General features: G+C 57.4%; 55 protein-coding genes (2 of these 55 running past the window's edge). 27 read left to right on the forward strand and 28 right to left on the reverse strand.

Annotated features, from left to right (window positions below; all coding sequences use genetic code 11):
* Window positions 1–427 carry the 3' portion of a lipoyl synthase gene (lipA, locus tag ACOTXI_RS03740; protein ID WP_008501032.1) on the forward strand. 539 nt of this gene lie to the left of the window's left edge, so the window shows 427 of its 966 coding nt (coding positions 540–966); the start codon falls outside the window, past its left edge; the stop codon is at window positions 425–427.
* 82 nt (window positions 428–509) lie between these two features.
* Here lipA and tatE read toward each other — a convergent pair whose 3' ends face one another.
* Together tatE and ACOTXI_RS03750 are read right to left on the reverse strand one after the other, a co-directional pair.
* The gene (gene tatE, locus ACOTXI_RS03745; protein ID WP_008501031.1) at window positions 510–713 is read right to left on the reverse strand and encodes a twin-arginine translocase subunit TatE; all 204 of its coding nucleotides are present in this window, start codon (window positions 711–713) and stop codon (window positions 510–512) included.
* Between the two features lie 125 nt (window positions 714–838).
* Window positions 839–1627, reverse strand: a complete 789-nt coding sequence (locus ACOTXI_RS03750) for a deaminated glutathione amidase (protein ID WP_021242583.1) — start codon at window positions 1625–1627, stop codon at window positions 839–841.
* A 67-nt stretch (window positions 1628–1694) separates the two neighbouring features.
* Here ACOTXI_RS03750 and crcB point away from each other — a divergent pair, with 67 nt between their 5' ends.
* The gene (crcB, locus tag ACOTXI_RS03755) at window positions 1695–2078 is read left to right on the forward strand and encodes a fluoride efflux transporter CrcB (RefSeq protein WP_008501029.1); all 384 of its coding nucleotides are present in this window, start codon (window positions 1695–1697) and stop codon (window positions 2076–2078) included.
* 219 nt (window positions 2079–2297) lie between these two features.
* Here crcB and cspE read toward each other — a convergent pair whose 3' ends face one another.
* The gene (cspE, locus tag ACOTXI_RS03760; RefSeq protein ID WP_002439184.1) at window positions 2298–2507 is read right to left on the reverse strand and encodes a transcription antiterminator/RNA stability regulator CspE; all 210 of its coding nucleotides are present in this window, start codon (window positions 2505–2507) and stop codon (window positions 2298–2300) included.
* Between the two features lie 190 nt (window positions 2508–2697).
* The gene (gene pagP / locus ACOTXI_RS03765; RefSeq protein WP_008501026.1) at window positions 2698–3315 is read right to left on the reverse strand and encodes a lipid IV(A) palmitoyltransferase PagP; all 618 of its coding nucleotides are present in this window, start codon (window positions 3313–3315) and stop codon (window positions 2698–2700) included.
* A gap of 394 nt (window positions 3316–3709) precedes the next feature.
* Between pagP and dcuC the strand changes: the two genes are divergently transcribed.
* Window positions 3710–5077, forward strand: coding sequence for an anaerobic C4-dicarboxylate transporter DcuC (dcuC, locus tag ACOTXI_RS03770; RefSeq protein ID WP_021242585.1), 1368 nt, complete (start codon window positions 3710–3712; stop codon window positions 5075–5077).
* Between the two features lie 94 nt (window positions 5078–5171).
* Window positions 5172–5981: a ribonuclease I gene (rna, locus tag ACOTXI_RS03775; protein ID WP_058653558.1), complete on the forward strand. Its 810-nt coding sequence runs from the start codon at window positions 5172–5174 to the stop codon at window positions 5979–5981.
* Here the strand turns inward: rna and ACOTXI_RS03780 are convergent.
* Window positions 5975–6592, reverse strand: coding sequence for a flavin reductase family protein (locus tag ACOTXI_RS03780; RefSeq protein WP_008501022.1), 618 nt, complete (start codon window positions 6590–6592; stop codon window positions 5975–5977). The two genes, rna and ACOTXI_RS03780, sit on opposite strands and share 7 nt — an antisense overlap.
* A gap of 246 nt (window positions 6593–6838) precedes the next feature.
* Here ACOTXI_RS03780 and rnk point away from each other — a divergent pair, with 246 nt between their 5' ends.
* Complete coding sequence (gene rnk / locus ACOTXI_RS03785) at window positions 6839–7249, forward strand: nucleoside diphosphate kinase regulator (RefSeq protein WP_021242588.1); 411 nt, start codon at window positions 6839–6841, stop codon at window positions 7247–7249.
* 139 nt (window positions 7250–7388) lie between these two features.
* Window positions 7389–7478 (forward strand): small membrane protein YldA, encoded by a 90-nt coding sequence (gene yldA, locus ACOTXI_RS03790; RefSeq protein WP_304481788.1) that lies wholly within the window; start codon window positions 7389–7391, stop codon window positions 7476–7478.
* Window positions 7479–7488: 10 nt separating this feature from the next.
* Here the strand turns inward: yldA and ACOTXI_RS03795 are convergent, their stop codons facing one another.
* On the reverse strand, window positions 7489–8727 hold the full coding sequence (locus ACOTXI_RS03795; protein WP_008501018.1) for a zinc-dependent alcohol dehydrogenase: 1239 nt from the start codon (window positions 8725–8727) through the stop codon (window positions 7489–7491).
* Between the two features lie 180 nt (window positions 8728–8907).
* Here ACOTXI_RS03795 and uspG point away from each other — a divergent pair, with 180 nt between their 5' ends.
* Window positions 8908–9336: a universal stress protein UspG gene (uspG, locus tag ACOTXI_RS03800; RefSeq protein WP_008501017.1), complete on the forward strand. Its 429-nt coding sequence runs from the start codon at window positions 8908–8910 to the stop codon at window positions 9334–9336.
* Window positions 9337–9396: 60 nt separating this feature from the next.
* Here uspG and ahpF read toward each other — a convergent pair whose 3' ends face one another.
* Both ahpF and ahpC read right to left on the reverse strand, forming a co-directional pair.
* Entirely contained in the window at window positions 9397–10962 is a 1566-nt protein-coding gene (gene ahpF, locus ACOTXI_RS03805; RefSeq protein WP_023326894.1) for an alkyl hydroperoxide reductase subunit F, read from the reverse strand.
* A 187-nt stretch (window positions 10963–11149) separates the two neighbouring features.
* Window positions 11150–11713, reverse strand: a complete 564-nt coding sequence (gene ahpC, locus ACOTXI_RS03810; RefSeq protein WP_008501015.1) for an alkyl hydroperoxide reductase subunit C — start codon at window positions 11711–11713, stop codon at window positions 11150–11152.
* Window positions 11714–12388: 675 nt separating this feature from the next.
* On the opposite strand from ahpC, the gene citR reads away from it, so the two are divergent.
* The 3 genes from citR to ACOTXI_RS03825 all read left to right on the forward strand — a co-directional run bounded on the left by citR (window position 12389) and on the right by ACOTXI_RS03825 (window position 15280).
* Window positions 12389–13288 carry a DNA-binding transcriptional repressor CitR gene (citR, locus tag ACOTXI_RS03815; RefSeq protein ID WP_008501014.1) on the forward strand — a complete coding sequence of 300 codons (900 nt, stop codon included), beginning with the start codon at window positions 12389–12391 and terminating at the stop codon, window positions 13286–13288.
* A gap of 157 nt (window positions 13289–13445) precedes the next feature.
* Window positions 13446–14669 carry a phosphoadenosine phosphosulfate reductase gene (locus ACOTXI_RS03820; RefSeq protein ID WP_058653560.1) on the forward strand — a complete coding sequence of 408 codons (1224 nt, stop codon included), beginning with the start codon at window positions 13446–13448 and terminating at the stop codon, window positions 14667–14669.
* On the forward strand, window positions 14654–15280 hold the full coding sequence (locus tag ACOTXI_RS03825; RefSeq protein ID WP_421633866.1) for an IbrB-like domain-containing protein: 627 nt from the start codon (window positions 14654–14656) through the stop codon (window positions 15278–15280). The genes ACOTXI_RS03820 and ACOTXI_RS03825 overlap by 16 nt, the downstream gene beginning before the upstream one ends.
* Here ACOTXI_RS03825 and ACOTXI_RS03830 read toward each other — a convergent pair whose 3' ends face one another.
* The gene (locus ACOTXI_RS03830; protein WP_058653562.1) at window positions 15281–16441 is read right to left on the reverse strand and encodes a pyridoxal phosphate-dependent aminotransferase; all 1161 of its coding nucleotides are present in this window, start codon (window positions 16439–16441) and stop codon (window positions 15281–15283) included.
* A 248-nt stretch (window positions 16442–16689) separates the two neighbouring features.
* On the opposite strand from ACOTXI_RS03830, the gene ACOTXI_RS03835 reads away from it, so the two are divergent.
* From ACOTXI_RS03835 to ACOTXI_RS03850, 4 genes are all read left to right on the forward strand, one after another.
* Entirely contained in the window at window positions 16690–17304 is a 615-nt protein-coding gene (locus tag ACOTXI_RS03835) for a methylthioribulose 1-phosphate dehydratase (RefSeq protein ID WP_008501010.1), read from the forward strand.
* Complete coding sequence (gene mtnC / locus ACOTXI_RS03840) at window positions 17301–17990, forward strand: acireductone synthase (RefSeq protein ID WP_008501009.1); 690 nt, start codon at window positions 17301–17303, stop codon at window positions 17988–17990. Before ACOTXI_RS03835 ends, mtnC begins: the two co-directional genes overlap by 4 nt.
* Complete coding sequence (locus ACOTXI_RS03845; protein WP_058653564.1) at window positions 17987–18529, forward strand: 1,2-dihydroxy-3-keto-5-methylthiopentene dioxygenase; 543 nt, start codon at window positions 17987–17989, stop codon at window positions 18527–18529. Before mtnC ends, ACOTXI_RS03845 begins: the two co-directional genes overlap by 4 nt.
* A gap of 179 nt (window positions 18530–18708) precedes the next feature.
* Window positions 18709–20379, forward strand: coding sequence for a P-loop ATPase, Sll1717 family (locus ACOTXI_RS03850; protein WP_058653566.1), 1671 nt, complete (start codon window positions 18709–18711; stop codon window positions 20377–20379).
* Between the two features lie 46 nt (window positions 20380–20425).
* Here the strand turns inward: ACOTXI_RS03850 and ACOTXI_RS03855 are convergent, their stop codons facing one another.
* Window positions 20426–20665 carry a helix-turn-helix domain-containing protein gene (locus ACOTXI_RS03855; RefSeq protein ID WP_058653568.1) on the reverse strand — a complete coding sequence of 80 codons (240 nt, stop codon included), beginning with the start codon at window positions 20663–20665 and terminating at the stop codon, window positions 20426–20428.
* 106 nt (window positions 20666–20771) lie between these two features.
* Between ACOTXI_RS03855 and ACOTXI_RS03860 the strand changes: the two genes are divergently transcribed.
* Complete coding sequence (locus ACOTXI_RS03860; RefSeq protein ID WP_023332372.1) at window positions 20772–21044, forward strand: helix-turn-helix domain-containing protein; 273 nt, start codon at window positions 20772–20774, stop codon at window positions 21042–21044.
* 36 nt (window positions 21045–21080) lie between these two features.
* On the opposite strand, the gene ACOTXI_RS03865 is transcribed toward ACOTXI_RS03860, so the two are convergent.
* Window positions 21081–21560, reverse strand: coding sequence for an SRPBCC family protein (locus ACOTXI_RS03865; RefSeq protein ID WP_058653570.1), 480 nt, complete (start codon window positions 21558–21560; stop codon window positions 21081–21083).
* Window positions 21561–21602: 42 nt separating this feature from the next.
* Window positions 21603–22619: an S-methyl-5-thioribose-1-phosphate isomerase gene (mtnA, locus tag ACOTXI_RS03870; RefSeq protein ID WP_058653571.1), complete on the reverse strand. Its 1017-nt coding sequence runs from the start codon at window positions 22617–22619 to the stop codon at window positions 21603–21605.
* Window positions 22620–22723: 104 nt separating this feature from the next.
* Between mtnA and mtnK the strand changes: the two genes are divergently transcribed.
* Entirely contained in the window at window positions 22724–23923 is a 1200-nt protein-coding gene (gene mtnK, locus ACOTXI_RS03875; RefSeq protein ID WP_058653573.1) for an S-methyl-5-thioribose kinase, read from the forward strand.
* Window positions 23924–24010: 87 nt separating this feature from the next.
* Here mtnK and ACOTXI_RS03880 read toward each other — a convergent pair whose 3' ends face one another.
* The 4 genes from ACOTXI_RS03880 to ACOTXI_RS03895 all read right to left on the reverse strand — a co-directional run bounded on the left by ACOTXI_RS03880 (window position 24011) and on the right by ACOTXI_RS03895 (window position 28914).
* The gene (locus tag ACOTXI_RS03880; RefSeq protein WP_023293050.1) at window positions 24011–25252 is read right to left on the reverse strand and encodes an LVIVD repeat-containing protein; all 1242 of its coding nucleotides are present in this window, start codon (window positions 25250–25252) and stop codon (window positions 24011–24013) included.
* A gap of 83 nt (window positions 25253–25335) precedes the next feature.
* Window positions 25336–26400 carry a sugar ABC transporter substrate-binding protein gene (locus tag ACOTXI_RS03885; protein ID WP_058653575.1) on the reverse strand — a complete coding sequence of 355 codons (1065 nt, stop codon included), beginning with the start codon at window positions 26398–26400 and terminating at the stop codon, window positions 25336–25338.
* A 19-nt stretch (window positions 26401–26419) separates the two neighbouring features.
* The gene (locus ACOTXI_RS03890) at window positions 26420–27415 is read right to left on the reverse strand and encodes an ABC transporter permease (RefSeq protein ID WP_058653577.1); all 996 of its coding nucleotides are present in this window, start codon (window positions 27413–27415) and stop codon (window positions 26420–26422) included.
* Entirely contained in the window at window positions 27412–28914 is a 1503-nt protein-coding gene (locus ACOTXI_RS03895) for a sugar ABC transporter ATP-binding protein (RefSeq protein ID WP_103786708.1), read from the reverse strand. Before ACOTXI_RS03895 ends, ACOTXI_RS03890 begins: the two co-directional genes overlap by 4 nt.
* A 159-nt stretch (window positions 28915–29073) precedes the next feature.
* Here ACOTXI_RS03895 and ACOTXI_RS03900 point away from each other — a divergent pair, with 159 nt between their 5' ends.
* From ACOTXI_RS03900 to ACOTXI_RS03915, 4 genes are all read left to right on the forward strand, one after another.
* Window positions 29074–30162 (forward strand): oxidoreductase, encoded by a 1089-nt coding sequence (locus tag ACOTXI_RS03900; RefSeq protein ID WP_058653580.1) that lies wholly within the window; start codon window positions 29074–29076, stop codon window positions 30160–30162.
* 57 nt (window positions 30163–30219) lie between these two features.
* Entirely contained in the window at window positions 30220–30963 is a 744-nt protein-coding gene (locus ACOTXI_RS03905; RefSeq protein ID WP_008500999.1) for an SDR family NAD(P)-dependent oxidoreductase, read from the forward strand.
* Window positions 30964–31146: 183 nt separating this feature from the next.
* On the forward strand, window positions 31147–31443 hold the full coding sequence (locus ACOTXI_RS03910; RefSeq protein ID WP_023326881.1) for a type II toxin-antitoxin system RelE family toxin: 297 nt from the start codon (window positions 31147–31149) through the stop codon (window positions 31441–31443).
* A complete protein-coding gene (locus tag ACOTXI_RS03915) occupies window positions 31424–31828 on the forward strand; it encodes a helix-turn-helix domain-containing protein (RefSeq protein WP_008500997.1) in 405 nt (134 codons plus the stop codon). Before ACOTXI_RS03910 ends, ACOTXI_RS03915 begins: the two co-directional genes overlap by 20 nt.
* Here the strand turns inward: ACOTXI_RS03915 and ACOTXI_RS03920 are convergent.
* The 7 genes from ACOTXI_RS03920 to entC form a co-directional block, all read right to left on the reverse strand.
* Complete coding sequence (locus tag ACOTXI_RS03920; RefSeq protein WP_006809671.1) at window positions 31825–32022, reverse strand: YbdD/YjiX family protein; 198 nt, start codon at window positions 32020–32022, stop codon at window positions 31825–31827. The genes ACOTXI_RS03915 and ACOTXI_RS03920 overlap by 4 nt on opposite strands.
* 60 nt (window positions 32023–32082) lie before the next feature.
* Window positions 32083–34188 (reverse strand): pyruvate/proton symporter CstA, encoded by a 2106-nt coding sequence (cstA, locus tag ACOTXI_RS03925; RefSeq protein WP_058653582.1) that lies wholly within the window; start codon window positions 34186–34188, stop codon window positions 32083–32085.
* Between the two features lie 145 nt (window positions 34189–34333).
* Complete coding sequence (gene entH, locus ACOTXI_RS03930; protein ID WP_008500995.1) at window positions 34334–34747, reverse strand: proofreading thioesterase EntH; 414 nt, start codon at window positions 34745–34747, stop codon at window positions 34334–34336.
* The gene (gene entA, locus ACOTXI_RS03935) at window positions 34748–35500 is read right to left on the reverse strand and encodes a 2,3-dihydro-2,3-dihydroxybenzoate dehydrogenase EntA (RefSeq protein ID WP_058653584.1); all 753 of its coding nucleotides are present in this window, start codon (window positions 35498–35500) and stop codon (window positions 34748–34750) included.
* Window positions 35500–36354 (reverse strand): isochorismatase, encoded by an 855-nt coding sequence (locus ACOTXI_RS03940; protein WP_058653586.1) that lies wholly within the window; start codon window positions 36352–36354, stop codon window positions 35500–35502. Before ACOTXI_RS03940 ends, entA begins: the two co-directional genes overlap by 1 nt.
* A gap of 10 nt (window positions 36355–36364) precedes the next feature.
* Window positions 36365–37975, reverse strand: coding sequence for a (2,3-dihydroxybenzoyl)adenylate synthase EntE (entE, locus tag ACOTXI_RS03945; RefSeq protein ID WP_058653588.1), 1611 nt, complete (start codon window positions 37973–37975; stop codon window positions 36365–36367).
* A 9-nt stretch (window positions 37976–37984) separates the two neighbouring features.
* Complete coding sequence (gene entC, locus ACOTXI_RS03950; RefSeq protein ID WP_058653589.1) at window positions 37985–39160, reverse strand: isochorismate synthase EntC; 1176 nt, start codon at window positions 39158–39160, stop codon at window positions 37985–37987.
* Window positions 39161–39348: 188 nt separating this feature from the next.
* Here entC and fepB point away from each other — a divergent pair, with 188 nt between their 5' ends.
* A complete protein-coding gene (gene fepB, locus ACOTXI_RS03955) occupies window positions 39349–40308 on the forward strand; it encodes a Fe2+-enterobactin ABC transporter substrate-binding protein (RefSeq protein WP_058653591.1) in 960 nt (319 codons plus the stop codon).
* Between the two features lie 77 nt (window positions 40309–40385).
* Here the strand turns inward: fepB and entS are convergent, their stop codons facing one another.
* Window positions 40386–41624, reverse strand: coding sequence for an enterobactin transporter EntS (gene entS, locus ACOTXI_RS03960; RefSeq protein WP_045416505.1), 1239 nt, complete (start codon window positions 41622–41624; stop codon window positions 40386–40388).
* 108 nt (window positions 41625–41732) lie between these two features.
* Here entS and fepD point away from each other — a divergent pair, with 108 nt between their 5' ends.
* From fepD to fepC, 3 genes are read left to right on the forward strand one after another with little or no spacing between them, the layout of a single operon-like run.
* Window positions 41733–42737, forward strand: a complete 1005-nt coding sequence (gene fepD / locus ACOTXI_RS03965; RefSeq protein WP_058653593.1) for a Fe(3+)-siderophore ABC transporter permease — start codon at window positions 41733–41735, stop codon at window positions 42735–42737.
* A complete protein-coding gene (gene fepG / locus ACOTXI_RS03970) occupies window positions 42737–43726 on the forward strand; it encodes an iron-enterobactin ABC transporter permease (protein ID WP_072205807.1) in 990 nt (329 codons plus the stop codon). Before fepD ends, fepG begins: the two co-directional genes overlap by 1 nt.
* Entirely contained in the window at window positions 43723–44517 is a 795-nt protein-coding gene (gene fepC / locus ACOTXI_RS03975; protein ID WP_058653597.1) for an iron-enterobactin ABC transporter ATP-binding protein, read from the forward strand. The genes fepG and fepC overlap by 4 nt, the downstream gene beginning before the upstream one ends.
* An 86-nt stretch (window positions 44518–44603) precedes the next feature.
* Here fepC and entF read toward each other — a convergent pair whose 3' ends face one another.
* From entF to fes, 3 genes are read right to left on the reverse strand one after another with little or no spacing between them, the layout of a single operon-like run.
* The gene (entF, locus tag ACOTXI_RS03980; RefSeq protein ID WP_058653598.1) at window positions 44604–48461 is read right to left on the reverse strand and encodes an enterobactin non-ribosomal peptide synthetase EntF; all 3858 of its coding nucleotides are present in this window, start codon (window positions 48459–48461) and stop codon (window positions 44604–44606) included.
* On the reverse strand, window positions 48458–48670 hold the full coding sequence (locus tag ACOTXI_RS03985) for an MbtH family protein (protein ID WP_021242619.1): 213 nt from the start codon (window positions 48668–48670) through the stop codon (window positions 48458–48460). The genes entF and ACOTXI_RS03985 overlap by 4 nt, the downstream gene beginning before the upstream one ends.
* Before the next feature lie 10 nt (window positions 48671–48680).
* Window positions 48681–49880: an enterochelin esterase gene (gene fes, locus ACOTXI_RS03990; RefSeq protein ID WP_058653599.1), complete on the reverse strand. Its 1200-nt coding sequence runs from the start codon at window positions 49878–49880 to the stop codon at window positions 48681–48683.
* A gap of 144 nt (window positions 49881–50024) precedes the next feature.
* Between fes and ACOTXI_RS03995 the strand changes: the two genes are divergently transcribed.
* The 3 genes from ACOTXI_RS03995 (at window position 50025) to ACOTXI_RS04005 (ending at window position 55441) form a co-directional block, all read left to right on the forward strand.
* On the forward strand, window positions 50025–52274 hold the full coding sequence (locus tag ACOTXI_RS03995; RefSeq protein WP_421633867.1) for a TonB-dependent siderophore receptor: 2250 nt from the start codon (window positions 50025–50027) through the stop codon (window positions 52272–52274).
* 85 nt (window positions 52275–52359) lie between these two features.
* Window positions 52360–53013, forward strand: coding sequence for an enterobactin synthase subunit EntD (entD, locus tag ACOTXI_RS04000; protein WP_058653603.1), 654 nt, complete (start codon window positions 52360–52362; stop codon window positions 53011–53013).
* 322 nt (window positions 53014–53335) lie between these two features.
* Complete coding sequence (locus ACOTXI_RS04005) at window positions 53336–55441, forward strand: prolyl oligopeptidase family serine peptidase (protein ID WP_084831963.1); 2106 nt, start codon at window positions 53336–53338, stop codon at window positions 55439–55441.
* Window positions 55442–55487: 46 nt separating this feature from the next.
* On the opposite strand, the gene betT is transcribed toward ACOTXI_RS04005, so the two are convergent.
* Window positions 55488–56529 carry the 3' portion of a choline BCCT transporter BetT gene (gene betT / locus ACOTXI_RS04010; RefSeq protein WP_058653604.1) on the reverse strand. The gene runs 992 nt beyond the window's last position, so only the last 1042 of its 2034 coding nucleotides appear in the window; its start codon lies off the right edge, out of view — the gene reads right to left on this strand; its stop codon occupies window positions 55488–55490.

A 56529-nucleotide genomic window follows, 5' to 3' on the forward strand; every position in this document is an offset into this window, starting at 1 on the left:
GGATATCCTGACCGCGACGCCGCCAGATGTGTTTAACCACAACCTGGAAAACGTACCGCGTCTCTATCGTCAGGTCCGCCCGGGCGCTGACTATAACTGGTCTCTGAAACTGCTGGAACGCTTCAAAGAAGCGCATCCGCATATTCCGACCAAGTCAGGTCTGATGGTAGGTCTGGGTGAAACTAACGATGAAATCATCGAGGTGATGCGCGATCTTCGCCGCCACGGTGTAACCATGCTGACTCTGGGCCAGTATCTGCAGCCAAGCCGTCACCACCTGCCGGTACAGCGCTACGTGAGCCCGGACGAGTTTGATGAAATGAAAGCCGAAGCGCTGGCGATGGGCTTTACTCACGCCGCATGCGGCCCGTTTGTTCGCTCCTCCTACCATGCAGATATGCAGGCAAAAGGCGAAGAAGTTAAATAATGCTGTAATATTCATTTACAGTAATACAAAAAAACCGGCCTCATGAGCCGGTTTTTTTTTCGCAAGCCCTCAGGCGTTGCCGTCACTCTTTGTGAGAAAGCTTGTCTGCCGGGACGTCATCCTCAGCGCTTTTCTTCGCGGCTGTATCATCGTCGTTCATTGCTTTCTTAAAGCCTTTGATGGCAGCCCCCAGGTCACCACCCAGCGTGCGTAACTTCTTGGTACCAAACAGCAGGACGACCAGTGCGGCAACCACCAGCAGTTTGGTAATACTAATCTCACCCATAGATACCTTCTTTACTTAAAACAGGCTGCATTCAGCGCCAAAACCTGACTGTATTAACGGTCATTTAGCGCGTGCACACAATAGCAATCTGTAACAAGGTGAATCAAGCATTGTTGAAAAAAACATCACAATAATTGCGGTGGCGCAAACCGACGATTGCGAAGAACGGGTAATTGCTGACGTGCAAGCGCAATTCTGTCTATGTTTATCTCCGCCACCAGCAAATCCGGGGCTTCCGCAGCCGCGGCGATCGTCACACCCAGCGGATCGACTACCCTGCTTTGCCCGATGTTCTTCGTTCCGCATTCTCCTGCAGCAACGACATAGCAGGTGGTATCCAGCGCGCGTGCCGCCAGCAGCGTTGCCCAGTGATGTTCTTTTAACGGCCCTTTAACCCACGCGGCAGGCAGAACCAGCACGTCCGCCCCCTGTAGCGCCAGATGGAGTGCCAGCTCCGGAAAACGCAGGTCATAGCAGGTCATCAGCCCAACCTTTAATCCGTCAATCTCCAGCAGCGGCGGAACACGGTCTCCTGGGTCGACGCGCCGTGATTCCTGAATGCTGAAGGCATCATAAAGATGAAGCTTGGCGTAACGTGCGACTATGGCTCCGCCGCGAATCGCCACCAGCGTATTCACCGCCCGACCCGGCGTAGAGGGAACATGGATTGTTAAGATCGTCGTCATCGTATTGCCCACGCTCTGGGCGAGCAATTGCTGTAAAAATTCACCGTCCAGCGGCTGCGCGGACTTCACGGATAAATCCGGGTCATTATCATCCCTGGCCAGCAGCGCCTCAGGAAGCACAAGCAGCGACGCGCCTTTCTGTTGGGCCTGCATCATCAGATTGACGCATTTTATCGCGTTAGCCTGCCAGTCAGGCGTGACCGCAAATTGCCCTACCGCAACATACATATTTGTCCCCTCATCATAAACGGCGTTAAACTCGCTTCTCTTACACATCAAATAGCAGGTATTTAGCGTGTTACAACTACTTTTAGCCGTTTTTATTGGTGGGGGAACGGGTAGCGTTGCGCGATGGTTTCTCAGTATGCGGTTTAACCCCCTGCATCAGGCGATTCCCATGGGGACGCTGGCTGCAAACCTGATAGGTGCCTTTATCATTGGCATGGGGCTGGCCTGGTTTAACCGAATGACACACATTGACCCAATGTGGAAAGTCCTGATTACCACCGGATTCTGCGGCGGGTTAACCACCTTCTCAACCTTTTCTGCGGAAACGGTTTTTCTCTTTCAGGAAGGCCGTATCGGCTGGGCGCTGATGAATATGGCGATCAATATGCTCGGCTCCTTTGCGATGACGGGGATCGCATTTTGGCTATTTTCTTCCGCAAGCGCGCATTAACAGCCGAACCGTTAATGTTGGCTTAATTTTTCTCTGTCACTCTGGCTGCAGTACTGAACGAGGGTGACAGAATGAAACAGAGTCTGATGAGCGCAGGCATGGTGTTGTTAAGCGTGCTGATCGTGGTCAGCTTCCTGAAAATGTATCTGCTTGGCTGATTCAAAACGAAAAAAACCCGCTCAGTGAGCGGGTTTTGAAATTCTTGCTGACGCGTCTGGATTACAGAGCGATTACGTTAGCAGCAGAAGGGCCTTTGGCACCGTTAGTGATTTCGAACTCTACACGCTGACCTTCAGCCAGAGTTTTGAAACCATTAGACTGGATTGCAGAGAAGTGTACGAACACGTCTTTGCTGCCATCTTCAGGAGTAATGAAACCGAATCCTTTGGACTCATTAAACCACTTAACGTTACCTTTAATCTTAGACATCAAAATTACCTTTACATTAAAAAACGACACAAATGCTGTGTCGGTTACCAGTACATCAATTGTGAGACCTTTTGTCCAGCGGATCTTTGATAAAAAGTGACTAAAGTCGCGTTAATTTTCACTGGCAGATTTTTATCGTTTATGAATCAACGGCTGCGCGTTTTATCACCAACAGGTAAAGTTTTTTCAGTTAAAACTGAAAACGCATCCAGGCGAAGTAAACGTTACCGTTGTTGTACGTGCCCGGGATGTAGGTCATCTGGAACGTTGCGGGGCCGTAACCGATAGAGGCCAACGGCAGCAGCACCGGGATCGGAATGTAGTTCCAGTTGTCACGTGCGGTGACCCCCGCGGTATAGCCCAACCCGACATGGAAGTTCTCGTCGGCTAGCGGGCGCCAGGTTTTCTCCCAGCCGTAGCCCCCAATCGGCTCCCATTTATTAAAGGAGTCTTTAAAGGCCATCAGATAGATGCCATGCCAGTTTCCCTTATCATCCCAGCGCGACTGACCGAAACCAGCGCCCCACGGACGCTCGTTATATTTATCGGTTTTCTCTTTGTCATAAGCAAAACGCGCATGCCACGTTATTGCCGGAACATAGAGATCATAATGTTCGGGCGCCGTCCAGGTCTGAGAGACATTATCCGTAAAGGTTGAGAACCACCCTTTATCCGTCGCGTTGTCCTCTGCCTGTGCAACAGAAGAAAACGTTAACTGCCCAAAAATAAACAATAAAATTGAGAAAAATGTATTACGTACGATCACAATGCAATTACCATTCTTAGTATTCGAGGCAAAGTTTACCATAAAGTAGTTGAATCAAGGCTTAACGACATCAGCGTTATTCCTAATTATTCGGCCTTTTTCCGGGAATATTCTCAATAAACTGGACCGCAAGTCTGAATAAGCACATTCAGAGTGAGCCTTTAACCTGTTTAGCCTTGTATATCAGCAACATGCTGAATTACACAAAATATTAACAATCTGTTATCATTGTAAGGACATATTGCGCTATTTCTGGCGGTCAAGACTCTCATGGCGTAAATGTAAGAGCCATGGCAAAAACACGGTTGTTCTGCTCTCTAGTCGTCTGTTTATTGATTTTAATCAGCAAGAACAGGCCATTTATTCGGCACATTTTCATCCTTCTTATTTTTATTGATTTTTTGTGCTCCATTGCAGCAGAGATACAGGGGAAATCATGCTTACGTTATTCGAACTCCTTATTGGGGTCGTCGTCATTGTCGGTGTCGCACGCTACATCATTAAAGGCTATTCGGCCACGGGCGTATTATTTGTTGGCGGTTTAACGCTGCTGATTATCAGCGCCATAATGGGACATCAGGTATTACCTGCCAGTGCAACCAGTACGGGTTACACCGCCACTGATATTGTTGAATACATTAAGATATTACTCATGAGCCGCGGCGGCGACCTGGGTATGATGATCATGATGCTGTGCGGTTTTGCCGCCTACATGACCCATATCGGTGCCAACGACATGGTCGTTAAGCTTGCCTCAAAACCGCTGCAATACATCAACTCACCCTATCTGCTGATGGTCGCCGCCTATTTCCTCGCCTGCCTGATGTCGCTGGCCGTGTCGTCGGCAACCGGACTTGGCGTACTGCTCATGGCCACGCTGTTCCCGGTCATGGTGAACGTCGGTATCAGCCGCGGCGCGGCAGCAGCCATTTGCGCGTCTCCGGCAGCCATTATTCTCTCCCCGACCTCCGGCGACGTTGTGCTGGCGGCAAAGGCTGCGGAGATGTCGCTCATCGACTTCGCCTTTAAAACCACGCTGCCAATCTCTATTGTCGCCATTGTGGGAATGGGAATCGCGCATTTCTTCTGGCAGCGCTATCTGGATAAGAAAGAAAACATCAGCCACGAGATGATGGATGTGAGTGAGATCACCACCACCGCACCCGCGTTTTATGCCATTCTGCCCTTCACGCCGATTATCGGAGTGCTGATTTTTGACGGCAAATGGGGCCCGCAGCTGCACATCATCACCATTCTGGTGATCTGCATGCTGCTGGCTGCCGTGCTGGAGTTTGTGCGCGGTTTCAACACGCAAAAGGTGTTCTCGGGTCTGGAAGTCGCCTATCGCGGTATGGCGGATGCCTTCGCTGGCGTGGTGATGCTGCTGGTGGCAGCGGGCGTTTTTGCTCAGGGTCTGAGCACCATCGGCTTTATCCAGAGCCTGATCTCTATCGCCACCTCGTTCGGCTCGGCCAGTATTATCCTGATGCTGGTCCTGGTGGTACTCACCATGCTGGCGGCCATGACCACCGGTTCCGGCAATGCGCCTTTCTACGCTTTCGTGGAGATGATCCCGAAACTGGCCCACTCCTCCGGTATTAACCCGGCCTATCTCTCCATTCCCATGCTGCAGGCGTCAAACCTGGGCCGTACCATTTCCCCGGTATCGGGCGTGGTCGTCGCCGTTGCCGGGATGGCGAAAATCTCGCCATTTGAAGTGGTAAAACGCACCTCAGTGCCCGTTATGGTTGGGCTGATTATCGTGATTATCGCCACGGAAGTGCTGGTGCCCGGCGCAGCCTAAGCTAAATTCCTGATATCCAGAAAGCGCCTGCGGGCGCTTTTTGTGCTTTAATAACCCCCAGAAATCAATCACGCTCATTCGATCAGGAAATCATATGTTCAGGAAGGATATCGTTATCCCGTCTGGGGCAATCGCGCTTGCCCTCTGTGTTTTCTCCACGCAGGCAGAACCGCTCAAGGCAACCCAGTATGGCGATTTCGATCGCTATGTGCTGGCTCTGTCCTGGCAAACCGGGTTTTGCCAGAGCATGGTCGAGCGCAACCGCAATGAACCTGACGAATGTCGCCTGCAAAAAGAGCGCGAAAATAAAGCTGATTTTCTGACCGTTCACGGGCTATGGCCCGGCCTGCCGAAATCCGTTGCCGCACGCGGGGTGGATGAACGTCGCTGGATGCGTTTTGGCTGCGCCACGCGCCCCATTCCGAACATGCCGGAAGTGAAGGCCAGCCGCAAATGCGATGCCGCCGAAACCGGACTGTCGCTTTCCGCTGCCGCTAAGCTCAACGACGTGATGCCGGGTGCGGGCGGTAATTCCTGCCTGGAACGCTACGAATACGCCAAACATGGCGTCTGCTTTGGTTTCGATCCGGATGCCTATTTCGGCACGATGGTGCGGATGAATCAGGAAGTTAAAAACAGTGCGGTCGGTAAATTCCTTGCCAATAACTACGGAAAACCCGTCAATCGCAGCGACTTTGACAGTGCCGTAGCCAAAAGCTGGGGCAAGGAGAACGTCAGAGCGTTCAAGCTGACCTGCAACGGCAATCCGGCTTATCTGACCGAGATGCAGATTTCGCTGAAGGCTGACGCCATTAACAACCCGCTTTCTGCGGCCTCATTTGCCCCGCAGCCACATCCGGGTAACTGCGGAAAACAATTCGTGATTGATAAAGCCGGTTACTGATCCGCGCCCGGGCGCACCATATCAAACCGGTTTTCATCGCTGATGCCATAGTATGCCGTCGGCCCACCCGCACGCAGGATGGGCTGCGCTTTCGCCGTCTGGTATATCCCCTCTTCCAGCAGCGTTTCGGCAATATGGATACCGACCACTTCCCCCAGCACCAGCCACGTGTCCACCGGCGTACCGTCGGCTCCGGTAAGCTGAATGCACTGGGACAGTCGACATTCAAAATTCACCGGGCTTTCTGCAACGCGGGGGGCGTTAACCAGCTGGCTGGCCGCTGGCGTGAGTCCGGCAAAGCTAAATTCATCCCGATCGTGGGGAAGCATCGCGGAGGTTTGATTCATCGCCTGTGCGAGATCGCGCGTTGCCAGGTTCCAGACAAACTCCCCGGTTTCCGTAATATTACGCACGCTGTCCTTCCAGCCGTTGCTGGAAAAGCCGATGATCGGCGGGCGGTAGTTAAAGCAGTTGAAGAAACTGTACGGTGCAAGGTTCAGCTGACCGGCCTTGTCGCAAGAGGAGATCCAGCCTATCGGACGTGGACCAATAATGGCGTTCAGCGGGTCATGCGGCAGGCCGTGCCCCTGAGACGGTTGATAGAAGTACATAATTCTCTCTCGTTGATGGGCAACGCCCGGGTTCAGGACACTCAGCGTAACGTATTCCGTCAGGAATGAAGACTGAATAAATTTCAGCGAAAATTCATATGGCCCATGAATGTGACTTTCATCACTTCAAACTTGCGCGCTCAGCCAGTATCATCGGGAGAGTTAAACCCTCGCTGCCAGACGGCGAGGGTTTTCTTTTGGATCAGTTTCTGCGTTAGACGCAGCATTAACGACATGGAGTAAAAAATGTCCAGACCTACCATTATCATCAATGAGCTCGACGCAGAACGTATCGACAGGCTGCTGGAAAAAGCGGAATTTGCCTCGCTCCCCGTGGCCGACGCCCTGAATGAGGAGCTCGACCGGGCACAGATGTGCACGCCTGAGACGATACCGCATGACGTGGTCACCATGAACAGCCAGGTGAAATTCCGCAACCTGACCACCGGTGAAGAGTTGACCCGTACGCTGGTATACCCGGCTCAGATGACCGACAGCAGCACACAGCTTTCTGTTCTGGCCCCTGTGGGTGCCGCACTGCTGGGGCTGCGTACGGGGGATACGATCCACTGGGAATTACCGGGTGGCGCCTCGACCCATCTGGAAGTGCTGGAGCTGCTCTACCAGCCAGAAGCCGCGGGCGATTACCTGCGTTAATCTCTTCTGAATAAGCGCCTACCCGCTTTGCACAGAGGATGCAGCCGCATCCTCTTTCCGCAAATTCACCCAATTTTCCTATACCGCGCAAAATGGCCTTAATCCACGCTTAACCTGTTTTGGTGCCGCGGGGACGGTCATGAGTGAGATAGGCGTTATCGCACTTATCTTTCTGATTTTTGTGGCGATTATCGTCACGGCCGTGCTCTATCTTGAACGCCACTGGTAAGCGAACATTCTCAGGCAACCCCGCCCGGGAAGGCATTCACCAGCCCTTTAACGGTCTGCTCTGCGGCTTCGGGGGTCTCTGCGCCCGGAACCAGAATCACCTTCCGGCACTCCTCCTCCCGTTTTTCGAAAATCTTATAGGCGCGTTCCGCATCCGCAAGGGGGAGATAATGGGTCACGATCTCTTCCGGCGTAAGCAGCCCTTTTTCGATCAGCGGTAACAGTTCACCCAGCCAGGCATGGACGTGCGTCTGGCCCATCTTAAACGTCAGCCCCTTATCAAAGGCATCGCCAAACAGGAAGCCATGGATAAACCCTGCGTATACGCCGGGTACGCTGACCACCCCGCCGCGACGCACGGCAGCAATGCACTGACGCAACGCTTTGCCGCTGCTGCCTTCGATTTTAAGATTGCTGAGGATCGTTTCCGTGGTGCTGCCTTTCGCTTCAAACCCGACTGCATCAATGACGGCGTCAACGCCGCGCTGGCCCGCGGTCTGCTCGATGATTTTTTCCGCCGCGTCGTTGTCATCATCAAAGTTGATGGGGATAGCGCCATAGCGCGCCTCGGCAAATCGCAACCGGTAGGGATGGTGATCGATAACAAAGATCTGCTCAGCCCCCAGCAGCCGCGCACAGGCAATGGTCAGTAGCCCCACCGGCCCGGCGCCGAAAACGGCTACGCTTGAGCCTTTTTCAATCTGCGCATTTTTTGCCGCCTGCCAGGCCGTGGGCAAAATGTCGGACAGGAACAGCGCTTTATCATCAGAAAGAAGCTGCGGGACTTTAAACGGTCCGACGTTACCCTTCGGCACGCGAACGTATTCCGCCTGCCCGCCCGGCACGCCGCCGTAGAGGTGGCTATAGCCAAACAGCGCCGCAGGCGCGGGAATTTGCTTTTTGTTCAGTGCGGCACCCTGCCCGGCGTTGGTATTCTCACAGGCCGCATACTGCTGGAGGCGACAGAAGAAACAGTCCCCGCAGGCGATAACAAAGGGGATCACCACGCGATCGCCCTTTTGCAAATTCTTCACCTCTGCGCCGCACTCGACGATTTCCCCCATAAACTCATGGCCAAAAATATCGCCGTGCTGCACCTTCGGGATCTTTCCGCGGTAGAGATGCAAATCGGAGCCGCAGATAGCCGTGGCCGTGACGCGCAGAATAATATCGTCGGGCTGTTCGATGATGGGGTCGGGGACATTCTCGACGCGAACATGGTGTGGACCGTGATACGTAAGTGCTTTCATGCGACCTCCGAAAGGTTCCGGGTAAGTGTATAAGGGTAGCTACCCCTGAAGGTCTGCCTGTGAATACGGGTCTTTTGAGATTTATCCTGGCAAGATAAGAAAACTGACGGAGCGCTTACAGAAACCATGACTATTTTGTGGTTGAATGAGTACAGCGTTTATAAACAAGGAGAAACGGGTATGTATCAGAGAATCATTATGCCGGTTGATGTTTTTGAAATGGAGCTGAGCGACAAGGCCGTACGCCACGCGGAGTTTCTGGCGCAGCAGGACGGTGTCATCCATCTGCTACACGTGCTGCCAGGCTCCGCCAGCCTGAGCCTGCACCGCTTTGCCGCCGATGTGCGTCGCTTCGAGGAACATTTGCAGCACGAAGCGGAAAATCGCCTGCAAACCATGGTCAGCCACTTCAGCATCGACCCTTCACGGATCAAAACGCACGTCAGATTCGGCAGCGTACGCGATGCGGTCAATGAGCTGGCGACCGAACTGAAGGCAGACGTGGTGGTTATCGGTTCGCGTAACCCGTCCATTACCACGCATCTGCTGGGCTCTAACGCCTCCAGCGTCATCCGCCACACCCATATACCGGTGATGGTCGTCAGATAAAAAAAGAGGCCACCTTTCGGTGGCCTCTCGCTATTGCAGGTGTAGCCTTACTTTCTTTTCTTATGCGGTTTTGGTGCGGATCAGGTAGTCAAACGCGCTCAGAGACGCCTTCGCCCCTTCGCCCGTGGCGATAATAATCTGTTTGTACGGCACGGTGGTGCAGTCACCGGCCGCAAACACGCCTTTCACGCTGGTTTCACACTTGGCATCGATGATGATTTCGCCCATGCGGTTGCGCTCAATCGCCCCTTCCAGCCAGGTGGTGTTTGGCAGCAGACCAATCTGCACGAAGATCCCTGAAAGCTGCACGCTGTGCACGTCGCCGCTCACGCGGTCGCGGTATTCCAGACCAGTGACCTTGCTGCCGTCGCCCTTCACTTCCGTGGTCTGCGCGTTCAGCACGATGTCGACGTTTTTCAGGCTGCGCACTTTATCCTGCAGAACCTGGTCGGCCTTCATGTCTGGCGCGAACTCCAGCAGGGTTACGTGTTCAACAATCCCCGCCAGGTCGATCGCCGCTTCCACGCCGGAGTTACCGCCGCCGATCACCGCCACGCGCTTACCTTTAAACAGCGGGCCGTCGCAGTGCGGGCAGTAGGTCACGCCTTTGGTGCGATACTGATCTTCGCCCGGCACGTTCATGTTGCGCCATTTCGCACCGGTGGCAATGATGATGCTGCGCGCTTTCAGCACCGCGCCGGAGGCGGTTTCAATCTGGTGTAAACCACCCTCAACCGCAGCAGGTACCAGCCTGCTGGCGCTCTGGCTGTCGATCACGTCTACGTCATAGTCGCTGACGTGCGCCTTCAGCGCGCCGGCCAGCTTCTGGCCTTCGGTTTTCGGCACGGAGATATAGTTTTCAATGTCCACGGTATCCAGTACCTGGCCACCAAAACGTTCGCCCATCAGACCGGTACGGATCCCTTTACGTGCGGAGTACACTGCCGCCGCCGCACCCGCAGGGCCGGAACCGACAATCAGCACGTCGTAAGCATCGCGTTTGTTCAGCGCTTCTGCGGCACGTTTTTCGGCACCGGTATCCACTTTGGCGACGATTTCCGTCAGCGTCATACGGCCCTGGCCGAATTCCTGACCGTTCAGATATACCGCCGGAACGCCCATCACGTTGCGATCGGTGATTTCATTCTGGAAGGTACCGCCATCAATTGCCGTGTGTTTGATGCGCGGGTTGAGGACCGACATCAGGTTCAGCGCCTGCACCACGTCAGGACAGTTGTGGCAGGAGAGCGAGTAATAGGTTTCAAACTCAAAATCACCGTCGATATCGCGGATCTGCTCCAGCAGCGCCTGCGCCTCTTTCGACGGATGACCGCCGGTCCACAGCAGCGCCAGCACCAGCGAGGTAAACTCGTGCCCCAGCGGTGAGCCGGCAAAACGCGGCCCCAGCTCAGAGCCTGGGTTAGTGATCAGGAAAGACGGCTTACGGACGTTAAGCGAGTTATCCTCTTTGAAGGTCACTTTTGGTGACAGTTCAGCGATCTCTGCCAGCAGTTCCTTGATCTCTGCCGATTTCGCGCTGTCGTCCAGCGTGGCAATCAGCTCAACGGGTTTGGTCAGTTTCTCAAGGTAGGCCTTGAGCTGGGTTTTCATCGTGGTGTCGAGCATGGTTCTTCCCTCTCTTAAAACGTCATCATGCAAGCTGCCTTATACGGGCGGCCTGAATGCAACTTGCATCATGGTGCTGGAATGAAATGGGCGCGGGTGCGCCCATTGATTGCCGGGTGGCACGTCGTTTACCCGGCCTACGATACTGTAGGCCCGTGCAAACGCAGCGCCGCCAGGCTTTACAGACTTAGATCTTGCCGACCAGGTCTAAAGATGGCGCCAGCGTTGCTTCGCCTTCTTTCCATTTAGCCGGGCACACTTCGCCTGGGTGAGAAGCGACATACTGCGCTGCTTTTACTTTACGCAGCAGGTCAGACGCATCACGGCCGATACCTTCAGCGGTAACTTCGATAGCCTGGATAATGCCCTGCGGGTCAACAACGAAGGTCGCACGGTCAGCCAGGCCTTCATCTTCACGCATGTTGTCGAAGTTACGGGTCAGGGCGCCAGTCGGGTCACCGATCATCGCGTATTTGATTTTGGCGATGGTTTCAGAGCTGCTGTGCCATGCTTTGTGGGTGAAGTGGGTATCGGTAGACACAGAGTAAACGTCTACGCCCAGCTTCTGCAGTTCGTCGTAATGGTCAGCCACGTCGCCCAGTTCGGTCGGGCAAACGAAGGTGAAGTCAGCCGGATAGAAGAAGAAGACGCTCCAGCGACCTTCGGTATCTTTCTCGGTTACTTCGATGAACTCACCGTTTTTGAACGCCTGGTTTTTGAAAGGTTTAATTTTAGTGTTAATCAAAGACATCTGTACTTCCTCCGTGTTTTCGTTGAGATGTAAGGTAACCAACTTTATCCATCGGGGCTAATGCGTATGCTTTATCAAATCAATCAGCCAAACCTTACAATGCCAACAAGACAACCTTGTGAACGGAACTAACGGAAAGCCTGAACGTAAAAAGGCCGCCCTGGTGGGCGGCCCTGATACCTGAACTTTCCACAGGAACTTTCAGTGCCAGCCTGGGCTGGCGTTGCGTTGCGCTCTACATACCTTATTTCAGGCCGTAACAGCGGTTTGATTACAGCACCGGTTTTCAGTTTGGGCAATGCGTCACGCCGGCATTCCGCCCTATGGCTGTGATAGGTTTTACCGAATAGCCTCCGCGTCTGCCTGACTCAACGAGAGGCTTAATAATGAGAATGAGTTGCAATAAGTGGTCTGCCTGGTGGCCAGAACGAAAGTGACAATAATGAGTCACAGCGAATGTATAACCAATAATGGTTATTTGAGAACAACGCCGCAAGTTTTAAAGATAAAAATATCTTAATAACGGCTGAAGTTCTATTTCAATAATCCAGCCTCGTGATATATTAAGCTCGTATTTAAAACAAATTAAGTAGGTTAATCACAAGGATTGTAAATGATTAACTTCGAACTATAGTTATCAGTAATGTGATGACAACAACACACTCAGGATGATTTATGGCAAATCTTTACGACCTTAAAAAATTCGATCTTAATCTGTTAGTCATTTTTGAGTGCATTTATCAGCACCTTAGCATTAGCAAGGCAGCGGAAACACTCTATATCACGCCCTCAGCAGTGAGCCAGTCCCTGCAACGCCTGCGCGCGCAACTGAATGACCCGCTTTTTATTCGTTCGGGTAAAGGCATTACCCCGACGACGGTGGGGATCAATTTGCATCACCATCTGGAAGAAAACCTTAATAGCATTGAGCAAACCATTAATATCCTGAATAACGCGCAGATCAAAAAGAGCTTTGTCATCTACTGCCCGCAGATTGTGGCCCATGGGCGCTTCGGCAGCCTGCTAAGCTCTCTGCTTGCAGACGAAAATTACGACATAGAACATAATGATGTGCTCTTATCTCCTGAGTCAGCCGAGGATTTGCTCGCCTACCGCAAGGCCGACCTGGTGTTTAGCTTTGCTCCCGTTAACAGTCGCTCTATCGTCTGTACCCGCTTTATGAAGTTAGCAATGCTGTTGGCGTGCAGCAAAGATCACCCCCGCCTCGGCGATAGCGCAACGATTGAGGAACTCAGCCAGGAAAAATTCACGCTGATGCGCAGTCAGGAGAATGGCATAAAAGAGTTCCAGCTGCAGTCAAACATTCTCCTTCCGGAACGCAACGTCTGTTTCCGCAGTGACTCACTGCTTTCGATTATGAATATTATTGGCGTGAGTGATTTAATAGGCTTTGTACCAACAATATTGTTTGAACGATATAAAGACCATCTCAACCTGAAGAGCATTTCCTTGCCTTTTGCGATTCCTCAAGTAGATGTTTACATGCTTTACAATCGCTCGGCGTTAAACAGCAGCGTGTTTACGCAATTCATTGAAAAAATCGAAGTGGAATAACTTGCGATATCGCCTGAATACTTTTTAATTACATTCGGGCAACAAATCCTTTAATGGAAGATCTTATTCTTCCGGTTTCTCCTTAATATCTTTACTATTCATGGTTAATCAGCGTAAATAAAAGCCCCCGACAGTCATACTCAGGAAGAGATTGAACATGTCACTGTATAAATATCCCCTGCAGCTTAACGTGCTGGAGGCCGCGCAGGAGCGCATCGCCTGGACGTTCGCCACCTTTTCCCGCATCTGCGTCTCCTTCTCCGGCGGCAAAGACTCTACCGTCATGGTGCATCTCACCGCGCAAATGGCCCGGGCGCAAAAACGAAAAATCAGCGTGCTTTTTATTGACTGGGAAGCACAGTTCTCCTGCACCATTGAGCACGTTAATGCGCTGCGCGAAGGCTACCGGGACGTCATCGAGCACTTTTACTGGGTGGCGCTTCCGCTAACCACGCAAAATTCCCTCTCACAGTATCAGCCTGAATGGCAATGCTGGGCGCCGGACGTGCGCTGGGTGCGCCAGCCACCGGAAGGCGCCATCACCGCTGCGGATTATTTTGATTTTTACCAGACGGGAATGACCTTTGAAGCCTTTGTCCGCTCGTTTTCCGACTGGTTTGCCCTGCACCGTCCGGCAGCCATGCTGGTGGGCATTCGCGCCGATGAATCCTACAACCGATTTTTGACCATCGCCAACAACCGTAAGCATCGCTTCGCGGACGATAAGCCCTGGACAACCACCGCGCCCGGCGGGCACGCGTGGTACGTCTATCCTCTTTACGACTGGAAAACCGCAGACATCTGGACATGGTTTGCAAAATCTGGAAGCAGCTATAACCCGCTCTACAACCTCATGTTTCAGGCGGGCGTCCCGCCGCGCTATATGCGCATCTGCGAGCCCTTCGGCCCGGAACAGCGCCAGGGACTGTGGCTCTATCACGTTCTCGAGCCCGAGCGCTGGGCCGCCATGTGCGAGCGCGTCAGCGGCGTGCGCAGCGGCGGCTTCTACGCCGGGCAGAACAACCACTTTTATGGCCACCGGAAAATCCTCAAACCCGATCACCTCGGCTGGCGCGACTACGCCATGCTCCTGCTGAACAGCATGCCGCAAAACACGGCTGAGCATTACCGCAATAAAATCGCGATCTATCTGCACTGGTATCAGAAGAGAGGCATGCCGGATATCCCCGAGACGCAGGACGGCGATATCGGCGCCAAAGACATCCCCTCATGGCGCCGTATTTGTAAGGTATTACTTAATAATGACTACTGGTGCAGGGCGCTGTCGTTCAGCCCGAATAAACCTAAACATTATCAGCGCTACAGCGAACGAGTGAAGGCGAAGCGCAAGGAGTGGGGCATTTTATGCGACAAAGAATAATTACCGAGATCGAAACGTACCTTCAGTCACTTTGCGAGGAGGATCGGATTACTGCCATCAATGCCTTTCGCGAAGCGATCCATAAAAACAGCCCTTTTCGCGAGCAACCGATAGACTGCGTTCTCTGGATCAAACAGGACGCGATTATCGCTAACGACTACAACCCCAATAACGTTGCCCCTCCGGAAAAACGGCTGCTCAGCAAGTCGCTCGAACTCGATGGATTCACCCAACCTATTGTTGTGACGGAAAGTGAAGCCCATCACTACGAAATTGTGGATGGCTTTCATCGCCACGAAATCGGCAAAAGTCGGGCGGCGTTAAAGCGTCAGCTCAGGGGATATCTCCCCGTCACCTGCCTGCGCCAGCACCGGCAGGATAAACATGACCGTATGGCCGCCACGACTCGCCACAATCGGGCGCGGGGTCGGCATCAAATCAACGCCATGTCAGATATCGTGCGCGAACTGGCACAGCTCGGCTGGAACGATGAGCGAATAGGCAAAGAGCTGGGCATGGACAGCGATGAGGTGCTGCGCCTCAAGCAAATCAACGGTCTGCTGGAGCTGTTTGCAGACCGCCGTTACTCAGAAGCGTGGACGGTGAAATAATCAGAGCGTGTTCAAACGCTCCGCCGCCGCCAGCAGCGTCGATTCCTGCTTCGCAAAGCACAGGCGGATCAGCTTGTGCGGGAAGGGATCGGCGCAGAACACCGACAATGGAATGGCGGCCACGCCGACCTCTTTCGTCAGCCACTGGCAAAAGCTAACGTCGTCCAGATCGGAAATCGCGCTGTAGTCGGCGAGCAGGAAATAGGTTCCTTCAGACGGCAAAATTTCCAGGCGGCTTTGGCTCAGCGCCGCCACAAACAGATCCCGACGTTCACGATAGAAGTGCGGCAGCTCGCGGTAATGCGCGGGTTCCGCGCGCAGCATATCCGCCAGCGCCAGCTGAGCCGGCGTGTTCACGGCAAACGTCAGGTACTGATGCACTTTGCGCAGCTCAGCGCTGATGGCCGCCGGGGCCACGCAGTACCCTACCTTCCAGCCGGTCATATGGTAGGTCTTACCAAACGAAGAGACGGCGATAGCACGCTCGCGAAGCTGCGGATGGGCCAGCACGCTGGCATGCCCTTCCTCAGCAAAGCAGATGTGCTCGTAGACTTCATCGCTCAGGACGTAAATTTCCCGTTCGGCGATAGCCTGCCACAGCGCGGCAAAATCGGCTTTTTGCCACACCGTCGCCGACGGGTTATGCGGCGTATTCAGGATCACCAGACGGGTTTTGTCACTCAGCAGCGCAGCAAACGCCTGCCAGTCAGGCCGGAAATGCGGCGGCTGGAGCGCCACACGTTTCACCACGCCGCCGGAGAGTTCAACCGCAGGCGCATAGCTGTCGTAGCTCGGATCAAAGCAGATGACTTCATCCCCCGCGCGCACCAGCGCGGTGATGGCCGCGTACAGCGCTTCGGTCGCCCCTGCCGTCACCGTGATATCGCTGTTCGCATCGGGCTTATGGCCATACAGCTCCGCCGTTTTATCCGCAATGGCCTCCCGCAGCGCCTGCACGCCGGTCATCGGCGCATACTGGTTCGCCCCCTGCGCAACGTGGTACGCCAGGCGCTCCTGCAAATAGCCTGGCCCGTCAAAATCCGGAAACCCTTGCGAAAGGTTAATGGCGTTGTGCTGCTGCGCCAGGGCGCTCATCTGCGTAAAGATGGTGGTACCGAGACCGGGAAGTTTACTCTGCGGGATCAATGCGTTATTGCTCATTTTGTTGTGCCTGCTTTTAATACTTATGTTGCTGCCACTATAACACGATGTTAGTCTTTGGCAATCAAGACGCTTAGACGTCTATACCCTAAATAATTCGAGTTACAGGAAGGCGGCAAGGGAACGAATCCCCGGGAGCGTACATAAGTACGTGACTGGGGTGAGTGAGTGCAGCCAACGCACCTGCAACTTGAAGTATGACGGGTATAAACCATATGAATATTCCTGGCCGAGAGGGTAAAAGGAAAATGACAGACAACCTGCAACTCACGCATCTGGTCGACGCCTGCCGCTGGATCGGTGCCAAAGGCTGGGCGCCCGCTACCGGCGGTAACATGTCGGTGCGTCAGGACGAACATCTCTGCTGGCTCAGCGAATCCGGCAAGGACAAAGGTAGCCTCACAACCGATGACTTTCTGCAGGTGGAGATCGCCACCAACCGCGCGCCGTCCGGTCGCAAACCGTCGGCGGAGACCGGTCTGCACACGCTGATTTATCGCCTGTTCCCGGAAGCCAACGCCGTGCTGCACGTTCACACGGTTAACGCCACGGTGCTATCGCGTCTGGTCAAAGAGGCCGAGCTCACCATCAGCGGCTTTGAGATGCAAAAATCCCTCACCGGACAAACCACGCATCTGGATACGGTGGCAATCCCGGTCTTTGATAACGACCAGGATATCGACGCCCTCGCCTCACGAATCGCTCATTACGCCCAGGAACGGCCGCTTAATTATGGTTTTCTTCTGCGCGGTCATGGCTTAACCTGCTGGGGACGCGACGTGGCCGAAGCCCGGCGTCATCTGGAAGGATTAGAGTTCTTATTTGAATGCGAAATGCGTTTACGACAACTGGAGAGAGTATGATTCGCGCGATTGTGACGGATATTGAAGGGACCACCAGCGATATTCGTTTTGTCCATGATGTTTTGTTCCCCTACGCGCGTGAGCGACTGGCGGCCTTCGTGACCGCGCAGCAGTACGCCGAGCCGGTCAAATCCATTCTGGACAACCTGCGTGATGAAATCGCTAACCCACACGCCAGCGTCAGCGAACTTATCGACGCCCTGTTTGCCTTTATGGATGAAGACCGTAAATCCACGGCGCTTAAAGCGCTGCAGGGGATCATCTGGCACGACGGCTACGTTAACGGCGACTTTACCGGCCATCTCTACCCGGACGTGCTCCCGGCGCTGGAAAAATGGAAAGCGCAAGGGATTGATCTCTATGTTTATTCCTCTGGCTCCGTCGCCGCGCAGAAACTGTTATTTGGCTACAGCGACGAAGGTGATATTACTCATCTGTTCAGCGGCTATTTCGACACCCATATCGGCGCCAAGCGCGAGGTGCAGTCTTATCAGAACATTGCGGCACAAACGGGCATCGCCCCGTCGCAGATCCTGTTCCTCTCCGATATTCATCAGGAGCTGGACGCGGCTGAACAGGCAGGTTTTCGTACCCTGCAGCTGATTCGCGGTGATGATGACGGCGCAAGCCACCACCATCAGGTCCACCAGTTTGACGAGATTAACCCGGAGCAGATCCCTTCATGAGCGCATTGACCATTTATTCCGACAAAGACGCCAGTCAACACCAGTGGCACAGCACCGACGCCGCCGAGATTGCCCAACAGCTCAACGCGAAAGGCGTGCGGTTTGAACGCTGGGCGGCGGATCGCGATTTAGGACACGATCCCGCCCCTGAAGCCGTGATCGCGGCGTATCAACATGCGATCGACAAACTGGTGGCAGAGAAGGGCTATCAGAGCTGGGACGTGATCAGCCTGCGCGCCGACAATCCGCAGAAAGACGCGCTGCGCGCGAAGTTCCTGAACGAACACACCCACGGCGAAGACGAAGTACGCTTTTTCGTGGAAGGCGCGGGCTTGTTCTGCCTGCACATCGGCGATGAGGTATATCAGGTCTTGTGCGAGAAAAACGACCTTATCTCCGTGCCCGCGGGCACGCCGCACTGGTTTGATATGGGCTCAGAGCCGAACTTTACGGCGATTCGTATTTTCGATAACCCGGAAGGCTGGGTTGCCCAGTTTACCGGGGATGCGATTGCGGATGCGTATCCACGCCTAAAATAATGTCCAAATAAACAAGTACAGTTCCTTCAAGATGAAGGAACTTTTATAAATTATATCTTACTCTTAAATTTGAGAAGCAAATCACAAATACTTTACTTCATTAAGACAAAAACACTACTAATAATCTATAAAAATAAATTTACCGTTAATGATTATTACTTATTCCCAAAGAGATTAACATGGCAAAAAACCCAATAATAATACGACAAAACTTAAGAATTGGCGAACTCGATGCTGAATCCGATACACAATTACTTGATGAATGCTTTGTAGATAGTGGATATCTGTCAAAATTACTAGATACTAATGATACTTCGTCTATTGTTGTAGGAAGAACTGGAGCAGGGAAAAGTGCATTATTGCACAAAGTAATGAACAAAGCATATAGATACAAAAAGCTTGATCCTAACGATATATCTATTCGTTTTCTTGAACACTCAGATATTATTTCTTTTTTTGAAGCGCTAGACGTAAATTTAGATTTATTTTATAAGATACTCTGGCGGCACATACTTATAATGGAGTTTTTAAAAATACGTCATGATATAAACAGCGAGAGTGACACAAGAAATTTCCTTACCAGCTTAGCGAGTTTTTTAAGAAAAGATGAGATCAGGAAGCGCGCATTAGAATATTTTAGAGAATGGGGGGATAAATTTTGGATTGATACAGACACACATTTGAGAGAAATAACAAAAAAACTTGAAAATGACACTAAAGCTAAAATAGGCACAGCACTTCATGGTATTGAATTAAATGCTGAGACAGCTAAGAGAATATCTGAGGAAGATAAGCATGAAATAAAGAAAAGAGCTTCTGAAGTTGTTAGTGGAATGCAAATTCAAAAATTAAATGAAGTTCTCGACATGCTTGCAGAACATTCATTTTCCGATCTTCAAAAGAAACATTACATTGTAATAGATCAGCTTGATGAAAACTGGGCCGAAAACAACACTCGATATAAATTCATAAGAGCATTAATTGAAGAGATAAAAGTATTCAGACGTATCAAGAACGTCAAGATAATAGCTGCTTTAAGACATGATCTTCTTAAATCTGTATTCAATATTACTCGAGGCTCTGGATTTCAAGAGGAGAAGTATGAATCATATATCCTTGATCTTCAATGGACCGCAAATCAACTTAATGAATTAGTTTCAAAGAGAATTCAAGAGGTTTTCAAAAAACAATATACAAGAGAAAACGTCGAAATTAACGATCTTTTCCCTTCCCCCAAAGGAGGGAGTAAGGGAATGTTGCCAATCGAATATATCATAGAGAGAACACTATATCGGCCAAGGGATGTTTTACAGTTCGTAAATGAATGTTTTAAAATAGCACTTAATAGAGAACGAATCTCTTGGGATTCCATTCATAAAGCTGAAAGTATTTATTCTGAAAAAAGATTGCGTTCTTTAAAAGAAGAATGGGGAGACATATATCCATCTTTCGAAGAAACCATAGAAATTCTCAGAGAGGTTCCAGAAAAATTCACCCGAACACTTATTCCTAAAAATAACATAGAATCTGTAGCATCGGAACTCGCCATTCAAAATACTAATGACCCATGCGCAATCATCGCATCTAAAATGCTCAATAGCGAAGTAAGAGAATCTGATGTTGTTAACGAGATATTTTTATGCTTATATAATATTAGTGCGATAGGATTCAAAGTTAGCCCTTTAACACCATATAAATGGTCTTTCAGAGATAGCAGCCCTGTAAATAAAGCTGAAATAAAGAGGGCAAGCCATATCAAAGTACATAAAATGTTGCATAAAGCATTAGATATAAAAATTGCAATATCTGATATTTATAATAAAGATGATGGAGACGACGAGATAAATTGATGATTTTTTTGAGTTAGGGCGCTATAAATATAATGCGCCCATTATTTTAACATCTTAAAGATTGTAAAATAGTAAGGACCTCTTCGTTACTTAAGCTAAGTAATCTCGCCAGATGCACAAACTCCACCACGTCTAACCTGCGTTCACCGCTTTCCACTTTAGCGATAAACGACTGCGGTTTGCCCAGCGCTTCCGCAAGCTGTGCCTGAGTAATCCCCTTCTCCTTACGAGCTTTCTTCAACGCATTGATAACACGCTGGTATTCTTCTGAATAGACTGAGGCCATTGTTCCGATTCCATACAAATATCCTGAAATCGAATATCCACTCATTGCGTTTTTATCCCAAAACAGGATAATTAAGCGCGTAACAAACACATGTAAGGAGGACACAATGCGTCATCAGAACTGGCATCCTGCCGATATCATCGCCGCACTAAAGAAACATGGAACAAGCCTGGCTGCGTTGTCCAGAAAGGCTGGCCTTTCCTCATCCACATTGGCAAACGCGCTTACCCGACCGTGGCCCAAAGGTGAATTGCTTATCGCACAGGCGCTAGACATTCCGCCCGATGTGATATGGCCGGAAAGATACTTTGATGAAAAGGGAGAGCCAATATTTCGTCAGATGAGGAATACTAAAAAAAGAAATCTATCTTCGACTTGATCAATGAATTCTCCCCCTTCACCCCAACCCTCTCCCTCAAGGGAGAGGGGGTCGAAGAGACTTCACATACGCCACCAGCTGATCCAGCACTATCCCCCACCCTTCGTGGAAGCCCATCTGCTCATGCTGCTCGCGGATTTCCTTCGTGGGGTGGCGCGCAATCGCCGTATAGCGGGTTTTGCCCTCCCCGACGTCTTCCAGCAGCAAAATTGCCGTCATAAACGGCTTCTCGGCCGGTTTCCAGCCTTCGGTATAGCCGTCGGTAAAGACCAGCTTTTTTCCCGGGTCGATTTCAAGAAACACGCCCCGGTTATCCATCCGCTGGCCGTCCACCTCAAACACGGTGTTGAACCGCCCGCCCACGCGGAGGTCAAGGTCGCAGTCGATCACCTTATGCGGTGCAGGGATGAAGAAGTGTTTGATGTGTTCGGGCGTGGTCCAGCAGAGCCACAGGAGGTCGCGCGGTGCGTCCACCACGCGCTCCAGTTTTAAGTCTGTTTCAGGGTCGAGCGTCACGGTGTTGTCCTCTTAAGGGAGCCCCTTAAAGGATAGCCGGACTCAGGCAAATTTCCCTTCCGCAACCTCTTCCGGCGTGACCACGCCCGTATCCAGCACCCAGCCGCTAATCAGCGAGGCTGGGGTCACGTCAAACGCCGGATTATAGACCTGCGCGTTTTCCGGCGCCCACTGCACCGCGCCAAAGCTTCCGGCGACGCCCGTCACCTCGCTGGCGGCGCGCTGCTCAATCGGGATCGCGTCGCCGTTCGGGCAGTCCGGATCGAGGGTCGTTTGCGGCGCGGCCACATAGAACGGAATGCCGTGGAATTTTGCCAGCACCGCCAGGGAATAGGTGCCGATTTTGTTCGCCACGTCGCCGTTAGCCGCAATGCGGTCTGCGCCCACCCACACGGCGTCGACCTGCCCTTTCGCCATCAGGCTGGCGGCCATGGAGTCGGTAATCAGCTGATACGGCACGCCCAGTTCGCCCAGCTCCCAGGCGGTCAATCTACCGCCCTGCAGCAGGGGGCGGGTTTCATCCACCCAGACGTTGCTGACGTTGCCTTCCTGGTGCGCGCGAGCAATCACCCCCAGCGCGGTGCCGACGCCCGCCGTTGCCAGCCCGCCGGTGTTGCAGTGGGTCAGCAGACGGCTGCCGGGCTTCACCAGCGGGCTGCCCGCGCTGGCAATCGCATCGCAAAGTCGTTTGTCTTCGTCAATCAGGCGCAGCGCTTCGGCCACCAGCGCCGGAACAAAATCTTCCTGCCACAGCGCCCGCTTCATGCGGTCCAGGTTGTTCATCAGGTTCACCGCCGTCGGCCGGGAGGCGCGCAGGGTTTCCAGCGCAACCGCCAGCTCGTCGCGGCTTTTGCCGTTTTCCGCCAGCAGCGCCAGCAGCAGGCTTGCAGAGAGACCGATCAGCGGCGCGCCGCGCACCCGCAGGGCGTGAATATGCCCCACCAGCGCCTCTACCGTTGAGGCATCCAGCCAGCGTTTCTCCTGCGGAAGGGCCTGCTGGTCGAGAATAAAGAGCTGATTATCCGCTACCCGCAGGCTGGTCGTCTGTAATGTCTGCATGTCGTTAATTCCCTGTTGCGTTGTTGTAGCACATTGTGTCAGGATGAAATCCAGATGTATAGACGTCTACATGTCTTTATTAGCAAACCCGTGAGGAGCAGGCCATGTCGCAATACCGTACCTTTACCGCTCAGGACGCCGTGGAATATGCCAGGCAGTTTGGCGGCCTTGACGATCCTTCATCGCTGGTGGAGGCGCAGGAGGTAGGCGACGGCAACCTCAATCTGGTGTTCAAAATCTTCGACAGCGCGGGCGTGAGCCGCATCATCGTTAAGCAGGCGCTGCCCTACGTGCGCTGCGTCGGCGAGTCCTGGCCGCTGACGCTGGATCGCGCCCGCCTGGAGGCGCAAACGCTGGTCGAGCACTACCGGCACAGCCCGCAGCACACCGTGAAAATCCACCACTTTGACCCGGAACTGGCGGTAATGGTGATGGAAGATCTCTCCAGCCATCGCATCTGGCGCGGCGAGCTGATCAAAAATAATTATTACCCGCAGGCGGCGCGTCAGCTGGGTGAATACCTCGCGCACGCGCTGTTCCACACCAGCGATTTCTTCCTGCATCCGCACGAGAAGAAAGCGCAGGTGGCGAAATTCATCAACCCGGAGATGTGTGAGATCACCGAAGATCTGTTCTTCAACGATCCGTACCAGGTTCATGAGCGCAATAACTACCCTGCCGAGCTGGAAAATGACGTCGCCGCGCTGCGCGACGACGCCCAGCTGAAAATTGCCGTGGCCGCCCTCAAGCACCGTTTCTTTTCTCAGGCTGAAGCCCTGCTGCACGGGGATATCCACAGCGGCTCGATTTTTGTGGCCGACGGCAGCCTGAAGGCCATCGACGCTGAGTTCGGCTATTTTGGCCCGATGGGATTTGATATCGGCACCGCCATCGGCAACCTGCTGCTCAACTTCTGCGGCCTGCCGGGGCATCTGGGCATTCGCGATGCCGCCGCCGCGCGCGAGCAGCGCCTGACCGATATTCAGGAGCTGTGGAACACCTTCGCGGAACGCTTCCAGGCGCTGGCGCACGAGAAAACGCGCGACGCGGCGCTCAGCGCGCCGGGCTATACCTCCGCGTTCCTGAAAAAGGTCTGGCATGACGCCATCGGCTTCTGCGGCACCGAACTCATTCGCCGCAGCGTTGGGCTTTCCCACGTCGCGGATATCGACACCATTCAGGACGAGGCGATGCGCCACGAATGCCTTCGCCACGCGATAACGCTCGGCAAGGCGCTGATCGTGATTGCCGACCGTATCGACAGCGCGGAAGATCTGGTGGCGCGGGTGCGGCAGTACAGTTGAGAACGTTTGCCCGGTGGCGCTGCGCTTACCGGGCCTACGGGTGCAAAATGTAGGCCGGGTAAGGCAAAGCCGCCACCCGGCAAAAACTCATCCTAAATACTCAATCACCGACAGCCCGCCGTTATAGTCCGTGCTGTAGATAATTCCCTGCGCATCCACAAACACGTCGCACGACTGGATCACCTGCGGGCGATTCGGGCGGGTATCCATCATTTTCGCCGGCGCGGCAGGCACCAGCGCCCCCGTTTCAACCGGCCGATACGGATTAGAGATGTCATACGCGCGCACGCCCGCATTCTGATAGGTGGCAAAAATCAGCGTTGAGCTGACAAAGCTTCCCGGCCGGTTCTCGTGCAGGTTGTGCGGGCCGAAATGCGCCCCTTTCGCCACGTAGTCGATTTCATCCGGCTGCGGGAAGGTAGAGATGCTGACCGGGTTCGACGGCTCGCGGATATCAAACAGCCAGATCAGCTTCTCGCCGTCTTCCTGGTTATCGAGCACCGCTTCGTCCAGCACCACCAGCAGATCGCGGTCCGGCAGCGGCAGCGCGGTGTGCGTGCCGCCGCCAAACGGCGGACTCCAGTTACGGTGGCTAATGAGCTTAGGCTGGGTGCGATCCTTCACGTCCAGCAGCGTCAGGCCGCCGTCGCGCCAGCTGCCGTACGCGGTATCGCCGGCAATAATCGCGTGGTGGAGCGCGTAGCGTTTCCCTTCCGGCCAGTTAGGCTTCTCCCCTTCTGCCTGATTCATCCCCGGCAGCCACCAGCGCCCTGCCACCTCAGGCTTACGCGGGTCGGCCAGGTCAATCGTCAGAAAGATGTAGTCGGTAAAGCCGTCAATAAGCGCCGACACGTACGCCCAGCGGCCCCCGACGTACCAGATGCGGTGAATGCCAATGCCGCTCAGCGGCAGAAAGCCGATTTCGCGCGGCGCGTCCGGCGTGGAGATATCAAAAACGCGAAGGCCGGCGCTCCAGCCTTTGTCCTGCACGTCGCTGACGGTCTCGCCCACCTGCCGGGTGTAGTAGACCTTCTCGTCGGCAAAACGCGCATCGGCAAACAGATCCCGGGCGTTGATGACCAGCAGCAGGTCATCATGCGCCTGCAGATGCACGTTCCAGGTGCCGGGCGGCGCGGGAACATAGCCCGCGGGTTTCGGGTTTTTCGGGTCGCGCACGTCCACTATCGAAAAGCCCTGCGACACCATATGGCCGATCCAGGCGAAACCGCGGTGCACCATCAGCTGCACGCCGTCCGGGCGACCGCCCTGATCGCTATGGCCAATCAGCCGCATATTGCGGCTGTATTCGGGAGGGGGTAAATGAGTCACCTTGAGCTCCTTTCGCCGGGTGGCGGCTGCGCCTTACCCGGCCTACCAATCCGTAGGCCCGGTAAGCGCAGCGCCACCGGGCATTATTTTGACCTGGCTTCCAGCGTCGCAAACCACGGCGCGATAAAATCTTCCGTCTGGCCCCAGCCCGGAATGATTTTCCCCAGCGACGCCACGTTCACCGCGCCCGGCTGGGCGGTCAGCAGCGCCTGCGGGATAGCTGCCGCTTTGAAATCGTAGGTCGCAGGCGTCGCTTCCCCGGCAATCTTGTTCGCCACCAGACGCACGTTCGTCGCGCCAATCAGCTTCGGATCCACCGCCACGCTCACCTTCCACGGGCTGCCCGGCTCGCGCATCAGCTGCAGATCCTGGTTGGAGATGTCGATGCTGTAGAGTTTAATCTCGGTACGGCCGTTCTCCTTCAGCGCCTTATACGCGCCCTGGCTGAAGGCGTCCCAGGTTCCCCAGATGGCGTCGATTTTGCCTTTCGGGTATTTCGCGAGGATCGCGCCCACCTTGTTGGCGGTGTCGCCCTGCACGTCAGAGGAGACCGCGCCGATAGACTCCAGCTCTTTGATGTCCGGGTACTGTTTTTGCAGCTCTTTATACGCCACCTGACGACGCTCCATCGGCGGGAAGCCCGCTACCCACAGCTTGACGATATTGGCCTTGCCGTTGAAATCTTTCGCCAGCTGGCCGAAGGAGAGATTCGTCAGAGAGGCATCGTCCTGTTGGGTCACGGTTACGCCCGGGATCTCGCCGTTGACGGCGGTATCAAATACCGCGACCTTAATCCCGGCGTCCACCGCCTTCTTCACCAGCGCGGTGGAGTACGGATCGCGGCCCTGAGACAGGATAATCCCGTCGTACTTCTGGCTGATGGCCTGGTTCACGAAGTCCTGGAATTTGGCGTCGTCCCCGTTGCTTAAAAAGGTGCTGACCTTAAAGCCAAGCTTCTTCCCTTCCTGAATGGCCCCGGCAATAAACTGCGTGGTGTTGTCGTCTGAGCCGAGGTTACGGATCACCGCGATGCGAATGGGGCCGTCGTGGTTGGCAATGGCCGCCGGGAGCGGTGCGGGCGTGGCCGCGAAGCCAGGCAGAGCGGTGAATAACCCTAATGCCACCAAAGAGAGTGCAATCTTTTTCATTTTTTATCCCGTTGTGTTGTCAGCGTTTTTGTATGTAGGTAATCGCCAGCGCTACCGCGAGCACCAGCCCTTTTATAATGTCCATGGCGTAATACGGCACGGAGAGCATCACCAGCCCGTTCGACAGCACGCCGAGAATCACCGCCCCGACCAGGGTCCCCAGCGCATTCGGCTTGCCGGACCCGGCCAGCGAGAAGCCGATCCACGCCGCCGCTACCGCATCCATCAGGTAACCGCCGCCCGCGTTCACCTGCGACGAGCCAATGCGCGAGGCCAGCAAAATCCCGCCCAGGCCCGCCAGCAGGGAGGCAATCACGTAGGCCGCCACCTTGTAGCGCGTGGTGCGAATGCCGGAGAGACGCGCCGCTTCCGGGTTACCGCCAATGGCGTACATCCGACGACCGTGAGTGGTGAGCGACAGCCCAAGCTGCGCCAGCACCGTCACCACCAGCATGACGATCACGATAGTCGGTACCTGTCCCAGCAGGCTGAACGTCGCAGGGATGGTGCCTTCCGCCATGTCGCCGCTCGGCAGCACCATGTTCTCGGTAATCGACCCGCCGTAGCTGTAGGTCATCGCCACGCCCTGAATGACAAACAGGCTGGCCAGCGTCGCGAGCATGTCCGGAATGCGCAGGATAACGATCAGAAAGGCGTTAAACAGGCCGACCAGCGTGCAGAGCGCAAGGGTGATAAGAATCGACTCGGTGGTGCCGAAGCCGTGCCAGACAAAAAGCGAAATCACCAGCGCGTTCGCCAGCGACGCGGTAGACCCCACAGAGAGATCGAACCCGCCAATGGTCAGCGAGATCGACACGCCGATGGCAATCACCGTCACGATGGCAATCGAACGCAGAATATTGATGATGTTGTTTGGGTCGAGGAAGCTGTCCGACGCCAGGCCAAAGACGGCCACCAGCGCGACGACGGTTAACAGCATGCCCCACTTGTAGAGAAAATCGAAAATCTGCTGACGGCCAGACGCCGTCGAGTTTACTGAAAGGGCCTTGCTCACGACGCCGTTCCTCCGGTTGAATAATAAAGTAGTGTCTCTTCACGGGCCTCGGCCCCGGCGATCTCCGCCACGATGCGCCCGTCCCACAGCACGCAGATGCGGTCGCACAGCCCGACCAGTTCGGCAAATTCGCCCGAGGCGTAAATCACCCCTTTGCCCTCGCGCGCCAGGCCGTCGATCAGCTGGAACAGATCGGTTTTGGCCTTCACGTCCACGCCTTTGGTCGGCTCGTCGAAGATCAGCACGCTAGCGTCATTGCGCAGCCACTTGCCGATGGCGACCTTTTGCTGGTTGCCGCCGGACAAACGTCGCAAAACCTGTCCGGGACCGCGGGCGTGCACGCCGACGCGGGCGATCACCTCCTCCGCCCAGCGCCACGCCTGACGATGGCCGAACAGGCTCCAGCGCGAGAAGCTGTTATCGGCGCACACGGCAAGGTTCATGCTTACCGGCTCGTCGATAAAAATGCCCTCTTTGCGCCGCTCTTCCGGCACCAGCGCCAGCCCGCGCAGCACCGAGTCCGCCGGGTCGCGCGGCTGCCAGGGCTGTTGATTCAGCTCACCGCGCGCCACGCGGCTTTTGCTGGCGCCAAACAGCGCCTTACAGAGTTCGGTTTTGCCCGCGCCCGCCAGCCCGGCAATGCCGAGAATTTCGCCCTTGCGCAGGTGCAGAGAGATATCTTTCAGCAGCGCGTCGTCGTGCAGCCCTTCTACCCGCAGCAGCGTTTCGTCGCCGTGCGGCGGCCGCGCGGGCGGATAGATATCGCTCAGCACGTGGCCGAGCATCTTCTCGACGATCGCTTCGCCGCTCAGATCGGCCATCGGGCCGGACTCAATCAGCTTGCCGTCGCGCAGCACCGTCAGGGTGTCGCAGATGGCCTTCAGCTCGTGAATACGGTGTGAGATAAACACCACGCCGATGCCCTGCTGCTTTAACCGTCTCACCACGGCAAACAGGCGCTCGCTCTCGTGCGCGTCCAGCGGCGCGGTGGGCTCATCAAGAATGAGAAAACGGCAGTGGTGTGACAGCGCACGCGCCAGCAAAATCTGCTGCTTTTCGGCAAGCGTGCAGCTGTCGATGGAGCGGCGAACGTCCAGAGAAACATCCAGCTGCGCCAGCGCCTGTCTCGCCTGCTGGCGGACGGCGCGCCAGCTGAAGCGATGCCCCGGCTGCGCCAGCTGGTCGAGTATGATGTTTTCGGCGATGCTTAATCCCGGGATCAACGCCACGTCCACCTCCTGCTGCACGAGGTGGATCCCCAGCCGTTTGGCGTCCAGCGGCTCGCGGATGCTTACCGGCTGGTTATTAATGCAGATTTCGCCCTCATAGTGGTCGTGCGTTCCGCACAGCACCGCCATCAGCGTCGATTTCCCCGCGCCGTTGGCGCCGGTCAGCGCATGTACCGATCCGCCGGTTAAGGTGAAATTCACGCGCGACAGCGCCTGAAAGCCGGAAAAGGCCAGGCTGATACCGCGCATCTCAAGGCGACTGGAAACCATCCGCGTAAATCCTTCATAACTCTTCTGATTTATCGAATTTTTCACAGCTCCGGTTGACTGACAACGACGGAAAAGGCATAAGTTAAAGCGAAATATTATTAGCCATCCGGATGTCCAGACATAACATCGGGTTAGCGCTTGCTAAAAAAGGACAACACCATGAGCAACACCGATATCCGCGTCGTGCCTGGCCCGGCGAACTACTTCTCCCATTCCGGAAGCCTTGCGCGTCTGAATGACTTCTTTACCCCGGAGCAGCTTTCCCGCGCGGTGTGGATTTACGGCGAGCGCGCTATCGACGGCGCGCGCCCGTTCCTGCCGGAGAGCTTTCACGCGCCGGGGGCGAAACGCCTGCTTTTTAAAGGCCACTGCAGCGAGCGCGACGTCACCCATCTGGTGGACGAATCCGGCAGTGACGCCAGCGTGGTGATTGGCGTCGGCGGCGGCGCGGTACAGGATGCCGTCAAGGCCGTGGCGCGTCGTCTGGGGGTGCCGTTCGTGGGCATCCCCACCATTGCCGCCACCTGCGCGGCGTGGACGCCACTCTCCGTCTGGTACAACGATGCCGGTCAGGCGCTGCAGTTTGAGATCTTCGATGACGCCAACTTCCTGGTGCTGGTGGAGCCGCAGATCATTCTCAACGCCCCGGCGGAATACCTGCTGGCGGGTATCGGCGATACGCTGGCGAAGTGGTACGAAGCGGTGGTGTTGGCACCTGAGCCGGAGAACCTGCCGCTGACCGTGCGGCTTGGCCTTAACGGCGCGCTGGCGATCCGCGACGTGCTGCTGGAACACAGTGAGGAAGCGCTGGCCGACCAGCAGCGCGGCGAACAGACGCAGGCGTTCCGGGACGTGGTGGACGCGATTATCGCCGGCGGCGGGATGGTCGGCGGTCTGGGCGAGCGCTATACCCGCGTGGCGGCGGCGCATGCGGTGCACAACGGCTTAACCGTGCTGCCGCAGACGGAAAAATACCTGCACGGCACCAAGGTGGCCTACGGCATTCTGGTCCAGAGCGCCCTGCTCGGCCAGGACGACGTGCTGGCGCAGCTGGTGGCGGCGTACCGGCGCTTTAACCTCCCGACCACGCTTCGCGCGCTGGACGTCGATATTCACAACCGTGACGAGCTGGATAAGGTGATAGCCCACACCCTGCGTCCGGTGGAGTCAATTCACTCTCTGCCAGTGACGTTAACGCCCGACGTTCTGCGCGCCGCGTTTGAGAAGGTGGAATCCTTCAGCCGTTGATCGCGCCGACAGGCTATACCTAATGATGATTCTCACCACTCTCGTCACGAGGTCATCATGCAGATCGATTTAACAGGTAAAAAGGCGCTGGTTACCGGCGCCAGCCGTGGATTGGGTCGGGCTATCGCGCTGTCGCTGGCACGCGCCGGTGCCGATGTGGTTATTACGTATGAAAAATCCGCCGATAAAGCCCAGGCGGTCGCCGATGAAATCAAGGCGCTTGGGCGCCACGGCGAAGCGATTCAGGCCGACAGCGCCAGCGCGCAGGCGATTCAGGATGCCGTCACCCATGCAGCGCGTTCCCTTGGCGGGCTGGACATTCTGGTCAATAACGCCGGGATCGCGCGAGGCGGCCCGCTGGAGTCCATGACGCTGGCGGACATTGACGCGCTGATCAACGTCAACATACGCGGCGTGGTGATCGCCATTCAGGAAGCGCTGGTGCACATGTCCGACGGCGGGCGCATCATCAACATCGGCAGCTGTCTGGCGAACCGCGTGGCGATGCCGGGTATTGCCGTTTACTCGATGACCAAGTCTGCCCTTAACTCCCTCACTCGCGGCCTGGCGCGCGATCTGGGCCCGCGCGGCATTACCGTTAACCTGGTGCATCCCGGCCCCACCAACAGCGATATGAACCCGGAAGACGGCGAACAGGCGGAAGCCCAGCGCCAGATGATTGCGGTCGGCCACTACGGCCAGCCGGAAGATATCGCGGCGGCGGTCACCTTCCTCGCCAGCCCGGCGGCCGGGCAGATCTCCGGCACAGGGCTGGATGTCGACGGCGGGTTGAACGCCTGATCGCAAATTTCCTGAAAGCCTCTGTCGCCCGGCAGAGGCCTTGTCGAGCCGCCTCGATGTTTCGCTTTTTACCGCTTACTTCCGTTTTATGTCCGCTCTACAGTACCCCATAAGAAATTCGGAATTTATCTAATAGTCTTATTATTTCCTTATAATTTGTGTGGGCGTACAGTGGAGGTACGGATGAAGATTGTCTGGTCTAATGGTGCAAAAAAGGCTTTTTCCAGAATTGACGAGCGGTATCAACGCCGCATTGAGGTAAAGCTTGCCGAACTGGATGACCGCTCGGCACCCCGGCCCGATATCAAAAAAATATCGGCGACAGAAAATCATTTCCGGCTACGCGTTGGCGATTACCGCATCATCTATACGCTTCGGGACGATCCCGATAACCATTGTTATGTTTTAGCCGTCAAGCGCAGAACTTCAACGACTTACCTGCATGAGGAGAAAGCCACCTATGGCTGTTCAGCTAATTAAGGACGATAACGGTAAAACGCAGTATGTGGTTATTCCTTATCACGAATACTTCCGCATGTGCTCACAGATGGCAGAGATCGACGACGAAACCGATGACGATCTGGAGGATATTGAGGTCGAACACGATAGTCTGGATGACGTGGAATTGCCCGGAGACGTGTGCAGCATCATGACCTGGCAGAACGTCAGCCTGCAGGCCGCGTGGCGTATCCTGCGCGGGCTATCCCAGCAGGAGGTGGCGGAGAAACTCGGCATAAGCCAGTCCGCCGTGTCGCAGCTGGAAGCGCTGGACTCCCGTCCGCAAAAGCGCACCCGCGAAAAGCTCGCGGCGATCTACGGCTGTAAGCAGGAGCAGATCAGCCTCTATCTCCCGAAAGAGGGTTAACAGCACTTCGCCCCGCCCTTGCCGCCGTAGCGGGCGTCCTGGCGGTCACGGAAAAATTCTTCGTAGGTCATGGGCGTCTGGTCCGGATGATTGACGCGCATATGCTCGACGTAGTTGTCGTAGTCCGGCACGCCAATCATCATTTTGGCGGCCTGGCCCAGGTACTTACCTGCTTTGGAAAGGGTGTCGAACATAGTTCTGATCTCACAAGAAATGTAGGCCGGGTAAGGCGAAGCCGCCACCCGGCACACGGGTTAATGCGCCCCTTTCGCCTGGGTCACAATCTCTTCCAGGTTTTCAGGCATTGGCTCATACGGCGTCTCTTTCGCCGTTGGCGCGTCGACTTTCAATGACGCCAGCGCGGTCCTGAGAGAATACAACGCCAGCACCACGACCACCACCATAAAGAAGATGGTCAGCCCGGCGTCCAGACGGTTGTTAAACACCAGCTGCGACAGCTGCGATTCGGTGTACTGCGCCGGGATCTTGCCGCTGTCGATCATCGCCTGGAACTTGTTGGCGATCGCCAGGAAGCCCACCTTGTTATCCGGGCTGAAGGCCTTCTGCCAGCCCGCCGTCAGGGTACAGACCAGCAGCCACGCGGTCGGCACCAGCGCCACCCACGCGTAACGCTGGCGCTTCATCTTGAACAGCACCACCGCACAGAGCATCAGCGCCATGCCCGCCAGCATCTGGTTGGCGATACCGAACAGCGGCCACAGGGTGTTAATCCCGCCCAGCGGATCGACCACGCCCTGATGCAGGAAATAGCCCCACGCCAGCACGCACAGCGCCGTCGCCAGCAGGTTAGCCGGGAGCGAGTCGGTCCGCTTCAGGTTCGGGGAGATGACGCCCAGCAGATCCTGCAGCATAAAGCGCGCCGCACGGGTTCCCGCATCCACCGCCGTCAGGATAAAAAGCGCCTCGAACAGAATGGCGAAGTGATACCAGAACGAGACATCCATCAGCCCGCCCAGCGCGCCGTGGAGAATATACGCCATGCCGACCGCCAGCGTCGGCGCCCCGCCCGCGCGGGAGATAATCGACTGCTCGCCCACTTCGCTGGCGATGCTCGTCAACGTTTCAGGCGTAATCGCAAAGCCCCAGCCGCTCACCACCTGCGCGGCGGAAGCCACCACGTCAACAGTGCCCGCCGGAGCCAGGACCGCCATCGGGCTGTTCATCGCGAAATACACGCCCGGGTCGATAATACAGGCGGATACCAGCGCCATAATCGCCACGAAGGACTCCATCAGCATGCCGCCGTAGCCAATCAGGCAGGCCTGATTTTCATTCGCCAGCATCTTCGGCGTCGTCCCGGAGGCGATCAGCGCGTGGAAGCCCGACACCGCACCGCAGGCGATGGTAATAAACAGGAACGGGAACAGATTGCCGGTCCAGACCGGGCCGGTACCGTCGATAAATTTGGTTAACGCCGGCATGGTCAGCGTAGGGCGCATAATCAGAATACCGATTGCCAGCCCGACAATGGTGCCGATTTTCAGGAACGTTGAGAGATAGTCACGCGGAGCCAGCAGCAGCCACACCGGCAGCACCGCCGCCACAAAGCCGTAGCCCACCAGCATCCAGGTCAGCTGTACGCCGGTAAAGTCGAAGAACGGCGCCCAGGTCGGGCTTTCCGCCACCCAGCCGCCGGAGATAATGGCGAACACGAGGAATACCAGGCCAATCACCGACACTTCACCAATGCGGCCCGGACGCAGGTAGCGGATGTAGATCCCCATGAACAGCGCCAGCGGAATGGTAAAGGCAACGGTATAGGTTCCCCACGGGCTGTGGGTCAGCGCTTTCACCACAATCATCGCCAGCACCGCGAGGATGATCACCATGATCATAAAGGTCGCCACCAGCGCAATCACCCCGGCAGTGGCCCCCATCTCCTCTTTCACCAGCTCACCCAGCGAACGTCCGTCGCGGCGGGTAGAGACGAACAGCACCATAAAGTCCTGCACCGCCCCCGCCAGCACCACGCCCGCGAGGATCCAGATCATCCCCGGCAGGTAGCCCATTTGCGCCGCCAGCACCGGCCCCACCAGCGGGCCTGCCCCGGCAATCGCCGCAAAATGGTGACCGAACAGCACTTTCTTGTCGGTCGGTACGTAGTCCAGCCCGTCGTTATGGCGGACGGCAGGCGTCATGCGCGTTGCATCAACGCCCAGGACGTTCTTGGCGATATAGCGGCCATAAAAACGATAGGCGATCAGGTAAACGCAGACCGAGGCAACGACTATCCAGAGCGCGTTGATCTGCTCCCCCCGGTTGAGGGCGATATAGCCCAGGGCAAAAGCTCCCACAACGGAGAGCCCTGCCCATGTAAGGTATTTCCCTGAGTTGTTCATAGTTGTTGTCCGTTGTCGTGAAACAGTGAGATGTTACATTTTGTTTCTAGAACAACCGGAAAAATTTAACAACTTTGAAACGCAATAATGCGTGGTCAAACCAGAGATTTACACCACAGTGTTAAGCCGATCACTTTGATCTGAGTTAGCCCAGCACCATCGTACTTAACCGGCAGGTACAGCACCGCCGCCCCTGCTCGTCGAAGACCCCAATCTCCCAGCTCTGGCTCGAACGCCCAAGATGCAGCGGCTGACACACGCCGCGAACCTTGCCGTGGGATACCGCCCGATGATGCGTGGCGTTCAGCTCCGTGCCCACCACGCTCTGCCCGTCGCGGGTCATCAGAAATCCGGCCATTGAGCCGAGCGTTTCCGCCAGCGCCGCCGAGGCCCCGCCGTGCAGCAGGCCAAACGGCTGATGGGTACGCGCATCCACCGGCATCTCCGCTTCCAGCGCGTCATCCCCGAGGCGGGTATAGACGATGCCCAAGTTCGCCACCAGGGTATTCACGCTGGTGGCGTTCAGCTCCTCAAGCGATAAATGACGTTTCCAGATCATTTACGCCCCCAGCGTGGAGCCGCCGTCCACCACGATATCCTGCAGGGTGATGTGGCTGGCGGCATCGGAGGCAAGGAACAGCACGGTCGCAGCTATCTCCTGCGGGCGGGCGATTTTGCCCAGCGGAATGCCGAGCTTGAACTGCTCGCCAAAGCCGCGAATACGCTGCTGCTCCGCGTCGTCGCTGGTCCACAGGGTGCGCTGCATGTCGGTGTCCGTTGAGCCCGGCGACACCAGGTTACAGCGCACGCCGCTGCCCGCCAGCTCCAGCCCGACGGTCAGGGCCAGGCTTTTCAGCGCCGCTTTCGATGCGCCGTAGGCGCTCATGCCGATGCGCGGCGCGTGCGCCGCGTCGGACGCCACGGTGACTATCGCCCCGCCCTGCTGACGGCGGAACTGGCCCATCGTCTGCTGGAACAGGTTGAACGCGCCGCCGACGTTGACCGCAAAGGTATCCTGCCAGTCCTCCTGCGAAAGCTGGTCCGTCGCCCCCATGCGCAGAATGCCCGCCGCGTTGACCAGCACGTCCAGACGCTCAAGGATATTAAGCAAACGGCCACACACATCGCTGACCTGAGCAAAATCCGCCACGTCCAGCGTTTCGGTGGCAAACGGATAATCATCCTGCGGGAAGGCCAAATCGAAGCCGGTCACCTGCGCGCCAGCTTCGGCAAACGCCAGTGCGGTCGCGTAGCCAATCCCCTTCCCCGCGCCCGTCACCCAGACGGTTTTGCCGGTGAAATCAAACACCATCACTTCACCTCGCGGGAGAGCAGCGCCCACCAGGCGTCGAGGGTCGGATTTTTTGCCAGCATCACGAAGTCGATATCGCCGTGTACTTTGCGCCAGCGGGCGGACAGCGCCATCATGCGCACTGAATCCAGGCCGTAGTCGATCAGGTTTTCGTCATCCATCGGCTCGTCGGACTCGTCCAGCAGCGGCAGGATCAGCGCCCGCAGCGCGACCTTCGAGGCTGGAACGGACGGCAGCAGATCGTCGGTCATCACCACGCGACCCGAGCGTCCAGCCACGTAGTTCAGCGACATAAGGTGCTCGTCGCGGGTGAAATCCGCCAGCGCGTCGGCAATGAAGAACGGCTTGATGTCGCGCATAAAGGCATCTGTGGCGGTGGTCATGCAGCCGATGTGGGCATACACGCCGGTAATCAACAGCTGGTTGCGCCCCGTTTCTTTCAGCATCTGCTCCAGCGGCGAGCGGTGGAACGCGCTGTAGCGCCACTTCACCAGCACCGTGTCCGCTTCGTCCGGCGCCAGCTCGGCAACGATGCGCTGCTGCTCCGGCGAGCGGGTGAGGCCCGGCCCCCACATGTCGTTCAGCAGGGCGCGGTCTTCATCGCTCTGCTCTTTCGGCTGAGCCGTGTAGTACACCGGAATATTGTGCGCTTTGCACCAGGCGCGAAGTTTGGCGATATTCGCTACCACCTGCTGCATCATCGCGCTATTTTCACCCCAGAAATTCAGGAAGTACTCCTGCATATCGTGGATCAACAGCGCGGCGCGCTCGGGCTCAAAACTCCAGTTCACCTTGTTGGTCGGCAACTCTGCGGCGGTCGGCAGCGCGTAAGCGGTTAATTTTGGAATGGCCATACTCTTTTCCTCAGCCCCGGGCGCGTTCAGCAAGCCACAGGCGCAACTGTTTCTTATCAACTTTGCCGACCGGCGTCAGCGGGAGCGCATCCACGCTCTCCACGCGGTCCGGCAGCTTAAATTCGGCGACGCCCTGCTCGCGCAGGAAGCGGCGCACCTCCACCGCGCGCAGGGGCTGTTTCACCACCAGATACGCGCAGCTCTTCTCGCCCAGCAGGCTGTCCTCCATGCTCACCAGCGCGGCGTGGATCACCGACTCATGGCGCAGCAGCAGGTTCTCGATCTCCTCGGCGGCGATCTTCTCCCCGCCGCGGTTGATCTGATCTTTCTCGCGCCCCTGCACGGTGATGTAGCCCTGCTCGTCAATGGCGATCAGATCCCCGGAGCAGTAAAAGCCGTCGGCGTCGAAGGCGCTGGCGTTGTGTTCCGGGCTGTTGAAATAGCCGCGGAAGGTGTACGGGCCGCGCGTCATCAGGCGTCCGACCTCCCCACGCGGCAGCGGATTGCCGTGCTCGTCCGCCACCCACACTTCGTCGTCCGGGCACATCGGGCGGCCCTGGGTGTTGATGATGCGTTCCGGCGCGTCGTCGAGCGCGGTGTAGTTCACCAGCCCTTCCGCCATGCCGAAGACCTGCTGAAGCTGGCAGCCGATCTCCACCGGAATACGCGCCGCGAGCGTGGCGGAAAGGCGCGCGCCGCCCACCTGCAGCAGCTTCAGTGATTTAAGCTGCGCGCTGTCCGCCCCGTCGGCAATCGCCTGAAGCCAGAGGCTGACGGCAGGCGGCACCAGCGAGGTGACGTTAACCTGATGCTGTTCAATCAGCGGGAAGCAGAGCGTCGCGCTCGGATCGTTCGCCAGCACCACGCAGCCGCCTGCGGTAAAGACACCCAGCGATCCCGGCGAGCTCATGGCGTAGTTGTGCGCCGCGGGCAGCGCGTTCAGATACCGGGTATGCGCAGTGATACCGCAGATCTCGTTGCTGCGGCGAATGCTGTAGTCGTAGTCGTTGTGCGTCCGCGGGATCAGCTTCGGCGTGCCGGTACTGCCGCCGGAGAGCTGGAAGAACGCCACTTCGTCGGCGGGCGTCGGGTTAGGGATAAAATTGTCCGCCGGACGCGCAATCGCCGCGTCCAGGGCATCTTCACCCTTATCGCCGCGCAGGAGCACGACGCGCACCGAGCGATGTTCATCCACAAAGGCATGAAGAAAATCATCGCCCGCAAACAGCGCATGGTCGCGATCGGCGATCAGCACGGCGGGTTTGATCTGCGCCGCGTAGGCGTTGAGTTCGCTACGCTGATGGCTAAAGAGCGCGTTCACCGGCGCGACGCCGATTTGCAGCAGCGCGAAGAAGGTCATGTAGAACTCGGCCACGTTGCCAAGCTGCACCAGCGCCGTCTCGCCGCGCTGCAATCCTCGCGCCTGAAGGGCTGAGGCCAGGTTGTTTACGGCCTGATTCAGCGCGCGGTAGGTAATGCGGCGATCGCCATCGATAATCGCCACCGCATCGCTGTCCGCCCGATCCGTCAGGATGTGGGTCAACGGCAGATCCTGCCAGTAGCCTTTTTCACGGTAGCGGCGGGCAAAATCCTCAGGCCAGCGGGTAAAGGGAATGGTCATGAGTCTTCCTTAGTGCAAACCAAAAACGTTAAGCATGGTGGAGAGCTTCACGCCCGTCTCGCGCCACTCGCCCACCGGGGAGGAGGCAGGCACAATGCCCGCACCGGCAAACAGGCGAACGGTATTTTCGCGAAGACGCGCGCAGCGGATGGTCACCACCCACTCGCCGTTGCCTTCGCTGTCGCACCAGCCAACGATGCCACCGAACAGCTCGCGGTCGAACGGCTCCAGCTCGGCAATCAGCTCTTTCGCCGCCTGATGCGGGAAGCCGCTCAGCGCCGGGGTCGGGTGCAGCAGGCAGGCCAGCGTCAGGGCGTTCTCGTTTTCACGCGCCTCGCCTTCTACCGGCGTTGCCAGATGCCACAGCGTCGGCGTGGTAATCAGCTGAGGAGAATCAGGCATGCTGAGATGGTGGCTGCGCGGTGCCAGAATGGTCTTCATCGCCTGGGTGACCAGGTCGTGCTCGTGACGGTCCTTTTCGGAGGCCAGCAGCTTGTTGCCCGCCTCGCGATCCAGCACATCGTCCGGCTGACGGCGCGCGGAGCCCGCCAGCGGCAGCGAGCTAAAGTGCGCTCCCTCTTTGCGCAGCAGCAGCTCCGGGCTGGCGCCCAGCAGCACCCCGCCGTCTTCCAGCGGCACGTGGAAGTTGAAGCTCGCCGGGTTCTGGGCGATCAGGCGCTCCATCAGGGCGCCGCTGTCCAGGCGTTTGTCGGTCGCGATATCAATCAGGCGCGACAGGACCACCTTGTTCACCTGCGGCGTGGCGGTCAGCGACGCGGCGCGAGCGACCATCTCTTCGAAGACGGGCTGCGGCGGGATCTCGGCGCGTTGTGCCACCTTCAGGGCCTGCGCGCCGGAAAAATAGCGTGCGGACTGCTGACGTGCGGGACGGGAAAAGGTCTCCCAGCGTTGCGGAATAAACAGCGACGAGGGCTTGCGGGTGTCGAACGGGATCGCCCCCACCATCACCGGGTGAGCAATACCGCTGGCTTTTGCCGTGCGGAAGGCCTGGGCTAATTTTTGCTGGAAGCGACCCGCCGGATCGTCACCGCCGACGGCGGGTTCACTGAAGCGGGCAAAGCAGCCGGACGTGGTAAAGCTGCGGTAAGGCGACATAAAGAAAAAACGGTCTGATTCCAGCGTGGTTGCGGCGTGCTGAACTTCCTCAGCCAGGGACGTATCCATATCATCCTCCTCAAAATGATAAAAGAAGCAATAATGATTATCATTTATATTTTCGTCGGCTAACCTAATCCCACATCGCTTCGCTGTCAACCGTCGGGCAAATAACTTGTGCGACAAAAGCTTGCATCCCGGCGCGGCAAATATGAAAATGAGAAGCATTATCTCCAACAAAAACAGGATCCCGCGCTGTGAAATTCCCTGCCGTTTTCCGTAATCCCCTGCTTTTATTATCACTTTTTGTTTTAGGACTTACCTCAGCTGCTGCCGCCGACTGGCCCCGTCAAGTGACCGACAGCAGCGGCGTTCACACGCTTGAGAGCAAACCGACGCGCATTGTCTCCACCAGCGTGACCTTAACCGGCTCCCTGTTGGCCATTGACGCACCGGTCGTCGCCAGCGGCGCGACCACGCCGAACAACCGCGTGGCGGATGGACAGGGTTTCCTGCGCCAGTGGGGCGATATGGCGAAGCAGCGCAAGGTTGCCCGGCTGTATATCGGCGAGCCGAGCGCTGAAGCGGTGGCCGCGCAAATGCCGGACCTGATTTTGATCAGCGCTACCGGCGGGGATTCCGCGCTGGCGCTGTACGATCAGCTTTCCGCCATTGCGCCGACGCTTATCATCAACTACGACGACAAGAGCTGGCAGGCGCTGCTGACCCAACTGGGCGAGATCACCGGACACGAAAAGCAGGCCGCAGAGCGCATTGCCGCGTTTGATAAACAGCTCGCGCAGGTGAAACAGCAGATGACGCTGCCGCCGCAGCCGGTGAACGCCATCGTCTACACCGCCGCCGCGCATTCCGCCAACCTGTGGACCACGGAATCGGCGCAGGGCAAGCTGCTGCACCAGCTGGGCTTTACGCTGGCGGACCTGCCTGCCGGGTTGCAGACCTCAACAAGCCAGGGCAAGCGCCACGACATTATCCAGCTGGGCGGTGAAAACCTGGCGACGGGGCTGAACGGCGAAGGGCTGTTTGTGTTTGCCGGTGACGAGAAAGACGTGGCGGCGATTTACGCTAACCCGCTGCTGGCGCACCTGCCGTCGGTGAAAAACAAGCGCGTGTGGGCGTTGGGAACCGAGACGTTCCGCCTGGATTATTACAGCGCGATGCTGGTGTTGCAGCGTTTGAATGCGATGTTTAAATAACAGGCACGATCCCCGTAGGCCCGGTAAGCGCAGCGCCACCGGGCGTTTTGTCGGGTGGCGGCTCCGCCTTACCCGACCTACAAGGTCACCACACTCTCCTGCCTGAACCGGCGCAATTCCACCAGCGCCACCAATAAGATCACACCAACCATTGCTAACACAAACCCGCTGCTGCTCGCGGACGCCGCCGGGGTCATTATCGCCCCCAGACCGCCGAGGATCGCCGCGCCAATGGCATCGCCCGTGACGTTTTGCGCGGTCCACAGGCCGTTAATGCGCCCGAGCATTCCTTCCGGCGTCTGGGTCTGGATCAGGGTGTACTGCAGCAGCGAGCTGATGGCGCTCAGCCAGCCGAAGATCACCAGACACATCACCCCCAGCGCCCAGACCGGCATCAGGCTGAAGAAGCCAATGGCGATAAACGAGGCCAGCGTGGCAAGCAGCATAATCAACCCCGGCCGCGCGCTCTGTGCCAGGTTGCCGCTGGTCAGCGCCCCGCACGCCGCGCCGAGCGGAATGGCGGCGTAGAGAATGCCTATTTCCGAGGCGCTCATCTGCCACTCGCCCGCCAGCGCCGGGTAGAGCACGCGCACGGCGCTCGCCATCGTCAGCAGGCCGCCGAGCAGCGCAATCCCGCCAATCAGCGGGTTGCTGAACAGGAAACGAATCGCGGCCATCAGGGACTTCAGCGGATGCTCGCGCGGCTGCGGCGGAGGTGGCAGCAGCGGCAGGCGCAGCAGCGTCAGCGTGGTGATAAAGGTCCCCGCCGCGGCCAGGCCGTAGTTCCACGCCACGTTGCCGGTTGCCAGCAGCAGGCCGCCAACCATCGGCGAAATCACCGAGCCGAGGCGCACGGTGAGCATGGTGATCGCCCCCGCCTGCATCAGGTTCTCGCGCCCGACCAGCGCGGGCGTCGCCGCCAGCAGCGCCGTCACGCCTAACGAGGCGAAGAAGCCGTCCCACAGCCCGAGGGCATAAATGGCCATCAGCGACGGCTCCGGCAGCATGGCGTTCAGACACAGCCCGATAAAGCCCACGCCGCAGGTGCCGCGCGCCAGCAGGATCAGCTTTTTACGCTCGTAGCGGTCCGCCAGCACGCCGCCGACCATCAGGCCGATAAACATCGCCCCGCCGGTTAACGTCACCGATAACCCCACCAGCCAGCTGGAGTGGGTCATCGTCTGGATTTGTACCGGCACGGCCACGCCGAGCAGGCCGAGGGATAAAATGGAGATAAAGCGGGCAATAAACACGGCGCGATACGCCGGGTGCGTTTTAAGCAGGCTGAGGTTGAGCAGCCAGGATTTTTGATTCATGACAAAGCCTTGAGTGTAATTCTACCCATTCCATGGGCGCACATGCTAACATAGCCAAATAAGATAGATAACGATAATCACTATCATTATCAAATCATGGATGTTGCTATGTCGTTTTCCTCATCTTCGGTGCGCGCCGTTGCCGTGCCCGTTTTATTGCTGCTATTGAGCCTCGCGATTGCACTCAGCCTGCTGGCTGGCGCCAGGCCGCTGCCTGCGTCCGTTATTGTCGATGCGTTCTCCGGCACCTGTCAGAGCGCCGACTGCACTATCGTGCTCGACGCCCGCCTGCCCCGCACCCTTGCCGGACTGCTGGCCGGCGGCGCGCTCGGCCTTGCCGGTGCGTTGATGCAAACCCTCACCCGTAACCCGCTGGCGGACCCCGGCATTCTCGGCGTTAACTCTGGCGCCAGCTTTGCCATCGTGCTGGGCGCGGCGCTGTTCGGGTTCACCTCTCCGTCTGAGCAGCTGGTAATGGCCTTCTGCGGCGCGCTGGCCGCCTCGCTGGTGGTCGCGTTTACCGGCAGCCAGGGCGGCGGACAGCTGAGCCCGGTACGCCTGACGCTGGCGGGCGTGGCGCTTGCCGCGGTGCTGGAAGGCTTGTCCAACGGCATCGCCCTGCTCAACCCGGACGTTTACGACCAGCTGCGCTTCTGGCAGGCCGGTTCGCTGGATATCCGCACTCTTGAAACGCTGAAAGTGGTGGCGATCCCGGTGATGATTGCCGCCGCCGTAGCGCTGTCGTTAAGCCGGGCGCTGAACAGCCTGAGCCTCGGCAGCGACACCGCCACCGCGCTCGGCAACCGCGTCGCGCGCACGCAGCTGATTGGCCTGCTTGCCATCACCTTCCTGTGCGGCAGCGCGACCGCCGTGGTCGGGCCAATCGCCTTTATCGGCCTGATGATGCCGCACATGGCGCGCTGGCTGGTGGGGGCGGATCACCGCTGGTCTCTGCCGGTGACTCTGCTGGCGACGCCTGCCCTGCTGCTGTTTGCCGACGTGCTGGGCCGCCTGCTGGTGCCGGGTGAACTGCGCGTCTCGGTGGTCAGCGCCTTTATCGGCGCACCGGTGCTGATTTTCCTGGTGCGCCGTAAACGCGGAGGTGGCGCATGATGGCCCCGTCCCGTCGTTTAGTCACCAGCGTCTCCCTGCTGGTCGTCGCCAGTCTGCTGCTGGCGGTCTGGAGCCTGCAAAGCGGTGCCGTAACGCTTGATTTCGCGCAGGTCTTTCACGCTCTCACCGGCAACGCGCCGCGTAACATCACCATGGTGGTCACCGAGTGGCGACTGCCGCGCGTGGCGATGGCAATCCTGGTCGGCGCGGCGCTCGGCGTCAGCGGTGCGATATTCCAGTCGCTGATGCGCAACCCGCTCGGCAGCCCTGACGTGATGGGCCTCAATACCGGGGCCTGGAGCGGCGTGCTGGTGGCAATGGTGCTGTTCGGCCAGCACCTGACGGCCATTACCTTCACGGCGATGGCGGGCGGCATTCTGACGTCGCTGGTTATCTGGCTGCTGGCCTGGCGCAACGGTATCGACACCTTCCGGCTGATCATTATCGGTATCGGCATCCGCGCGATGCTGATGGCCTTTAACACCTGGCTGCTGCTGCAGGCCTCGCTGGAAACGGCGCTTTCCGCCGGGCTGTGGTACGCAGGTTCTCTCAACGGCCTGACGTGGGGCAAAACCTGGCCCGCCGCGCCGCTGATTGTGCTGATGTTTATCGGCGCGCTGCTGCTGGTGCGACGCATGCGGCTGCTGGAGATGGGCGACGACAGCGCCTGCGCGCTGGGCGTGAGCGTCGAACGCTCGCGCCTGATGCTGATGCTGGTGGCGGTATTGCTGACCGCCGCCTCCACCGCCATCGCCGGGCCGATCTCGTTTATCGCCCTTGTCGCGCCGCATATCGCACGACGTCTAAGCGGGACGGCGCGCTGGGGATTAACTCAGGCGGCGCTGTGCGGCGCGCTGTTACTGCTGGCCGCCGATCTCTGCGCCCAGCGGCTGTTTATGCCTTACCAGCTTCCGGTGGGCGTGGTGACCGTCAGCCTCGGCGGGATTTACCTTATCGTCTTGCTCGTTCAGGAGTCACGCAAGAAATGACAGATTCAATCACCCGCTTGCGCGGCGAACATCTCACCCTCGGCTACGGCAAAAAAATCGTTGCCCGTGACTTATCCGTTGCCATTCCGGACGGCCACTTCACGGCGATTATCGGCCCGAACGGCTGCGGCAAATCGACCCTGCTGCGCACGCTGAGCCGCCTGATGACGCCGGTGGAGGGCAGTGTCTTACTGGACGGGGAGCAGATCCAGCGCTTCGCCAGCAAAGAGGTGGCCAGGCGCATCGGGCTGCTGGCGCAAAACGCCACCACGCCGGGGGACATCACGGTGCAGGAGCTGGTCTCGCGCGGGCGCTACCCGCACCAGCCGCTGTTTACCCGCTGGCGCAAGGAAGATGACGAGGCGGTGAACCGCGCGATGCAGGCGACGGGCATCACCGATCTCGCCCAGCAGAGCGTGGACACCCTCTCCGGCGGCCAGCGTCAGCGGGCGTGGATTGCGATGGTGCTGGCGCAGGAAACGTCGATCATGCTGCTGGACGAGCCGACAACCTGGCTGGACATCAGCCACCAGATTGATCTGCTGGAGCTGCTGAGCGAGCTGAACCGCACGCAGGGCTATACTCTGGCGGCGGTGCTGCACGATTTAAACCAGGCGTGCCGTTACGCCACGCACCTGATTGCCTTGCGCGACGGGGAGATTGTGGCGCAGGGTGCGCCGAAGGAGATTGTCACGCCGGAGCTGATCGCGCGGATCTACGGTATGCGCTGCATGATTATTGACGATCCGGTGGCGGGAACGCCGCTGGTGGTGCCGTTAGGTCGGCGGTAATTGCCGGGTGGCGGCACGCCTTACCCGGCCTACACTCGGCTCCCGTAGGCCGGGTCAGGCGTAGCCGCCACCCGGCGCTTTTGACGTTACCCCAAAATCTCCCTCAACACTGGCCCAATTTTCTCAAACGCCTGCGGTGAAATGATATCCACGTGGGCGCAGTCCTGGCTGTACACCTCCAGTTCTCCCACCCACGGTGCCCAGGCGGCCTGCGGATCCATCATGCGCGTGCGTTCGGCAACAAACAGCGTCGCCTTACCGTCAAAGCGTGAACTGTGCGCCGTGGTGAGCAGCCGCACCGCATCGGCGTAGTTGCCTTCGATAGCGTTAAACAGCTCGCTGGAGCCCTGTCCCTGCTGGGCGGCGATAAACGCCTGACGCTCGCGCTCGATCTCCGCCAGCACCGCCGGGTCGAGGCCGTTGGCCTCTCTCTCCGCCCAGTTCTGGGTTTCCGGCGGCCAGGTATCCAGCAGGCCGAGGAACGCCACCGCTTCACCCTGCTCGCGCAGGCGGGCCGCAATGCCCTGCGCCAGCGTGCCGCCGAGGGAATAGCCGAACAGGTAATACGGCCCCTGCGGCTGCTGCTTACGCAACGTATTCAGGTGATGATCGATCGCCCCATCGAGATCCGCGCACTGCTGCATCGGACCGTCCGGACGCGGCGACTGAATGCCGACGATTGACCAGCGCGGGCTGAGGTAGCGCGCCAGGACGCTAAACTGCCAGGCAAAGCCGGACGCAGGATGGAAGCAGAACAGCGTCGGGCCGTTGCCTTCGCGCAGCGGCAGAAGGGTTTCATACCCCAGACGCTGCGCCTGCTCGTCGCTCAGTTGAGAGTCCAGCAGCGCGCTAAGCTTGCTCACCGTCGAGGCGACCATAATTTGCCCCGGCGTGACCTTGCGGTTGAACGCGCGGCTGAGCTGAGCCGCCAGACGCATCGCCAGCAGCGAGTGGCCGCCGAGGGCAAAGAAATCCGCCTCAATGTCGCTGATCTCACAGCCCAGCAGCGCGGCAAACGCCTGCGCCACGGCGATTTCAGTTTCGCTTTCCGGCGCGCGACCGGAGGTTTTACCGGTCAGCTCCGGCAGCGGCAGCGCCTTGCGGTCGAGCTTGCCGTTGGCGCTCAGCGGCAGCGCGCTGATTTGCAGCAGCACCACCGGCACCATATGCGGCGGCAGCTGGGCTTTGAGCGATTCCAGCAGCGCGTCGCGGTCCAGCGGTAAGCCGGATTCAGAAACCACGTACCCCACCAGCTGGCGCGCATCGCCGCCCGTCGCCGCCGCCTGGTTGAAGACGCAGGCGTGCGCCACGGCCTGGGCCACGTCCGGCAGCGACAGCATCGCCCGGTCGATTTCACCCAGCTCGATGCGCTGGCCGCGGATTTTCAGCTGGTCATCGCTGCGGCCCAGATACTCCACCGCGCCGTTGTCCAGCCAGCGGGCAACGTCCCCGGTGCGGTACATGCGCTCGCCCGGCGCGAACGGGTCGGCAATAAAGCGGCTGGCGGTGAGATCGGGGCGTCCCAGATATCCCTGCGCCAGCTGGATGCCGATGAGGTAGAGATCCCCCGCCACGCCGAACGGTACCGGGCGCATCATCGCATCCAGAATGCGCAGCCCCGTATTCCACACCGGGAAACCGATCGGCACGCTGTTGCCCTCCACCGCCGCCAGTTCGGGGCCGTACGCCGGATACCAGCTGACGTCCACCGCCGCTTCGGTTGGACCATAGAGGTTATGCAGCGGCACATGGGTCAACGCTTCCCACTCACGGCACAGCGCCGTCGGCAGCGCTTCGCCGCTGCAGAACACCTGCTTAAGCGTTTTGCAGCAGTCGACGTTTTCCGGCGTCAGCGAGGCAACAAACGCCGCCAGCATCGACGGCACGAAGTGGGTAGTGGTCACGCCGTAGTGCGCGAAGAAGCTCTGCATCGCCTGCGGATCGCGGTGCGCGTCCGGCTCCGCCATCACCAGCTTCGCCCCGGCGATAAACGGCCACCAGAACTCCCACACCGACACGTCAAAGCTGCACGGCGTTTTCTGCGCCACCACGTCAAACGCCGTCAGCGGATAATGGTCCTGCATCCACTTCAGGCGGTTAACGATGGCAGTATGGCCGACCATGACCCCTTTTGGACGCCCGGTCGAACCGGAGGTAAAGATGATGTACGCCGTCTGCTCCGGCTTCGCCAGACGCAGCGGTTCAGCATCGGTGGTCGGTAATAGTGTGTTGTAACTAAACGTCTCGACGGACAGATCGCTAAAGCGCGGAAGCTGTTCGTCGGTGGTAATGAGCAGGGACGGCTTCGCGTCCTCGAGCATCATCCGCAGGCGATCGTCCGGATAGCCGGTGTCGAGCGGCAGCCACGCGGCGCCCGCCTCCACAATGCCGTGCAAGGCTAACGTCAGGAATACCGAGCGCGGCAGGGCCACCGCCACGCTGTCGCCCGGCTTCACGCCGCGCGCGCGCAGCAGGTTTGCCAGCGCGACGACCTGCTCGCGCATCTGACGATAGCTGAGTTCAACGTGCGCATCCGCCAGCGCCGGGGCATCCGGCGTTTTGCTCGCCTGTTCCGCCACCAGATCCGCGAGCGTGGTGGACGGCAGCGCCAGCCCGGTATCGTTGATGCGCGCGAGCTTTGCGTATTCCTGCTCTGAAACGGTTTCCACCTCGCCGCAGCGCAGGTCCGGGTTGGCCGCAAACTGCACCAGCATCGCGTTCAGGCGCGCCACGTGACGCGTCAGCGTCGCCTCATCGTAACGCTGCTTATTGGCGAGGATCTCCATGCTCAGCCCGCCCTGCTCGTCCGGGAACAGCGCCAGCTCCAGATCGTTCACCGGGCCGGTCGCCAGCGTGTGGGTGATGGCCTCCACGCCGTCGATATCCAGCTGGTAGTCGAACACTTTAACGTTCAGCACCGGGCCAAACAGCGCTTCATCATCCGCCGCTTTCCCGCTGTCGCGCACGATCTGCTCGGCGTCGTAGCGCTGGTGGCGGCGCATTTTTTTCAGCTGGTTCGCCAGGCGCAGCGCCAGCGAGGGCAGGCTCTCCTGGGGATCGATATTGACCGCCAGCGGCAGGACGTTAAGCACCGGCCCGGTCGCGGTGAGCGCCGCGGATCCCATCCGGCGCATAAAGATAAACCCGGCGGCGTAGTCCAGCCGTCCGGTGAGGCGCCCCAGCCACAGCGCCACCAGCGCAAGCGCCAGGTCGGTGCGCTGTACCTGACCTGCCGCCTGTGCAAGCTGGCTGAAAGCGCGGCCGTCGGCGGTAATTTTCAGACGCAGAATGTCGGTCGTGGCGGCACGGCCCGGCAGCGGCGCGGAGGAGAGCGAGACCGGAGAAGGCAGCTCTTTGCGCTGCCCGGCCCAGAAGGCGCCGTCGCGGCGGTACGCCTCGCTGTCGTGATAGCGCTGATACTCGTCCACCACCTCTGCGAATGGCGTAAACGGGGATTCCGGCGTGGGTTCGCCCTTTTTCCACGCGGCATAAATCGCGGCGATCTGGCGGGTTATGGCCGGGAAGCTGAAGCCATCCACCACCAGATGGTGATAGCGCTGATACCAGTACCAATGGTTTTCACCGACCTGAATCAGCTGATGGAAAGCGAGCGGCTGACCGCTGTCGACGCGCAGGTTCTGGTTAAGATCGGATTCCATCAGCGCCACGGCGGCGGCGTGGGAATCAACGCGAACAATGGACGGTTCCGGCAGAATGAAGGTGTCATCCACCCACTGCCACGCCTCACCGTTATCCTCGGCGAAACGCATCCGCAGGGTATCGGCCTGCATCATGCCTTCCGCAATGGCTTTTGCCAGCAGCGGCGCGTCAATGTCGCCTTTCAGCTCGGTGTAGTGCGCCACGCTCCAGGCGTTTGGCAGCGTGGACAGCTGTTCCGCCATCCAGATACCCGGCTGGGCGGCGACGAGAGGAAGACGGTTCATGCGTTCTCCCCCGCGAAATAAGACGGCTCAAGCGTCTGCCAGCGTTCCGCCAGCCACTGCTGGCACGCCTCCTGAGACTGTGCTTCGCACACCACGCCCCACCCTGCCGGCAGTTCGCACTGCTGAGGCCACAGGCTGTACTGCCCCTGGTCGTTTTGCAAAATGGCGAACTGTCCCTGCGGATTATCGAAAGGATTGCTGAATTCCATACAGACTCCGTTAGTGAATAAGCGGCTGCCAGAGGGTGATAAGCCCCTGCGTCAGCCCACCGCGCCAGCAAAGCGCATCGTGTCCGCCGTCAACCTGACGCCAGATAACCGGTTGGTGTGTGTGCAGTTCGGCATAAATCGCCTGATTCGCGCGGAAGATGAGCGGCTCGTTGCGCCCGGCCTCAAGAAGGATGCGTAACCCGCGAGGGGATATTTCGCCGGTTTTAAGTTGTTCGATTAACAGCCCGTCCTGCTGGCCGCCGCGGTGCGGCCACCAGTAGGAGCCGGACTGGCTAAGCACGCAGCCAAAACGCTGCGGCCAGTTGAGGCCAGCATAAAGCGACGCGAGACCGCCAAAGCTCTGGCCAGCCACCACCGTACGGTCGGCGCGGTCGCTGAACAGCGCATGTTTTTGGACAAGGGGGAGAAGTTCTTCCTGCACCGCCAGCCAGAAATCGGGATTGCACGGCAGCTCGCGGTTGCGATGCGCCATATCGATAACATCGATTAAGACATAGACCGCAGGCGGTAGTTTGCCTTCACGGGTGAGCGACGCCAGCGCAGGCCAGACCGGCATGCTTTCGGCCCAGAACTGCCCGTCGAGCAGCACCGCCAGCGGGCGTTCCGGGCTATGATCCCCGGTGGTGAAAATCCAGATGCGGCGGCGATTTTTCAGGCGCGCGCTTTCCCACTCAATGCAGACTGGCGGCTGATACGGCGTATCGGGATGATTCCAGCCCGGCTGAACCGGTGCTTGCGGCATCTCCAGCGCCGAGACGGCGTGCCCACGCCCGCCGCGCCAGCTCTGCGGGTTCAGCGGGTCTGAAACCGCGTGCGGCAGCAGCTTGCGCCAGCCTTCACGCAGCGCCATGCGTTCCGGCTGCTCGCCTTCAAACACAACGCTGGCAAAATCGTTTTCATTCACGGAAGGGATAAAACAGTAGCTTCCGCGCCACTCGGGGCTGAACTCGCCCTGCCACTGCCAGACGTCGGTATCGGGAATGCGTTCGAGGGACTGCGGGCGGGCATTTTGGTGGTGATCGGTCACGCCGGTGACGTAGAGCCAGACGCGTTTGATCGGTGACGTTCTTTGCGTTCCTGCCGGGTCACGCCACCAGAACGTGACGCGATAGTTTCCCTTTTCCGGCGTCCATTCAGGCCCGTTTTTCGACTGCCACCACGCTTCACTTCCCGTTGTTAACGCCGTCACCCTTATAACCTCATGTTTAACAGTCTTTTTTGTTTCAGAGCAAATTTTATTGATAATATTATTGATAACTATTTGCATTTGCAATAGCGTAGTGCCCGCGCTGTGGGAAGCGCTCATAAAACAACCACAAAAGCAGGACGTACAATGAATAAGAAGATTCACTCTCTGGCCTTGCTGGTCAATTTAGGGATTTACGGCGTCGCGCTGCCTGCTCTGGCAGACGACAACACCGCCTCTGCGCAGCACGAAGATACGATGGTGATCACCGCTGCCGAGCAGAATCTGCAGGCGCCGGGGGTATCGACCATCACCGCCGATCAGATCCGCAAAAACCCGCCCGCGCGCGACGTGGCGGAAATCATCCGCACCATGCCGGGCGTTAACCTGACCGGTAACTCCACCAGCGGCCAGCGCGGGAATAACCGTCAGATTGATATCCGCGGCATGGGGCCAGAAAACACCCTGATCCTGATCGACGGCAAGCCGGTGACCAGCCGTAACTCCATCCGTCTGGGCTGGCGCGGCGAGCGTGACACCCGCGGCGATACCGGCTGGGTGCCGCCGGAGATGATCGAGCGCATCGAAGTGATCCGCGGTCCGGCCGCCGCGCGCTACGGCAACGGCGCGGCAGGCGGCGTGGTGAACATCATCACCAAAAAATTCGACGACCAGTGGCACGGCACCTGGAACACCTACCTGAATGCGCCAGAACACAAGGATGAAGGTTCCACCAAACGCACCAACTTCAGCCTGAGCGGCCCGCTGGGCGGCGACTTCAGCTTCCGCATGTTCGGTAACCTGGACAAAACCCAGGCCGACGCGTGGGACATCAACCAGGGCCATCAGTCTGACCGAACCGGTGCCTACGCCGACACGCTGCCCGCGGGCCGTGAAGGGGTGGAAAATAAAGACATCAACGGCGTGGTGCGCTGGGACTTTGCGCCGATGCAGTCTCTGGAATTTGAGGTGGGCTACAGCCGTCAGAATAACCTCTACGCCGGTGATACCCAGAACACCAACAACGACAACAGCTCCAGCGGCCTGGTGAAAAAGAACTACGGCAAAGAGACCAACCGTATCTATCGCCAGAACTTCGCGGTGACCTGGAACGGCGGCTGGGATAACGGCATTACCACCAGCAACTGGGCGCAGTACGAGCACACCCGCAACTCCCGTCTGGGTGAAGGGCTGGCGGGCGGTACGGAAGGCTTGTTCAACAGCAATAAATTTACCGACACCGATCTGGCCGACGTGATGCTGCACAGCGAAATCAACCTGCCGATTGATTTCCTCGTTAACCAGAACCTGACGCTGGGTACCGAGTGGAACCAGCAGCGCATGAAAGATTCCACCTCCTTCACGCAAACCCTGCAGGGCGGCACCATTCCGGGCATGAGTAACGATCGCAGCCCGTACACCTCAGCGGAAATCTTCTCCCTGTTCGCTGAGAACAACATGGAGCTGACCGACAGCACCATGCTGACCCCTGCCCTGCGCTTCGACCACCACACCATCGTCGGCAACAACTGGAGCCCGTCCCTGAACCTGTCGCAGGGTCTGGGGGATGACTTCACGCTGAAGATGGGCATCGCCCGCGCCTATAAGGCGCCGAGCCTGTATCAGACCAACCCGAACTACCTGCTCTACAGCAAAGGCCAGGGCTGCTACGCCAGCTCCGACGGCGTGGGCTGCTACATGATGGGCAACGACGACCTTAAGGCCGAAACCAGCATCAACAAAGAGATTGGTCTGGAGTGGAAGCGCGACGGCTGGCTGGCGGGCGTGACCTGGTTCCGCAACGACTACCGCAACAAGATCGAAGCGGGCTACGCGCCGATCGGCCACACCTCATCTGGTAAAGTGCAGACGGATATCTACCAGTGGGAAAACGTGCCAAAAGCGGTGGTTGAAGGGCTGGAAGGCTCCCTGAACGTGCCGGTCAGCGACACCATTAACTGGACCAACAACATCACCTACATGCTGCAGAGCAAGAACAAGGAGACCGGCGACCGTCTGTCGATCATTCCGGAGTACACGCTGAACTCCACTCTGAGCTGGCAGGTTCATCAGGACGTGTCGCTCCAGTCGACCTTTACCTGGTACGGCAAGCAGCAGCCGAAGAAGTACAACTACAAAGGTCAGCCTGTGACCGGGTCTGAAAAAGACGAGGTCAGCCCGTACAGCATCGTTGGCCTGAGCGCGACCTGGGACATGACCAAAAACGTCAGCCTGACCGGCGGCGTGGATAACGTCTTCGACAAGCGCCAGTGGCGTGCGGGTAATGCCCAGACGACCGGGAACGCCACCACCGGCGCGTATATGTACGGCGCGGGGGCTTATACCTATAATGAGCCAGGCCGCACGTGGTATATGAGCGTGAATACGCGATTCTGATAAAGGCAACAACGCCTCCCTCTCCCTGTGGGAGAGGGCTGGGTGAGGGCATCAGGCCGCACTATTTATTGATAGAGGGGAAACCATGCACACCACCCACCGCACGTTCATGCTCGCCGGCCATACCGTACACCACGTCACCTTCGACCCAACCACCTTCACCGACGCCGATCTCCTCTGGCTCCCCCACCACGCTGAGCTTGCAAACGCCGGGCGCAAACGCAAAGCCGAGCATCTGGCAGGCCGCATCGCCGCCGCGCATGCCTTACCTGACCACACCGTGCCCGGCATCGGCCCCAGCGGTGAACCGCTCTGGCCGGAAGGCGTTTCAGGGAGCATCACCCACAGCGGCACGCAGGCGATGGCGGTTGCCGTCCGTTATCCAGACGCGCTTGTGGGTATTGATTGCGAAGCCATTCTTCCTGACCGAGAAGCCCGAGAAATCCAGGACGGCATCATTAATGCACAGGAAGCGATGTGCCTGACGCGCTCGGGCTACCCCTTTGCGCTGGCGTTGACGCTTGCATTCAGCGCCAAGGAAAGTTTGTTTAAAGCCCTGTTCCCTACGGCAAGGCGCTACATGGGATTCGATTTTTCGCGGGTCACGGCATTGAATCAGAAAACTATCGCATTGACGCTCAGCCATCCGGCGGGCCGTTATCAGCAGGGAAAATGCTATAGCCTCGCCTGGCAACATGTTAATGGGGAGGTATATACCTTGATTGTCGATCAGGAATAATGCTGCCCTGTTTATTGCTCCAGCAATTAAAGACTAAAAATAACGAAACTCTCGCTTCCTACCATTTATAATAGCCACCAAAATCTTCCTGAAGCATTTAAAAGTATTCGGGCGAGTTTTTTCATAACAGAATTCAGTCATAAAACCTCGAACCAGATCAAAAACACGAGAATAAAAAATCAATAAATACAAAATAAATTATTTCAATTTTATAATTTCAGGAACATTATGCCTTCGCTGTTTTATATTATCTCGATGTGACTAAGGAAACATAACGTACTCAACTAACGCCACTAACAGAACAACATGAGCCCAGACAGAAATGAAACATTGCCTGATACCGAGAATAAAACCTATCAGCAAGCAGATAATTATTACTATCCTCGCATTTTTCGGCTGTCTCTTTTTTGCTCATGCTAACGAAAATCCCTATGAGGATGGCATGGATCCTTATCATTGGATGGAAACACACCCCCAACAGACTGCTCGCTGGTTAAATCAACGCTCAAACCAGACGGTTAAGACACTCCACGCCCTTCCATGGAGAAACGCGCTGGCGAAAAGGTTAAGCGAGCTGGAGAATACGGCCCCCACTATTTCTGATATTTATGATGCGGGACAAAATCGTTTTTATCTACGCTCAACGGTTGAACACCCCTACCTGCGGCTGTTTGTAAGACAGAAGGGAAAACCGGAACGGGTGCTCATTGATCCGCATGTTGGCTATGGGATTAATTTTTTTAGCCCTTCACATGATGGTCGCTACGTGGCTTTTGGGCTCTCAAGAAACGGGACTGAAAGCACGAGAATTACCGTTATCCGGGTTGTGGATAATGTCGTATTAGATTCGCATATCCCCGACGTTCGCTATCCCAGCGTTGTCTGGGCCGCGGATAACCAGTCCTTTTATTATAGCCTCAATGCCATCACTCAGGATTCAGGACGACAAACCTGCGGCAAGGTCTACCTCCATCGTATAGGGCACGACAGAGACGTTATGACGTTTGACTGGCGCACGCTCCCTGAACTCGCACAAAAAGCCTGTGAAAACGTTAATCTGTACACCACTCCTGATTCTGAATATCTGATTGTTAACGTTTCAAAATCTATCAGTGGTTATGGAGGCTACCTTTTTGCCGCCAAAAAAGACCCGGATGACAACGGCACACTCATCTGGAACAAAATTGTTGATACCGATAAAAATGTTTCTGCCTTTGTTTATTCCGGGGAGTGGATTTATCTGGCGAGCTATAACGCCTCCTCAGGCTACGATATTTCACGTATCAATCTGGCCGCTCCTGCCTCCACCAAAGAACCCGTGATGAGCTGGTCGAACGGAGAATTAACACAATTAAGCCTGAGTAGGGATTCACTTTATGTGGCTTATCATGACGCCGGAAGCAGTAAATTCATACGTATTCCGTTTGCTGATATCCGTAACCACCAGGCAATTCCGGTCCCTGCAGATGAAGACGTGAGTGCGATATTTGCCAGCAGCGATAGTCAGGACATTCTCTTCACCCGTCAGGGCTGGCTTCATCCCCCCGTCATTTATCATTATCAACCTGCGGATAACATTATCCAGAAAACAGAGTTAATACCGCCGTTAAGCCAGCCCCTTACAGACTATGTGACGGAAGAAAAATGGGTCACTACAGCTGAGAATGTTCGCGTCCCACTGACTCTCATATACCGTAAAGGCATTGCGCGCGATGGTTCGGTCCCTACCTGGTTGACGGCTTATGGCGCGTACGGCGTGAGTACGTTTCCTTCATTCGATCTGACCCGTCTGCTCTGGCTGGAACAAGGCGGTATTCTCGCTATCGCGCATGTACGCGGAGGCGGTGAAATGGGCCCTGAATGGCACGAGGCAGGAAGAGCGGATAAGAAAGAAAATTCCATTACCGATTTTATTCGTTGCGCGGAATATCTTATCGACAGTCGCTACACCTCACCGTCAAAACTGGCAATCGGGGGTGAAAGCGCGGGGGGAATTATCGTGGGTATGGCGATGACCCGTCGCCCGGAACTGTTTTCCGCAGTGGCCATAGACGCCGGGATACTGAATACCAGCCGACTGGATAACATTCCGATAGGCGTGATGAACTATGACGAACTGGGTTCACCGCTGACGCCGTCTGGCAGGCTAAACTTATTGAAAATAGATGCCTACCAACATCTGGTACCTGAAAAACGTTATCCTCCCGTTCTGTTAACCGTGGGCCTGCATGACCAGCGCGTTTCCCCGTGGCAAACAGCAAAATTCGCCGCCCGGTTAGAGGAGGCAGGCTCGCCGCGAAGCGTGCTGGTTCTGGCTTACCGTCAGGGAGGACACAGTGCGGCAACCTATGCCGAGGCCGATTCAAAATTAGTCGACACGGTAAGTTTCTTTATCTGGAAAACCGGTCTTCACGTTCAGGACAGGTGAAAGCGGCACCCGTTACGGGTGCCCTGTCATTCATACACGAAATGGTTCAAACATCCGGGAACATCACGCTATTCCCCGGCGCTTCCCTGTGCAGATGGATAAAGTTCAGGTGCCGTTCATACTGGTCCAGAATATCCGTAATCACCTGCTCCTTGCTGTAGTCCATCAAATCATTCCCCTGGCTTCCTTCAAGCAGGAAGGTTTCCAGCCGGTAGTAGGTCGATTTCCCGCTGCGCGCCCGGTAGGTAAAGCCGGGGACCGAGTACTGCTGCGGCCAGATCTGGTAGACAAAGTTCTGCTCGTCGCCCATGTGCACCAGCAGATCCAGGTGACCCAGGGTTTCACCCTCCTCTGGCGGCAGGTTTTTCAGCTCCACGTAGGCGCCGCGCAGCTTCAGCTCCTGCGCCACCTCTTCCATTGCCGGGAAGCAGACCGTCTCCATCATCTGTTTGGTGTAGCGCGTGCCCGGGTAGTTCATCAGGCGCGACAGGCGTTTCTTCCAGCTCAGCCTGTCCTGCGCGCCCATCGGACGCGGTGCGGTATCGCGGCTGGCGCTGACGCGGCGGTAATCTTCCACCTTGAGCGATTTATACAGCCCGGCCATCACAAAGAAGATAACGAAGCTGAACGGCAGCCCCATGATCACCGTGGTGTTCTGTAGCGCCGAGATGCCGTTGGTCATCAGCATGCCGAGCGTCAGCAGGCCAATGGCGACGGACCAGAAGATGCGCAGCCAGTTCGGGGCATCGCTGTTGATATCCTTCAGCTTCGAGGTGAAGTTACCCAGCACCAGCGCGCCGGAATCCGCCGAGGTGACGTAAAACAGCAGGCCGGTAATGGTCGCCACGGAGGCGCTAAAGGTAAACGCCGGGTACTGCGCCAGCAGGCTGTAGAAGCCGCGCTCCGGGTGCGCCATCGCGTCCTGTGCAAAGGTCGCGTTGCCGTGGATAATCTCATGCAGCGCGCTGTTGCCGAACACCGACAGCCACAGCAGGGTAAAGGTGAACGGGATAATCAGCGTGCCCATCACAAACTGGCGGATGGTGCGCCCGCGCGAAATACGCGCCAGGAACAGGCCAACAAACGGC

This window comes from Enterobacter cloacae complex sp. BZL2005 (genome assembly GCF_049238885.1).
In the GTDB taxonomy this organism is placed as follows: Bacteria; Pseudomonadota; Gammaproteobacteria; order Enterobacterales; family Enterobacteriaceae; genus Enterobacter; species Enterobacter roggenkampii.

Excerpts from the sequence above, each read along its gene's own strand:
- tatE (WP_008501031.1), bottom strand. The coding sequence starts at position 713 with ATGGGTGAGATTAGTATTACCAAACTGCTGGTGGTTGCCGCACTGGTC.
- ACOTXI_RS03750 (WP_021242583.1), bottom strand. The coding sequence starts at position 1,627 with ATGTATGTTGCGGTAGGGCAATTTGCGGTCACGCCTGACTGGCAGGCT.
- cspE (WP_002439184.1), bottom strand. The coding sequence starts at position 2,507 with ATGTCTAAGATTAAAGGTAACGTTAAGTGGTTTAATGAGTCCAAAGGA.
- pagP (WP_008501026.1), bottom strand. The coding sequence starts at position 3,315 with ATGGTAAACTTTGCCTCGAATACTAAGAATGGTAATTGCATTGTGATC.
- dcuC (WP_021242585.1), top strand. The coding sequence starts at position 3,710 with ATGCTTACGTTATTCGAACTCCTTATTGGGGTCGTCGTCATTGTCGGT.
- rna (WP_058653558.1), top strand. The coding sequence starts at position 5,172 with ATGTTCAGGAAGGATATCGTTATCCCGTCTGGGGCAATCGCGCTTGCC.
- ACOTXI_RS03780 (WP_008501022.1), bottom strand. The coding sequence starts at position 6,592 with ATGTACTTCTATCAACCGTCTCAGGGGCACGGCCTGCCGCATGACCCG.
- rnk (WP_021242588.1), top strand. The coding sequence starts at position 6,839 with ATGTCCAGACCTACCATTATCATCAATGAGCTCGACGCAGAACGTATC.
- yldA (WP_304481788.1), top strand. The coding sequence starts at position 7,389 with ATGAGTGAGATAGGCGTTATCGCACTTATCTTTCTGATTTTTGTGGCG.
- ACOTXI_RS03795 (WP_008501018.1), bottom strand. The coding sequence starts at position 8,727 with ATGAAAGCACTTACGTATCACGGTCCACACCATGTTCGCGTCGAGAAT.
- uspG (WP_008501017.1), top strand. The coding sequence starts at position 8,908 with ATGTATCAGAGAATCATTATGCCGGTTGATGTTTTTGAAATGGAGCTG.
- ahpF (WP_023326894.1), bottom strand. The coding sequence starts at position 10,962 with ATGCTCGACACCACGATGAAAACCCAGCTCAAGGCCTACCTTGAGAAA.
- ahpC (WP_008501015.1), bottom strand. The coding sequence starts at position 11,713 with ATGTCTTTGATTAACACTAAAATTAAACCTTTCAAAAACCAGGCGTTC.
- citR (WP_008501014.1), top strand. The coding sequence starts at position 12,389 with ATGGCAAATCTTTACGACCTTAAAAAATTCGATCTTAATCTGTTAGTC.
- ACOTXI_RS03820 (WP_058653560.1), top strand. The coding sequence starts at position 13,446 with ATGTCACTGTATAAATATCCCCTGCAGCTTAACGTGCTGGAGGCCGCG.
- ACOTXI_RS03825 (WP_421633866.1), top strand. The coding sequence starts at position 14,654 with ATGCGACAAAGAATAATTACCGAGATCGAAACGTACCTTCAGTCACTT.
- ACOTXI_RS03830 (WP_058653562.1), bottom strand. The coding sequence starts at position 16,441 with ATGAGCAATAACGCATTGATCCCGCAGAGTAAACTTCCCGGTCTCGGT.
- ACOTXI_RS03835 (WP_008501010.1), top strand. The coding sequence starts at position 16,690 with ATGACAGACAACCTGCAACTCACGCATCTGGTCGACGCCTGCCGCTGG.
- mtnC (WP_008501009.1), top strand. The coding sequence starts at position 17,301 with ATGATTCGCGCGATTGTGACGGATATTGAAGGGACCACCAGCGATATT.
- ACOTXI_RS03845 (WP_058653564.1), top strand. The coding sequence starts at position 17,987 with ATGAGCGCATTGACCATTTATTCCGACAAAGACGCCAGTCAACACCAG.
- ACOTXI_RS03850 (WP_058653566.1), top strand. The coding sequence starts at position 18,709 with ATGGCAAAAAACCCAATAATAATACGACAAAACTTAAGAATTGGCGAA.
- ACOTXI_RS03855 (WP_058653568.1), bottom strand. The coding sequence starts at position 20,665 with ATGGCCTCAGTCTATTCAGAAGAATACCAGCGTGTTATCAATGCGTTG.
- ACOTXI_RS03860 (WP_023332372.1), top strand. The coding sequence starts at position 20,772 with ATGCGTCATCAGAACTGGCATCCTGCCGATATCATCGCCGCACTAAAG.
- mtnA (WP_058653571.1), bottom strand. The coding sequence starts at position 22,619 with ATGCAGACATTACAGACGACCAGCCTGCGGGTAGCGGATAATCAGCTC.
- mtnK (WP_058653573.1), top strand. The coding sequence starts at position 22,724 with ATGTCGCAATACCGTACCTTTACCGCTCAGGACGCCGTGGAATATGCC.
- ACOTXI_RS03885 (WP_058653575.1), bottom strand. The coding sequence starts at position 26,400 with ATGAAAAAGATTGCACTCTCTTTGGTGGCATTAGGGTTATTCACCGCT.
- ACOTXI_RS03895 (WP_103786708.1), bottom strand. The coding sequence starts at position 28,914 with ATGGTTTCCAGTCGCCTTGAGATGCGCGGTATCAGCCTGGCCTTTTCC.
- ACOTXI_RS03900 (WP_058653580.1), top strand. The coding sequence starts at position 29,074 with ATGAGCAACACCGATATCCGCGTCGTGCCTGGCCCGGCGAACTACTTC.
- ACOTXI_RS03905 (WP_008500999.1), top strand. The coding sequence starts at position 30,220 with ATGCAGATCGATTTAACAGGTAAAAAGGCGCTGGTTACCGGCGCCAGC.
- ACOTXI_RS03910 (WP_023326881.1), top strand. The coding sequence starts at position 31,147 with ATGAAGATTGTCTGGTCTAATGGTGCAAAAAAGGCTTTTTCCAGAATT.
- ACOTXI_RS03915 (WP_008500997.1), top strand. The coding sequence starts at position 31,424 with ATGGCTGTTCAGCTAATTAAGGACGATAACGGTAAAACGCAGTATGTG.
- ACOTXI_RS03920 (WP_006809671.1), bottom strand. The coding sequence starts at position 32,022 with ATGTTCGACACCCTTTCCAAAGCAGGTAAGTACCTGGGCCAGGCCGCC.
- cstA (WP_058653582.1), bottom strand. The coding sequence starts at position 34,188 with ATGAACAACTCAGGGAAATACCTTACATGGGCAGGGCTCTCCGTTGTG.
- entH (WP_008500995.1), bottom strand. The coding sequence starts at position 34,747 with ATGATCTGGAAACGTCATTTATCGCTTGAGGAGCTGAACGCCACCAGC.
- entA (WP_058653584.1), bottom strand. The coding sequence starts at position 35,500 with ATGGTGTTTGATTTCACCGGCAAAACCGTCTGGGTGACGGGCGCGGGG.
- ACOTXI_RS03940 (WP_058653586.1), bottom strand. The coding sequence starts at position 36,354 with ATGGCCATTCCAAAATTAACCGCTTACGCGCTGCCGACCGCCGCAGAG.
- entE (WP_058653588.1), bottom strand. The coding sequence starts at position 37,975 with ATGACCATTCCCTTTACCCGCTGGCCTGAGGATTTTGCCCGCCGCTAC.
- entC (WP_058653589.1), bottom strand. The coding sequence starts at position 39,160 with ATGGATACGTCCCTGGCTGAGGAAGTTCAGCACGCCGCAACCACGCTG.
- entS (WP_045416505.1), bottom strand. The coding sequence starts at position 41,624 with ATGAATCAAAAATCCTGGCTGCTCAACCTCAGCCTGCTTAAAACGCAC.
- fepD (WP_058653593.1), top strand. The coding sequence starts at position 41,733 with ATGTCGTTTTCCTCATCTTCGGTGCGCGCCGTTGCCGTGCCCGTTTTA.
- fepG (WP_072205807.1), top strand. The coding sequence starts at position 42,737 with ATGGCCCCGTCCCGTCGTTTAGTCACCAGCGTCTCCCTGCTGGTCGTC.
- fepC (WP_058653597.1), top strand. The coding sequence starts at position 43,723 with ATGACAGATTCAATCACCCGCTTGCGCGGCGAACATCTCACCCTCGGC.
- entF (WP_058653598.1), bottom strand. The coding sequence starts at position 48,461 with ATGAACCGTCTTCCTCTCGTCGCCGCCCAGCCGGGTATCTGGATGGCG.
- ACOTXI_RS03985 (WP_021242619.1), bottom strand. The coding sequence starts at position 48,670 with ATGGAATTCAGCAATCCTTTCGATAATCCGCAGGGACAGTTCGCCATT.
- ACOTXI_RS03995 (WP_421633867.1), top strand. The coding sequence starts at position 50,025 with ATGAATAAGAAGATTCACTCTCTGGCCTTGCTGGTCAATTTAGGGATT.
- entD (WP_058653603.1), top strand. The coding sequence starts at position 52,360 with ATGCACACCACCCACCGCACGTTCATGCTCGCCGGCCATACCGTACAC.
- ACOTXI_RS04005 (WP_084831963.1), top strand. The coding sequence starts at position 53,336 with ATGAAACATTGCCTGATACCGAGAATAAAACCTATCAGCAAGCAGATA.